Source organism: Pseudomonas sp. LBUM1652 (genome assembly GCF_059716105.1).
In genome coordinates this window covers 1,508,246-1,564,275 of sequence record NZ_CP166804.1, presented here as the reverse complement: position 1 = coordinate 1,564,275, position 56,030 = coordinate 1,508,246, and the positions used below count along the sequence as shown (strand labels likewise).

55 protein-coding genes, 1 tRNA gene, 8 pseudogenes and 1 riboswitch (2 of these 65 running past the window's edge) are annotated in these 56,030 nt (G+C 56.3%); of the genes and pseudogenes, 31 read left to right on the top strand and 33 right to left on the bottom strand.

Features of this window, described 5'->3' with window-relative positions:
• The 4 genes and pseudogenes from ACA069_RS07105 to ACA069_RS07090 all read left to right on the top strand — a co-directional run.
• Nucleotides 1-247 carry the 3' portion of a hypothetical protein gene (locus tag ACA069_RS07105; RefSeq protein ID WP_497616842.1) on the top strand. The gene continues 185 nt to the left of window position 1, outside the view, so the window shows 247 of its 432 coding nt (coding positions 186-432); its start codon lies off the left edge, out of view; its stop codon occupies nt 245-247.
• Nucleotides 248-359: 112 nt separating this feature from the next.
• Nucleotides 360-560, top strand: a pseudogene (locus tag ACA069_RS07100) (transposase); the annotation flags it as partial.
• 112 nt (nt 561-672) lie between these two features.
• Nucleotides 673-1,065, top strand: coding sequence for a hypothetical protein (locus ACA069_RS07095; RefSeq protein WP_497616840.1), 393 nt, complete (start codon nt 673-675; stop codon nt 1,063-1,065).
• A 342-nt stretch (nt 1,066-1,407) separates the two neighbouring features.
• Nucleotides 1,408-2,097 (top strand): response regulator transcription factor, encoded by a 690-nt coding sequence (locus ACA069_RS07090; RefSeq protein WP_497616839.1) that lies wholly within the window; start codon nt 1,408-1,410, stop codon nt 2,095-2,097.
• Between the two features lie 17 nt (nt 2,098-2,114).
• On the opposite strand, the gene ACA069_RS07085 is transcribed toward ACA069_RS07090, so the two are convergent.
• The 11 genes and pseudogenes from ACA069_RS07085 to ACA069_RS07035 all read right to left on the bottom strand — a co-directional run.
• Nucleotides 2,115-2,741, bottom strand: coding sequence for a response regulator (locus tag ACA069_RS07085; RefSeq protein ID WP_497616838.1), 627 nt, complete (start codon nt 2,739-2,741; stop codon nt 2,115-2,117).
• 96 nt (nt 2,742-2,837) lie between these two features.
• Complete coding sequence (locus ACA069_RS07080; RefSeq protein ID WP_497616837.1) at nt 2,838-3,137, bottom strand: hypothetical protein; 300 nt, start codon at nt 3,135-3,137, stop codon at nt 2,838-2,840.
• A 483-nt stretch (nt 3,138-3,620) separates the two neighbouring features.
• Nucleotides 3,621-4,520 (bottom strand): OmpA family protein, encoded by a 900-nt coding sequence (locus ACA069_RS07075; protein ID WP_497616835.1) that lies wholly within the window; start codon nt 4,518-4,520, stop codon nt 3,621-3,623.
• Between the two features lie 79 nt (nt 4,521-4,599).
• Nucleotides 4,600-7,323: an Ig-like domain-containing protein gene (locus tag ACA069_RS07070; protein ID WP_497616834.1), complete on the bottom strand. Its 2,724-nt coding sequence runs from the start codon at nt 7,321-7,323 to the stop codon at nt 4,600-4,602.
• 119 nt (nt 7,324-7,442) lie between these two features.
• Nucleotides 7,443-7,623, bottom strand: a pseudogene (locus ACA069_RS07065) (Tn3 family transposase); the annotation flags it as partial.
• Nucleotides 7,624-8,091: 468 nt separating this feature from the next.
• Entirely contained in the window at nt 8,092-8,529 is a 438-nt protein-coding gene (locus ACA069_RS07060) for a transposase (RefSeq protein WP_497616833.1), read from the bottom strand.
• A gap of 214 nt (nt 8,530-8,743) precedes the next feature.
• Entirely contained in the window at nt 8,744-9,223 is a 480-nt protein-coding gene (locus tag ACA069_RS07055) for a helix-turn-helix domain-containing protein (RefSeq protein ID WP_497616832.1), read from the bottom strand.
• A 365-nt stretch (nt 9,224-9,588) separates the two neighbouring features.
• Nucleotides 9,589-9,723 (bottom strand): annotated as a pseudogene (locus tag ACA069_RS07050) (transposase family protein); the annotation flags it as partial.
• A 150-nt stretch (nt 9,724-9,873) separates the two neighbouring features.
• Complete coding sequence (locus tag ACA069_RS07045) at nt 9,874-10,452, bottom strand: recombinase family protein (RefSeq protein WP_497616831.1); 579 nt, start codon at nt 10,450-10,452, stop codon at nt 9,874-9,876.
• 692 nt (nt 10,453-11,144) lie between these two features.
• A complete protein-coding gene (locus tag ACA069_RS07040) occupies nt 11,145-11,702 on the bottom strand; it encodes a recombinase family protein (RefSeq protein WP_497616830.1) in 558 nt (185 codons plus the stop codon).
• Between the two features lie 27 nt (nt 11,703-11,729).
• A pseudogene (locus ACA069_RS07035) lies at nt 11,730-12,284 on the bottom strand (IS5 family transposase); the annotation flags it as partial.
• Between ACA069_RS07035 and ACA069_RS07030 the strand changes: the two are divergent.
• The 4 genes and pseudogenes from ACA069_RS07030 to ACA069_RS07015 form a co-directional block, all read left to right on the top strand.
• A pseudogene (locus ACA069_RS07030) lies at nt 12,271-12,531 on the top strand (S-type pyocin domain-containing protein); the annotation flags it as partial. The pseudogenes ACA069_RS07035 and ACA069_RS07030 sit on opposite strands and share 14 nt — an antisense overlap.
• 22 nt (nt 12,532-12,553) lie before the next feature.
• Nucleotides 12,554-12,889 carry a DUF6572 domain-containing protein gene (locus tag ACA069_RS07025; RefSeq protein ID WP_497616828.1) on the top strand — a complete coding sequence of 112 codons (336 nt, stop codon included), beginning with the start codon at nt 12,554-12,556 and terminating at the stop codon, nt 12,887-12,889.
• Between the two features lie 2 nt (nt 12,890-12,891).
• A pseudogene (locus tag ACA069_RS07020) lies at nt 12,892-13,050 on the top strand (bacteriocin immunity protein); the annotation flags it as partial.
• A 117-nt stretch (nt 13,051-13,167) separates the two neighbouring features.
• A complete protein-coding gene (locus ACA069_RS07015; protein ID WP_497618201.1) occupies nt 13,168-13,524 on the top strand; it encodes a DUF6572 domain-containing protein in 357 nt (118 codons plus the stop codon).
• A gap of 207 nt (nt 13,525-13,731) precedes the next feature.
• On the opposite strand, the gene ACA069_RS07010 is transcribed toward ACA069_RS07015, so the two are convergent.
• Entirely contained in the window at nt 13,732-13,974 is a 243-nt protein-coding gene (locus ACA069_RS07010; protein ID WP_497616827.1) for a helix-turn-helix domain-containing protein, read from the bottom strand.
• A gap of 109 nt (nt 13,975-14,083) precedes the next feature.
• On the opposite strand from ACA069_RS07010, the gene ACA069_RS07005 reads away from it, so the two are divergent.
• Nucleotides 14,084-14,320, top strand: coding sequence for a hypothetical protein (locus tag ACA069_RS07005; RefSeq protein ID WP_497616826.1), 237 nt, complete (start codon nt 14,084-14,086; stop codon nt 14,318-14,320).
• A gap of 581 nt (nt 14,321-14,901) precedes the next feature.
• Nucleotides 14,902-15,180: pseudogene (locus tag ACA069_RS07000) on the top strand (TonB family protein); the annotation flags it as partial.
• A gap of 851 nt (nt 15,181-16,031) precedes the next feature.
• Here the strand turns inward: ACA069_RS07000 and ACA069_RS06995 are convergent.
• From ACA069_RS06995 to ACA069_RS06985, 3 genes are all read right to left on the bottom strand, one after another.
• Entirely contained in the window at nt 16,032-17,567 is a 1,536-nt protein-coding gene (locus ACA069_RS06995) for a DEAD/DEAH box helicase (protein WP_497616824.1), read from the bottom strand.
• Nucleotides 17,568-18,599: 1,032 nt separating this feature from the next.
• Nucleotides 18,600-18,881 carry a hypothetical protein gene (locus ACA069_RS06990; protein WP_497616823.1) on the bottom strand — a complete coding sequence of 94 codons (282 nt, stop codon included), beginning with the start codon at nt 18,879-18,881 and terminating at the stop codon, nt 18,600-18,602.
• 274 nt (nt 18,882-19,155) lie between these two features.
• A complete protein-coding gene (locus tag ACA069_RS06985) occupies nt 19,156-21,168 on the bottom strand; it encodes a DEAD/DEAH box helicase (RefSeq protein ID WP_497616822.1) in 2,013 nt (670 codons plus the stop codon).
• A 135-nt stretch (nt 21,169-21,303) separates the two neighbouring features.
• Here ACA069_RS06985 and ACA069_RS06980 point away from each other — a divergent pair, with 135 nt between their 5' ends.
• From ACA069_RS06980 to ACA069_RS06970, 3 genes are all read left to right on the top strand, one after another.
• Nucleotides 21,304-22,128 carry a GIY-YIG nuclease family protein gene (locus ACA069_RS06980; RefSeq protein ID WP_497616821.1) on the top strand — a complete coding sequence of 275 codons (825 nt, stop codon included), beginning with the start codon at nt 21,304-21,306 and terminating at the stop codon, nt 22,126-22,128.
• 13 nt (nt 22,129-22,141) lie between these two features.
• Nucleotides 22,142-22,957, top strand: a complete 816-nt coding sequence (locus ACA069_RS06975) for a restriction endonuclease (RefSeq protein WP_497616820.1) — start codon at nt 22,142-22,144, stop codon at nt 22,955-22,957.
• Nucleotides 22,958-23,029: 72 nt separating this feature from the next.
• Entirely contained in the window at nt 23,030-23,281 is a 252-nt protein-coding gene (locus ACA069_RS06970) for a hypothetical protein (protein WP_497616819.1), read from the top strand.
• A gap of 97 nt (nt 23,282-23,378) precedes the next feature.
• Here ACA069_RS06970 and ACA069_RS06965 read toward each other — a convergent pair.
• The 5 genes from ACA069_RS06965 to dapA all read right to left on the bottom strand — a co-directional run bounded on the left by ACA069_RS06965 (nt 23,379) and on the right by dapA (nt 27,072).
• Nucleotides 23,379-23,468, bottom strand: a tRNA-Ser gene (locus ACA069_RS06965).
• Nucleotides 23,469-23,552: 84 nt separating this feature from the next.
• A complete protein-coding gene (gene purC, locus ACA069_RS06960; protein WP_187680171.1) occupies nt 23,553-24,266 on the bottom strand; it encodes a phosphoribosylaminoimidazolesuccinocarboxamide synthase in 714 nt (237 codons plus the stop codon).
• 28 nt (nt 24,267-24,294) lie between these two features.
• Nucleotides 24,295-25,056, bottom strand: a complete 762-nt coding sequence (locus ACA069_RS06955) for an MBL fold metallo-hydrolase (RefSeq protein WP_187680170.1) — start codon at nt 25,054-25,056, stop codon at nt 24,295-24,297.
• A gap of 4 nt (nt 25,057-25,060) precedes the next feature.
• Nucleotides 25,061-26,176 (bottom strand): NlpB/DapX family lipoprotein, encoded by a 1,116-nt coding sequence (gene bamC / locus ACA069_RS06950; RefSeq protein ID WP_187680169.1) that lies wholly within the window; start codon nt 26,174-26,176, stop codon nt 25,061-25,063.
• 17 nt (nt 26,177-26,193) lie between these two features.
• Nucleotides 26,194-27,072, bottom strand: a complete 879-nt coding sequence (gene dapA / locus ACA069_RS06945; RefSeq protein ID WP_187680168.1) for a 4-hydroxy-tetrahydrodipicolinate synthase — start codon at nt 27,070-27,072, stop codon at nt 26,194-26,196.
• 337 nt (nt 27,073-27,409) lie between these two features.
• On the opposite strand from dapA, the gene ACA069_RS06940 reads away from it, so the two are divergent.
• Both ACA069_RS06940 and ACA069_RS06935 read left to right on the top strand, forming a co-directional pair.
• Nucleotides 27,410-27,970: a glycine cleavage system transcriptional repressor gene (locus ACA069_RS06940; protein WP_016984694.1), complete on the top strand. Its 561-nt coding sequence runs from the start codon at nt 27,410-27,412 to the stop codon at nt 27,968-27,970.
• 10 nt (nt 27,971-27,980) lie between these two features.
• Nucleotides 27,981-28,454: a peroxiredoxin gene (locus tag ACA069_RS06935; RefSeq protein WP_401266022.1), complete on the top strand. Its 474-nt coding sequence runs from the start codon at nt 27,981-27,983 to the stop codon at nt 28,452-28,454.
• A gap of 84 nt (nt 28,455-28,538) precedes the next feature.
• On the opposite strand, the gene ACA069_RS06930 is transcribed toward ACA069_RS06935, so the two are convergent.
• Complete coding sequence (locus ACA069_RS06930; RefSeq protein WP_187680166.1) at nt 28,539-29,609, bottom strand: AI-2E family transporter; 1,071 nt, start codon at nt 29,607-29,609, stop codon at nt 28,539-28,541.
• 32 nt (nt 29,610-29,641) lie between these two features.
• Nucleotides 29,642-29,881 carry a sulfurtransferase TusA family protein gene (locus ACA069_RS06925; protein WP_401266025.1) on the bottom strand — a complete coding sequence of 80 codons (240 nt, stop codon included), beginning with the start codon at nt 29,879-29,881 and terminating at the stop codon, nt 29,642-29,644.
• Between the two features lie 98 nt (nt 29,882-29,979).
• On the opposite strand from ACA069_RS06925, the gene ACA069_RS06920 reads away from it, so the two are divergent.
• A complete protein-coding gene (locus tag ACA069_RS06920) occupies nt 29,980-31,413 on the top strand; it encodes a M48 family metalloprotease (RefSeq protein ID WP_489878415.1) in 1,434 nt (477 codons plus the stop codon).
• A gap of 79 nt (nt 31,414-31,492) precedes the next feature.
• Here the strand turns inward: ACA069_RS06920 and ACA069_RS06915 are convergent, their stop codons facing one another.
• The 4 genes from ACA069_RS06915 to rpoE form a co-directional block, all read right to left on the bottom strand.
• Nucleotides 31,493-32,923, bottom strand: coding sequence for a DegQ family serine endoprotease (locus ACA069_RS06915; RefSeq protein WP_497616818.1), 1,431 nt, complete (start codon nt 32,921-32,923; stop codon nt 31,493-31,495).
• A 207-nt stretch (nt 32,924-33,130) separates the two neighbouring features.
• A complete protein-coding gene (locus tag ACA069_RS06910) occupies nt 33,131-34,096 on the bottom strand; it encodes a MucB/RseB C-terminal domain-containing protein (protein ID WP_497616817.1) in 966 nt (321 codons plus the stop codon).
• Between the two features lie 8 nt (nt 34,097-34,104).
• Entirely contained in the window at nt 34,105-34,692 is a 588-nt protein-coding gene (locus tag ACA069_RS06905) for a sigma-E factor negative regulatory protein (RefSeq protein WP_401266035.1), read from the bottom strand.
• A gap of 30 nt (nt 34,693-34,722) precedes the next feature.
• Complete coding sequence (rpoE, locus tag ACA069_RS06900; RefSeq protein WP_003172477.1) at nt 34,723-35,304, bottom strand: RNA polymerase sigma factor RpoE/AlgU; 582 nt, start codon at nt 35,302-35,304, stop codon at nt 34,723-34,725.
• Nucleotides 35,305-35,861: 557 nt separating this feature from the next.
• On the opposite strand from rpoE, the gene nadB reads away from it, so the two are divergent.
• A complete protein-coding gene (gene nadB / locus ACA069_RS06895) occupies nt 35,862-37,478 on the top strand; it encodes an L-aspartate oxidase (protein ID WP_401266038.1) in 1,617 nt (538 codons plus the stop codon).
• On the opposite strand, the gene ACA069_RS06890 is transcribed toward nadB, so the two are convergent.
• Both ACA069_RS06890 and ACA069_RS06885 read right to left on the bottom strand, forming a co-directional pair.
• Entirely contained in the window at nt 37,447-37,899 is a 453-nt protein-coding gene (locus ACA069_RS06890; RefSeq protein WP_497616816.1) for a protein YgfX, read from the bottom strand. The two genes, nadB and ACA069_RS06890, sit on opposite strands and share 32 nt — an antisense overlap.
• Nucleotides 37,883-38,137, bottom strand: a complete 255-nt coding sequence (locus ACA069_RS06885) for an FAD assembly factor SdhE (RefSeq protein ID WP_401266041.1) — start codon at nt 38,135-38,137, stop codon at nt 37,883-37,885. Before ACA069_RS06885 ends, ACA069_RS06890 begins: the two co-directional genes overlap by 17 nt.
• A gap of 150 nt (nt 38,138-38,287) precedes the next feature.
• On the opposite strand from ACA069_RS06885, the gene ygfZ reads away from it, so the two are divergent.
• Nucleotides 38,288-39,229 carry a CAF17-like 4Fe-4S cluster assembly/insertion protein YgfZ gene (ygfZ, locus tag ACA069_RS06880; protein ID WP_497616815.1) on the top strand — a complete coding sequence of 314 codons (942 nt, stop codon included), beginning with the start codon at nt 38,288-38,290 and terminating at the stop codon, nt 39,227-39,229.
• A 35-nt stretch (nt 39,230-39,264) separates the two neighbouring features.
• Nucleotides 39,265-40,086: an HDOD domain-containing protein gene (locus ACA069_RS06875; protein WP_187680157.1), complete on the top strand. Its 822-nt coding sequence runs from the start codon at nt 39,265-39,267 to the stop codon at nt 40,084-40,086.
• A 109-nt stretch (nt 40,087-40,195) separates the two neighbouring features.
• On the opposite strand, the gene ACA069_RS06870 is transcribed toward ACA069_RS06875, so the two are convergent.
• Together ACA069_RS06870 and ACA069_RS06865 are read right to left on the bottom strand one after the other, a co-directional pair.
• Nucleotides 40,196-41,581, bottom strand: a complete 1,386-nt coding sequence (locus ACA069_RS06870; RefSeq protein WP_187680156.1) for a sensor histidine kinase — start codon at nt 41,579-41,581, stop codon at nt 40,196-40,198.
• Complete coding sequence (locus ACA069_RS06865) at nt 41,574-42,245, bottom strand: response regulator (protein WP_187680155.1); 672 nt, start codon at nt 42,243-42,245, stop codon at nt 41,574-41,576. Before ACA069_RS06865 ends, ACA069_RS06870 begins: the two co-directional genes overlap by 8 nt.
• Nucleotides 42,246-42,594: 349 nt before the next feature.
• Here ACA069_RS06865 and ACA069_RS06860 point away from each other — a divergent pair.
• From ACA069_RS06860 to ACA069_RS06840, 5 genes and pseudogenes are all read left to right on the top strand, one after another.
• Nucleotides 42,595-42,759: pseudogene (locus ACA069_RS06860) on the top strand (OprD family outer membrane porin); the annotation flags it as partial.
• Nucleotides 42,760-42,812: 53 nt separating this feature from the next.
• Complete coding sequence (locus ACA069_RS06855; RefSeq protein ID WP_187680154.1) at nt 42,813-43,790, top strand: Bug family tripartite tricarboxylate transporter substrate binding protein; 978 nt, start codon at nt 42,813-42,815, stop codon at nt 43,788-43,790.
• A 56-nt stretch (nt 43,791-43,846) separates the two neighbouring features.
• Nucleotides 43,847-44,305 (top strand): tripartite tricarboxylate transporter TctB family protein, encoded by a 459-nt coding sequence (locus ACA069_RS06850; protein ID WP_489878411.1) that lies wholly within the window; start codon nt 43,847-43,849, stop codon nt 44,303-44,305.
• A gap of 1 nt (nt 44,306) precedes the next feature.
• Nucleotides 44,307-45,821 (top strand): tripartite tricarboxylate transporter permease, encoded by a 1,515-nt coding sequence (locus ACA069_RS06845; RefSeq protein ID WP_497616814.1) that lies wholly within the window; start codon nt 44,307-44,309, stop codon nt 45,819-45,821.
• Nucleotides 45,814-46,848, top strand: a complete 1,035-nt coding sequence (locus tag ACA069_RS06840) for an AbrB family transcriptional regulator (RefSeq protein ID WP_497616813.1) — start codon at nt 45,814-45,816, stop codon at nt 46,846-46,848. Before ACA069_RS06845 ends, ACA069_RS06840 begins: the two co-directional genes overlap by 8 nt.
• Nucleotides 46,849-46,913: 65 nt before the next feature.
• Here ACA069_RS06840 and ung read toward each other — a convergent pair whose 3' ends face one another.
• Nucleotides 46,914-47,606, bottom strand: coding sequence for a uracil-DNA glycosylase (gene ung, locus ACA069_RS06835; RefSeq protein ID WP_401266056.1), 693 nt, complete (start codon nt 47,604-47,606; stop codon nt 46,914-46,916).
• Nucleotides 47,607-47,738: 132 nt separating this feature from the next.
• On the opposite strand from ung, the gene dspII reads away from it, so the two are divergent.
• Nucleotides 47,739-48,851, top strand: coding sequence for an enoyl-CoA hydratase/isomerase DspII (gene dspII, locus ACA069_RS06830; RefSeq protein WP_497616812.1), 1,113 nt, complete (start codon nt 47,739-47,741; stop codon nt 48,849-48,851).
• A gap of 66 nt (nt 48,852-48,917) precedes the next feature.
• Here the strand turns inward: dspII and ACA069_RS06825 are convergent, their stop codons facing one another.
• Both ACA069_RS06825 and ACA069_RS06820 read right to left on the bottom strand, forming a co-directional pair.
• Complete coding sequence (locus ACA069_RS06825) at nt 48,918-49,301, bottom strand: hypothetical protein (RefSeq protein ID WP_187680148.1); 384 nt, start codon at nt 49,299-49,301, stop codon at nt 48,918-48,920.
• A 150-nt stretch (nt 49,302-49,451) separates the two neighbouring features.
• The gene (locus ACA069_RS06820) at nt 49,452-49,586 is read right to left on the bottom strand and encodes a hypothetical protein (RefSeq protein WP_497616811.1); all 135 of its coding nucleotides are present in this window, start codon (nt 49,584-49,586) and stop codon (nt 49,452-49,454) included.
• A 135-nt stretch (nt 49,587-49,721) separates the two neighbouring features.
• Nucleotides 49,722-49,822, top strand: a riboswitch (guanidine-I (ykkC/yxkD leader).
• Nucleotides 49,823-49,885: 63 nt separating this feature from the next.
• Between ACA069_RS06820 and ACA069_RS06815 the strand changes: the two genes are divergently transcribed.
• The 6 genes from ACA069_RS06815 to uca form a co-directional block, all read left to right on the top strand.
• Entirely contained in the window at nt 49,886-50,953 is a 1,068-nt protein-coding gene (locus ACA069_RS06815; RefSeq protein WP_497616809.1) for a putative urea ABC transporter substrate-binding protein, read from the top strand.
• Nucleotides 50,954-50,971: 18 nt separating this feature from the next.
• Nucleotides 50,972-51,787: an ABC transporter permease gene (locus ACA069_RS06810; protein WP_401266063.1), complete on the top strand. Its 816-nt coding sequence runs from the start codon at nt 50,972-50,974 to the stop codon at nt 51,785-51,787.
• Nucleotides 51,784-52,572 (top strand): ABC transporter ATP-binding protein, encoded by a 789-nt coding sequence (locus tag ACA069_RS06805; protein ID WP_497616808.1) that lies wholly within the window; start codon nt 51,784-51,786, stop codon nt 52,570-52,572. The genes ACA069_RS06810 and ACA069_RS06805 overlap by 4 nt, the downstream gene beginning before the upstream one ends.
• 13 nt (nt 52,573-52,585) lie before the next feature.
• On the top strand, nt 52,586-53,311 hold the full coding sequence (locus ACA069_RS06800; protein ID WP_401266067.1) for an urea amidolyase associated protein UAAP1: 726 nt from the start codon (nt 52,586-52,588) through the stop codon (nt 53,309-53,311).
• Nucleotides 53,312-53,322: 11 nt separating this feature from the next.
• On the top strand, nt 53,323-53,973 hold the full coding sequence (locus ACA069_RS06795; protein ID WP_401266069.1) for an urea amidolyase associated protein UAAP2: 651 nt from the start codon (nt 53,323-53,325) through the stop codon (nt 53,971-53,973).
• Between the two features lie 184 nt (nt 53,974-54,157).
• Nucleotides 54,158-56,030 carry the 5' portion of an urea carboxylase gene (gene uca, locus ACA069_RS06790; RefSeq protein WP_497616806.1) on the top strand. 1,760 nt of this gene lie beyond the right edge of the window, so only the first 1,873 of its 3,633 coding nucleotides appear in the window; its start codon is at nt 54,158-54,160; the stop codon falls past the right edge of the window.

The following is a 56,030-nucleotide window of genomic DNA, read 5'->3' as shown; positions in this document are numbered from 1 at the left end:
TGTTATCAGTATTTTCGGTAAAACTAGCACTGGGCAACCCCGATGGAATCGAGTTGAAAATGCCTACAAGGCGAATCTAAACGCACTCCCCGAAGGGGCTGTCATTTATAAAGAAAAAGAGCATATATTTACTATTGACATGTCAAGAGTGCCCGACGTAAATACGCGAGGGATAGGCTTGAAAATGAAACAATCATTGTTCCAGGACGAAAAAGAGTCACTAGTACCCGGCAACGCTGAACGATAAAGACGAAATGCAGAAGCTGTTAGGGGTTGTTCCCGTTTCGACCTAACCAATTGATATATAAGAACAAGCTCGTATCGTTATAGCTCTCACACAACACCAATACGAGCTTGCAATGCCCCGATTACTGCTCAGTGATGAGCACTGGTCGAAGCTGCGGGAAATTCTGCTGCACAAGGCCATCTACAACAAGCGTGATCTACGGATGACCGTCGAAGGCATGCTGTATCGCATGCGCACAGGATGCCCCTGGAGAGACTTGCCCGAGGCATTCGGAAGTTGGAGCAAAGTCTACAAGCGTTTCAATGCCTGGTCCCTGCCGCCATGGCGGGACTTATCGACGTAAAAACAATTGAAGCACCGAAACAAGACACGCCGCTGTCTTTAGACGAATTGGCGGCGATGCTAGACGTGATCGAGGTGTAGATGTGGGACATTTAACTAAGAAAGACGAAGTGCAAATCGTCAAACTAATTGAAGAATGGTCTGATCCTAAGCTGACCTGGCCTCTTCTAGTCGAGGCGTGCAAAATCAAGCTTAACATCAATCGGGCTCGCCAATCGTTGATGAAGCTGCCAGAGGTAGACATGGCAATGAAGGATCGCAAGGCTGCGCTCAAGGCGCCAACTGAGAAGCGAGGCTGGGTTAAAGACATCCACCAAGCAAATGAGTGTATCGAAAAGCTCACAGAAGCCAATCAGCGTCTCAAGTTTATTAATCAGCAACTTCTTGCACGCTTCCTCACTTGGCAGGCCAATGCAGATATGCATGGCATAGCTCAGACGACATTAGATCGACCGTTGGTTCAGTTCAGAAGGTAGCCTGAGACAGCCGGCCATGTGCGGATCTGCTTATATCCTTCGTCTCATTTTTTGGAGAAGCGGTCGCGGTAGTTTTCCTACTCTGCCGTTGGCACTCGGATCATGGTCGCCTTAAAGTCATGCGGTTAACTCTGGCGAGCGTGCTGCCACGCGAGAACGAGACTTGTCTCAAACCCGGCCACAACTTGATCCGTGAGGAATAGGCAAAATGAAGAGAGTGGGTATAGGTAAAGCACCGGGGGCAGATGATTTCTTTGGGAGCCGAGTTGGGATAATGTGGCGCTGACTGCTTTCTGAACGATGTAAGATCTTTCCTATCCAATTGCAAACAGGAGCTCGACCATGAGATGGTCCGTGATATCACCGTTGCGAATTGTCCTACTGGATGATCACGCCTTGATTCGTGACGCGTTGAAAATTCGCCTGTCGCTGGAAACAGACTTCAAAGTAACGGGTGTCTATACCACTAGCCGCGATCTGATCGAGGGATTACGCAGCCATTCGACGGACTTGCTGATACTCGATTACCAATTGGCCGACGGTGAGATTGATGGCCTGCGCCTGATCCAGTCAATCCGTACCCAGCATCCAGACTTGCGCATTGTAATTTTCTCGTCGGCGGAAAGGCCCGCGACGGTCAACATGTGCATTCGAGCAGGTGCGAATGGTTTTGTGGGCAAATCACAGGAAACCGACGAACTTTTGAGGGCCGTTCGGATGGCGGCTCTAGACCGTATTTACTTGGCACCGGCCATGGTGGCGGAGTTGGAAAAGCTACCGGTACCGCAATCGACAGAGAACAATGACATCTTTGATGCGGATCAGGCCCTGGTTGATAACCCTGAACTGTCGCCCAAGGAGCGAGAGGTATTGCGCTGTTGCCTGGAAGGCTTGTCTGTTTCCCAAGTAGCCATCAAGTTCTCCCGTAGCCGCAAAACAATCAGCGGGCAGAAACAAGCGGCCTTTAGAAAACTGGGGATTCGCACCGACACCGAACTCTTTAAATTGCAAGTTCACCTGAGGAATCTTTAATTCACCAGACGCTCAGGTCAAGCTAGACCATTACGCTTCGCCAATGCGTATAATTCCACCAAGGAACTGACATTGAGCTTAAGCAAAAGGCGTCTTTTGTAGGTACTGATGGTCTTGCTGCTCAACAACATGCAGCCCGCAATTTCTTTATTGTTCATGCCTTGCACCAGTTGTTGCATGACCCTGAATTCACGGAGTGACAAACGCTCAAATAGCTCGTTCTCCTGAGCAGCGCCGTCTCGACGGCGCGGCAAACAGGATAGAGACGGAAAATATTCTTCGTTAGCCCGAACAGCCCTTACGGCACGCACCAATTCAGAGAGCTCATCTTGTTTACTGACGAACCCGTGGGCACCTATCTGCCGGCAACGCTCAGCGAGATGGCTCGACGACAGCCCCGTCAATACAACGATTTTCACCGGCAGGTGTTGTACAACGACATGACTGATAACCGTTAGCCCATCGACAGTGGGAATTCCGATATCCAGAATCATTGTCAAGGGACCCAGCATCTCAACCAGCTTGAGTGCATCCGCGCCATCGCCCGTTTCCGCAACGACGTCAAACCCTTCGCTCGCCAGCAGCAATTGGATGGCCATGCGAACAGCTGGGTGGTCGTCCACAATAACAATCCGATTGTTCATTGCCTGATTCCTTTTATTTAAACTGATTAGTTTCGCGCAGGCCGCGGCTCCCACGGAAAAGCGTTAGTCGGACAGTTCATCAGCGCGTAATAAGCTTCACGCAAAATCAATGGAGGTGGGATCTGTAGTGTTACCACTGAAGCTTTTATCTATTAGCCAGAGAAAATCCACCAGTGCTTCGTAGCTGATAGTGTCGATCCGTCGTACCTGATGATGCGGCTGATCAGATAACGTTTTGGCGCCCCCTGGCGGCGAACCATAGATAAGTACATGCCTCAAGCGTGGATTATTCACACAAAAATCCACGACGTTGAGTCCGGCGGCTGAAATCAAGTCAGCGTTGACAATTAATAGATCGAAGCGATCATATAGATTTGGACTGTAATGGGTGAGCATCGTGAGCTCACGAAAAGACGCAACAGGACAAACCCTGAAGTACCTTAAGATACCCAGCGACTTTTCAATAACAATACGCTACTCACACTGATGATCGGCGACTAATACTCTCATCGAACCGCAGGAAGAAGACATATAATTCATTATTGGTGCTCATTGATTTATAGGACACCCAAAAAGCACCTTAATCCTACTGATAACTATGCAAGAACGGTCCCGTTTTTTTGGTTTCAGTAGAGAGTTCGTCATAGCATGGCCTGGCAGAGTGTCACAGCGTTTGGCGCGGAGGGGAAATGACCGTATTTCAGGTCAGTGTTAAATCTTAACGTCCCCGCTCTTTAACCTGTTCACCAACGGGTGCGAGAAGACTGATTGCCCACAACCGCAGTATCTTATCGATTAACAGATCGACTGCCATGACCGGTCTCTTCATGACAGGAGCGGCGTAGGGACTACGCCGCTCCTGTGGGTCGATATCAGTGATCAGCGACGCACGTCGATGCGTACCACCACACGCCGATCCTGGGCATAGCAGGCGATCTGCTCGGCACGCGAGCCGCTACAGCTCCCGCTCACCGGTTCACTAGAGCCGGCACTGCTGGCTTCGATAGTCGAAGCCTGCAAGCCACCGTCGATCAACAGACGGCGAACGGTCTGCGCACGCTTCAGGCCAAGGGCCTGGTTGCTGGACACCGAACCGAACGGATCGGTGTGACCAATCACTTCAACGTGCTCCAGTGCGGTGTGTTCAGTTTTGAGCTGACTGACCAGATCGCGGATGGCTTTACGGCCTTGCACCGAGATGTCCGAGTAGCCCGACTTGCCAAATTTGAACAGCACATCACCGGACAGCGCATAGTCCTTGAACGGTGCGGCCGCTGGCGGCGCGGCCTGGTAATTACACGCCTGAACACCGGATGCCCGCGACAAGGCCTGAATCTGTTGACGACTGCCGACCATTTCACGCTCGGCGTCTTCACGCTTGATCGCCTGCGGTGCACTACTGACGCCTTCGCCGGCCTTCAGGAAATAGGTCTTGCCGCCTTCGAGGTTGGCTGAATACACGTCGGTGTTTTTACCTGTGTACTGCGGCGCATCGTTGAGGTACGCCCCCAGGGTATGCATGCCGGGCGCCACACAGAACGTCGTATAGCCACCCGGCAACAGCCCGGTGTGGAATTCGCGGTCGACATACACGTGGGCGGCACCGTTCTGCGCGCCCATCGTCGCGGCACGGTAGTACACCACCTGCGCCTGCCCGGCAGACACCGGAGCGACGGGCGTGTATTGGTTGCCGAAGGCCTGAACAGCCAATGCCTTGGGGACGCTGCACAGGGCGAGGCCAAGCAGCGCAGCTTGAAACAAAGTCGTACGTTTGAACATGCTCATAACTCCACCGCGAGCACCAACAGGTGCCCGGGTTTTAGAAAGTAGATGAAGAGAAGTGGATAGCGGTCCCGGGTTACACCAGGTTGACGGTGACCCCCTGCTCAACCAGCAGCTCGGCACCCAGTGAGGAGTGGCTGTATACCTCGTAAGTCTTGCCCCCCACACTGATCTCGCCCTGAATGGCCCAGCTACCCGGATCCTCGGCCCCCATCAAGCCTTGCAGGTCGACTACGTCGTCCCCATCGCCGTTGATCGTCATCTGGGTCTTGCCGCTGATGTGGAACAGATCGGCTTCACCATGGTTAAGCACATCTTCCAGGGACAACTTGAGGGTGTTGTTGCCGGAGCCGGTGAGGTCGATGACTTCGATGGAAGTGAGCTTGTCACCCAGCGCGGTCAGGTCCAGGACCTGGCCCGTACCGGTGAGCTTCAGGGTATCGACGCCGGCGCCGGCATGAACACCAGACTCAATACCGTCCAAGTGGATAACGTCATCAACAGAGAAGATATTGTCTTCATCACCGCCAAAATAGGCACCTGCAGTATCAATCGTCTGTAAGGCACCGGGGTCACTCAGCTCGAATCCAGCGCTCGATCCCACATCGAGTACAATGTCGTCTATCCAAAAATTGTCGCCAGTGTTCGAAGCCTCAAATTCAACGTAACTGAATTCAACTCCAGCTGGCATATCCACATTTACAGGCTTGCTACTACTCACAGGGACGTTTGGTGTTACAAGTTCAGAATGGACAATATTACCTCCGACATCAAAGAAATTGAGCGTTAAACCCCCCGAATCAGCAATGACAAAGTCAATGCTTCTCCCTAGTTGCCCATCGTTCAAAGTAAGTCGAGCGTCTTGATCCCCTTGATTTAACGACAAGCCTATAGATGGCGTTTGAAAACCGCCTCCAATACTGGTACCGGCAGCCACAATACCTCTAGGAATGTTGTTTCCGTCATCATCCCACCTGAAGGTAAATGCACCGAAGTCCGCCGAGCCCCCCCCGGGTATCGCAATGGGTGTAGCGGTCTCAAAATCAAACAAAGAACTATGAAATGTCAGAATCTGAGAAGTATTACCCGCCTGATCGATAAACGTAGCGGATGTGTTGTTCATCCTGGCACCCGCAATGGTGACCACATCAACCGTGCCTGCATCAATCTGCGCTTGCGTCAGTACCTTCTCGAAACGCTCACTGCCCACCACCACCTGGATGGTGTCACCTTCAGTCAAGGTGCTGCCGTCGAACGTAACAGTAACGGTGGTGCCACTGATCGCGAAAGTATCAGGCGCATCGGGAGCCACAGCATCCAATGTAATGTCTTGCGAATGCTCCGTACTGTTGCCTACACCATCCACGACCCGCGTCTTAATCTCCCAGTCGCCGCTGTGGCTGGTTTGATCGACAAAACTCCAGGTGCCATCACCATTGAGCACAGCATCCAGCCAGGTGGCGCCGCCATCCACGGAAACCTGCACTTTTTCATCGGCTGCCAAAGCCGCGGTCAAGGAGCCTTGAATCAAACGCCCGGCACTGCCGTCATTGGTGACGAAGTCACCAATGACGTTACCGCTGTCCTTGCCCATACTCTCGATCACCGCCCCTGCTATCGGGGCGCTTGTATCAATGGTCAGGACATAAGGATCGGACTCCAGCCCGCGGTTACCCGCCTCGTCGACCGCCACCGTGGTGAACTTATATTCACCGTCTGCCAGCGCCGGGGCTGGCGTAAACGACCACGTCCCATCGGCATTGACAGGCGCTTCTCCAATTTTTTTGCCGTTGGCAAACACTTCGACCGTCGAACCGGGCTCGGCCGTACCGTTGAGGGTGGGGGTGTTGTCATCGGTCACATCCGTTTGCCCCACCAGACCTGTCTGACCGCCGAAATTGTCCTGGACATCGGTGATGGCGGACTTGTCCGGGGCCGTCAGGTCCACAATCAGTTCGAAGCCATCGGAAGGCTCGCTTTCATTACCGGCGGGGTCTTTTTCAACAATGACAATAATGTGGGTGCCATCACTGAGCGGGGGATTAGGCGTGAATTCCCATTTGCCATCGTCACCCACGACGACTTCGCCGATGACTTTGTCGCCATCTTTGATGATAACGGTGTTACCCGGAGTACCTTCGCCGCTGAAGGTCGGGGTGCTGTCGTCGGTGACGCCGCCGTTCTCGATGCGGCCCGTCTCGTCCCCAACGTTGTCATTGACATCGTCCAAACTAGGGGACTTAGGTTGCCCGCCCGAGCCACCACCATTGTCATCGTCACCACCACCACCACCACCACCACCGGCGGCAAAAGCGGCGCCCACCAAACCAAGCCCGGCCAACCCCAGCACGGCGGGCCAGAACCAGCTAATACCGCTACCGGCGACCAAGCCGTTGCCAAAGCCCACCAGTTGCTCCGACCCCAAGACCTGGGGCGAGGACACACCCTCGATGAGGAACGCCGCAGATTGGTCCTGTTCGCCACCCGAAGAAATGTACTCGTAGTAAGCACCGTCCTCCCCAACACCCACCAACTGACCTTGTGAATCAAAGAAACCTTCGATGATCAGCTGGGGCTGATCGGGATCCGTGCCTTCCAGGGCCACGTGCAGGTCTTTGCCTACGCGCTTGATAGTAATGTTTTCCGGTGCGACACCTTTGTCGCCTTCGGCAAGGATATATTTACCGTTAGTGATCGCTTTGATCCGAACGGTATTACCGGCATTGGCGACCTGAAGCTCTGTTGCTTCGGTAATCGTCTTGCCGTCCACTACGGCGACATTCACTACGTTTGTATTCAACACTCACACCTCTCGCGACAAATATGCCGATGCTTCGCAAAGCAGTTGGCTCGATTGATAAACTTGGGGCCGTCTCAGAAAACGGAATTTAAAGCACGCTAATAAACTGGTGGCCGCGTTCATAACGGCCGGAACTTCCCCGCGCCAACCTTGGTGCGGCTGCGCCAACGGTCGTCGCCGGTCAAGTTGATGTGTTCCCAGCCCAGCTGGTGATCGGTATTACAACAACGCGTCATCAACGCCTTGCCCGTGATTGCGCAAGGCGTTCGCGGCCCGCTCCAGATAGGCGGTATTCCATAGCCCCCCTCACCCGATCAAGGCCGCTGCCTGATAATGGCTAGCTCAGCACCGCTAAAGGTGTAGAGCCGGATTAACTCGTCTTTTGTCAGCCTCAAAAATCACTGGCAACCCTGAAAAGTCGTCGAAAATGCCTGTTTGAAACAGACAAACATGCAGCAACCCACCCGCCCTGAAAATTTCATGCGTAACCCCTGATACAAACTCCTTGTTCTTATAAACGAGAGTTTTTGAGAAAAAACCGAACTAATAATCCGGTCTTTTTGGCCTTGGCTCACCTCGTATACGAGTACTTCTTCCCCTCTCCGGCTCCTGTCCAGCCTTTATTGTCGGATCAGACATGGCCCGACAAGGAACAGCGCAGGCAAACGAGTCATAACGCCTGGAGTACACATGACATCAGGCCTTAATATATAAACAGGTACTGCTTATGCATGAAATTTTTGCAGTATTTAAGGTCGCTCACACGTTTCACGACTTAATAATTTGCGCCGGCCTCGTCTCGGACGGGTGACGCCACATCACACCCTCTCGCAACTCAACTTTAGCGCGACAGTTAAGAATTATATTTCGAGAACTGTTTTTGAGAGCCGCTAGTGTCGATTTGAATTTGATGCGCCTCATCGTTACTGGCAATATTGCGTAGGATGTATTTTCATACAGCGTCCGCGAACGGCGATATGAGATTTGTCTTGAAGAAAAGGCTTGCACGTCAAATTCAGGCGATGCACTGACACTGCTCTGGGCTCCTGAATTCAGCTCCGGGGAATACGCAGGCAAGAAGTACAGGGTCAGGCTTTGGAACTCAGGACGTTGGAGCAGCGCCCGTACCGCTTTCGCCGCATGAATGGAGGCGCTGTCTACGACCACGACCAGAGGCCTGGCTGTCCGCTTTAACAACTGCCTCAAGCAGCCAACGTCATCGTCCCCCAAGTTCCCGACAAGTGCAGCCCACCAGAACTGAGCACTGCCCCCATAACGTTGAGTCGACCGGCTTTCTGTGGCGGAGTCTTATGGGGCTTGCCGCGCAAGGTCCAGGCACTACGCACCGGAGGGGGGGGCAATGAGAAGCCCGCTTCATCCACGTAAGCCAATGCGATTTCGCGGTCCAGCGCCTTCCACCTCAGCGGCTCAAGCTCTTCACTGCTTCTGGCGAAGGCCTGGGTGTCACGGTTTTTTTTAAACTGTAGCGGGTCCGTTTCCAGACGAATCCCAGATGCTTGAGAGCATTTTTCACGGTGTTCAGGTGCACCGTAACGGCGAACTCTTCTACCAGCCGCTGATGTATCTCTTCGGCACTCAAAGGGCTTGTTTGCGCCCACCCCTCAATCGTCGACAAATAGGCCGACAGTTTGCCTGGCGCACCTGAACGGGGCGCATCAAACAGACCTGCAAAGCCTTTGTTCAACCACTGTTGTCGACGCTCGTAGACGGTTTGCGTGCATACCCCCTGGGCTTCGGCCACCACTTTTGAGGTGTCGCCGCGAGCAAGCCGTAGCAAGGTTTGCGCCCTATCCCGACTACGCCAATCTTTGCCCTTGCGAACGATAGCTTCCAGCTTGAGGATTTCTTCTTCGGTCAACAGTAAGGGCTTGTGTTTCATGGACAAGAGGCTCAATCATCGGCATTTATGCGGGCCGACATAATGACCTAATTTTTTGCTGAGCGCTTAAGCTGGCTAATAACGCTGGGATGGCGGTGATTTTATTGGATTTGCGATCGACGGCCACTGGCCAAGACTCAGACCTTGCTCGCAGACAAAGGCACTCACAATATGCAGGGAGCCACGTTGGGCGGCGCGATCGAACGAACGGCGCACGGTTTTATCATCAATGGCAATGACGTCCCTGTCCTGCGGCGCAGGAGAACCTGACACCCATTGAGAGAAGTGCTACTCAAAGGTGGCGGGATCCAGAATACTGAAGATGCGGTGGAAAGTATCATGCGACGGAATGCCTTCAGGCAGACTCAAAAAGTGCGCAGCCAGTCTTTTTTTGCCTGGCTATAGTCGACCATGTCCACCCAGCTTTCTGCACCGGCAATCACCGCACACACGACGATGACGAGGGTATCAAGGAAGCGGTGGCGAGTTCGACCCACACGGCGCGGATCGGAACATCGGAAAACGAATCAAGCAGACCATTAAGCACAGGGCGTTCCAGAAGAAATCACTGGCGCAGTATCGCTTAAATCAGATTCGTGGAGTTTGATGCGTAAGCTCTGGCCTTGAAGGTTTCCATTAAGCGCATTAATTTAATTGACCTCCCCACGCCCAGAAGCCGGAAGCCAGCGGTATAGCGTTTGCTTGGACACACCTAAACCCTCGGCCACGTCCCTGGCTGGAATGCCGCTGACCAGCAGTTTCTGGGCTAAAATGATTTTGTTCGTGGTCATTTTTGGCTTGCGCCCCCCCGCGGGTCTCGCCGCTCGGCCTAGATTAAGGGCTGCTTCTAGTCCGGCACGGGTGCGCTCGTCGATCAGCTCGAGCTCCATCTCCGCGAGGCAGGCCATGAAATGGAAGAAGAATCGACCTGAAGGGGTACCGGTGTCGATGGAGTCGGTCAGGCTCTTGAATTGAACCCCCTGCTTGTGCAGCTTGGCAACCAGATCAACCAATTGTTTGACGCTACGCCCCAAGCGATCCAGCTTGCAGACCACCAAAGTGTCGCCCTCACGCAATATCTCTTGCATCCTGATCAGGCCTGGACGCTCATCCTGCGTACCACTTACCTTGTCTTCAAAGACCTGGTGGCACCCCGCCTTGATCAAGGCTTCGCGTTGTAAATCAAGGTTTTGATCCTGTGTTGAGACACGCGCATAGCCGATGAGCATGATTTATCTCTTGTGGTGTTTAGTGTTTATCACTCGATAAGCCCGACCATCATGGTCGGTATCGAGGCGTCTTTAGCTACGTCGTAAATTTGCCATCCGAAACTCGATCACCAGGTCGCGAACGGTGCTTTGTTTGAGTAACGTTCGGCGCCTTAAATTATCGAAACTCATCTAGAAACGACGAGTCGAGAACTCTGTTTAGAGAACAGTTTTCGAGAACTGCTAGCCCTCGCAATCACTGCCCCTTCATCTCGTTGATAAAACCCTCTCAAAAACCCTCGTTTTTGAGAGCCCTCTTGTGCCGGACTAATTTCCAGGGCCTACGCATCAAATTCCGCCAATCTGATTTAAGCGATACTGCGCCAGTGATTTTCTTCTGGAGCGGCCTGTGCTTAATGGTCTGCTTGATTCGTTTTCCAATGTTCCCGATCCGCGCTGTGTGGGTCGAACTCGCTGGGATGGCGGTGATTTCATTGGATTTGCCATCGACTGCCAGCTGGCCAAGACTCAGACCTTGCTAGCAGGCAAAGGCACTCACAATATGCAGGGGGCCACGTTGGGCGGCGCGCTCGAGAGCTGTATTGCAATGGAAGTACTTCATACTTATAGGAGGAATACTACATAACAACAAGCCAGTGGTGACATGAGACTTATCTCAAAAGGTACGGATCAGGAAATAGATTTGATGTGCGTCAAGCTCGCCCTGAAGCTGGAAGCCAGCGGTATAGCGTTGGCACGGACACACCTAAGTTCTGGGCCACATCCCTGGCTGGAACGCCGCTGGCCAACAGTTTTTTGGCTGATACGATCTTGCTCTCGGTCATTTTTGGCTTGCGACCTCCCGTACGTCCTAGAAGACGGGCGAACTCAAGCCCCGCACGGGTACGTTCGACAATCATCTCGCGCTCCATCTCAGCAAGACTGGCCATGACATGAAAGAAGAATCGACCTGAGGGGGTGCCAGTGTCGATGGAGTCGGTTAGGCTCTTGAATTGAACTCCCTGCTTGTGCAACTTGCCGACCAGATCAACCAATTGTTTGACGCTACGCCCCAAGCGATCCAACTTCCAGACCACCAAAGTGTCGCCCTCGCGGAGTATCTCCTGGGCCCTGCCCAGCCCGGGGCGCTCGGCCCGGGTGCCGCTCACCTTATCTTCAAAGACCTTCCGGCAACCGGCCTTGATCAACGCTTCGCGTTGCAAATCAAGATTTTGATCCTGTGTCGAGACGCGCGCATAGCCGATGAACATTGTTTATCTCTAGGGTCTGTTCCCGTTTCACATGGGTAGCCAGAGGAAGGCACAAGCCATAGCCACCACGCTTTCGTAATTTCTCTTGAGTTTGTCGAAGCGCGATGCGACCGCTCGATAGTGCTTCAGCCGGGCAAAGGCGTTTTCTACCAGGTGCCGGTTGCGGTAAAGCCCTTTATCCAGATCCGCATTGCCTTTCACGGAGTTGCGTTTTCTCGGAATCACGGCTTTGGCACCTTGTTGTTCAACCTGTTCGCGTATGGCCTCACTGTCATAGCCTTTGTCCGCAATGATCGTTTCAGCAGTGGGAGCCCTGGCAATCAACGCAGACGCCTGTGTGCAGTCGTTGATCTGGCCTCCAGTGATTTCAAACACGACTGGTAGCCCGCAGGCATCTACAGCCAAGTGGATCTTGCTGGTGTTGCCTGCTCGGCTTTTCCCTATGGCCTCGTCCTTGCCACTGGCAGCACCTGCACTGTGCTGGTGGGCCTTGGCATAGCTGCCATCGATGAAAACCCATTCCATGTCCGGTTCAGTCACCAGCGCCTGAAAAACCTTGAGCCACTTACCTGAATCCGGCCAACAGGTGACCGTCAAGACTGAGAGCGGTACCAGAACACGTCTAGATATGATCGGTAGAGACAAGAACGGCGATATCAACTGTGTCGAATGCAAAGCATCTGATACGGCGCCACTCACACGCAATCAGAAAAAAGCGTTTCCAGAGATAGAGCAAAGCGGTGGCACCATTGTTGGCAAAGGTAAGCCGGGATTCCCGGGAGGGACAGTTATCCCACCCACCCGTGTAGACATCGTGCGACCAAAGTAGTCACAGTGTTTAAGGAGTTGTCATGTCAGTAACAGACCCAAAAACCATTGATATGTGGGGCATCCCGAAATGGGACAACAGCAAGATCGTACTCGGTATTGCTGACCATTTGCCTTGGGAAGGAAAAACCGAACAGAGCGAGCACCTGCTAGCACTTCAAGAAAAGATCAATACATACGTTGCGTTTATCGAGAGCGGTGAGATTTACACAGAGATACCCGGGGCACTTGGGAAGTCTCCCCTCATCCGCGTCCAGGGCAAATACGAACTGTCGGAACAAGGAGAAATGTTCATTGATCAGGCTACCGAGGTGCTCAGACAAGCAAACATAGAGCTTGAATTTGTACTCAAAGACTGACGATGAAAACCGATATCACCGATTACACCGAAGACGAATTCATCAGCTTCATTCAGAAGCTGCTAGCTGAAAACAGGGTAGCAACCGACGACGTGCTAGATGTCCTCCTAGACCAATTCTACGAGTTGACTGGACACCCAGATGGCACCGACCTCATCTACTACCCTGAGGGCAACTCAAAGGGATCAGCAGAGGACCTGACACGTGTTGTGAAGGCGTGGCTCTGCTCAGGGTTTGCCGAGATTCAAAGACTAACGAATGGATGTGAGAGAGCAGACATGTCCGTTCTAGAAACGGAAGTCGTCGATATTATCGCGGTACCGGAGTGGGAGCCAAAAAACGTAATTCTGGTTATCAGTGACCACCTCGAATGGGGTGACAAGGCCCAACAGGGAGAGCACCTGCTGTTACTACAAGAGAAAATCAATACGTACATCGCGTTCATCGAAAGCGGCGAGGTATTGGAGGCCTACCCGCCGTCCAAAGGCAAGCTTCCCATCATCCGCATTAATGGTCTGTACGAATTACCGGAACAAGCGGAGTTCTTCTTTGACCGCGTTGCACAGACGCTAAAGGAAGTGGGTATCGGGTTTGAGTTCGTGCTTGATGCGAATGAAGAAATTCGCAACATGTGACCGTTGATGTTTTCCAGTACCTGGCCCGGTCGCAGGGCAGCCACGTACGTTCGCAGCGCCTGAGTTTCAAATCGGGAGTGTAGTCAGGTGGCCCGCTCACACCTTGGACTGTCATCCTGCACGGCGTTAAACGTTGGGTGCGAGCGAGCGACGGGCATTCTACCAGTCAGTAGTCAGTTTTTTCGGATATTCAGCAGGATGAACCTTTTATGATGGGTCATCCTGCTTATCTAGCATCCTTTCCAAATCCGACACCAAATCAGAAGGCTGGCATCTCAAAGCGTTTGCAAGCTTGAATAAGACTGCAATCGTAGGGTTGTGGATGCCGCGCTCTACCAAGCTGACATAGTTGCGTTGTACATCAGCCTCAAGTGCAAGCTGTTCTTGGGTTAGTCCTGCTTCCTTGCGTTTTTGGCGTAATACCTTTCCGAAAGCCAAGCCGATATCCACGTATACAGCCCCATCTCAAAGACGGGTCACTGTCAGTGATGGCTGCGCGCAAGTCCTCACAGTATACTGTGAATATTCATACCCAAAACTCTGCTTCTTGAGGTGCCTGATGAAGCTTTACTTCGCAATGTTCTTCGCAACGCTAAGCATGCCGTTGGCCAGTCTGGCCGGAATCTTTTCCATGGAGCTTGGATACGTCCTGAGCTTCCGCCAAGCGATTGGTGTCGGCGTCCTAGTCGGCACCGTGATCTTGATTCTTGCAGTCATCCTCTTCTTGTTCAGCATCCCTTCGACGATGCATCGCCTTCGTGCTTCGACTTCCACCGTCAACAAGAGCCAAGGATGAAAATGAACAGATCGTCAAAGCTCCTGTTGCTGCTAGCGGCCGCCATCGCAAACGCATCTAACCCGGTGATAGCTGCTCAACCAAACGATGCGAAGTCGGCGGCATCCAGCCTTTACAGTGAGCGCCTACAAGAAATGCTCGATACGACTGGGTGGCATTTTGAATCCGCTTTGGATACCAAGCAGATCGTCAAAGAATTTAGGGTGAATCAAGCAAGGGCACAGATTGAATTCAGCAAACCGGGCATATACCACGGACGGATCAGCAAGGTAGTGACGGATAATCTGGGGACGTACTTTATTGTTGATCAAGGCCTAGACACTGCTGTGACGGTGCTGTTGGACAAATATCAAGCGTCGCAATGGAAAACTGTGAATGCCAAAGCTGAAATCGGTGGTGTTCAGTCAGCCTTGGAATTCGCGGCGAATGTCAATCCGAATCAGGAAATGTATTTCCAATGTCGTCGAATCGAATTTGGATTGGGCGTATATCTGACCAATTGCCTGGCCTTTCCTCCAACTGTCACGCTAACCAAGTCCGCCCCAGAATTGAACAACAGTATTGATGCTTTCGAACATCTAGAAGATTTGATCAAAGCTAGAGCCTCTGAGGGCTGGGCGCGTCCCCCATCGACGCAGCCGAACATGGAAGTCACGTTACAAATAGGCATGGCCAATGACGGGACAATTATGTCTATAGAAATTGCCAAATCTAGTGGTGATGCACAATATGACCGTTCGGTTGTCGCGACTATCAAAAATATCGGCCAACTGACAGAAGCACAGGAAATGAAACCAAGTGACAGAGAGAAATACCGGTCATTCAAGATGTCATTTACACCAGATGATTTGGCTTTGTAGCGTAACTCTGGATTCTTATCATGTATTAATCAGATATGAATTCACATGGTTGAATGATGCTAGAAGGCTAAACAACCTGGAATTTCTAGGTGTGTCGAACCGACATGCACCTTAGGCTAGTGGGTACTTGGTACTTGGTACTTGGTACTTGGTACTTGGTACTTGGTACTTGGTACTTGGTACTTGGTACTTGGTACTTGGTACTTGGTACTTGGTACTTGGTACTTGGTACATGCTACCAGTAGCGCAAATGGTACCTAGAAGTCCCCGAGTGCTTCTGTGTCGAGTCTGAACATCAAAATTAGCACCGGCTTGCGAAGTGCGCCGTCCTTCCTGTGGCGTCTTGTAAGCGTTCTTGGCATGAAAGCGGTCAAGCCTCTTTGTGTGCCCCCCCCTGAACTAAGACTCTCTCGGATATGTGGCCTATACAGACCAGCAAGGTGTTTTGGGATGCACTACCAATACAGGGAACTGCAAGTCAGCTGAAACGGCTGGAATCACCTAGAACCGTTAGAGGTCTGATGGAAGATCGATGGCTGCCACAAGGTTTGAATGCTCGTCGAATGTTTATATCGTTATAGTTGGTCGACGAGTTCTACAAAGTATAAAACCTCCTGAGTCGGATACGCCGTCTGTTCGAAAGAAATTCACTGGAACGTAGTTCATGCGAAGCCGGTAGGCGAGCATTGTGGATGATTCGTTAAAATTTAATTGAAATGTCTAAATATAGTTGGTATCCCTCGCTTCGCTTCGGAATCACCTTCGGTGCTTCTCGGTTTTGTGTAACCTAATTCCTTAAAGACTTATAAGGATTAAAGTAACACTTTTCAAGTTTGTGTCTGCGGCTCACCCTAGCTAAGGAGTTTAGGTCTGGATGGAATACCAAGCAACCGTCTTTCCTCACAAATGGTTTTCCGCGAAAGCCCTGTTTCTTTCCTGATTTCCTCGGTTGTATGTCGCGCTTTGATCATTCGGATCATCATAGGTCTGTTTGGATGCTGTCGGCGGCCGCGCTTTGTTTCGGCTTTATAGCGTGCTGCCAATGAATCATCAATGATTGCGGTGGGCAAAAACTGTTTCAGATAATCGACAGTTTCATAGTCTTGAACATAAAGGCAAATATCTTTTTCGCAAGTTAGCTCTGAACCGTCATGCAAATATGTCTTGCGCAGCCCGGTTCGAAAAATATTTTGTAATGTGACCTCGAACTTTTTGGTTACCTTCCATGCTTGCGTCAATTCGGCTAAAGATGAACCGTGTTTTTTCGCTATATATTCCAATGATCTTCTTTCTGGTGCTGTCGGGTTGCCATGGATCGCTACCATCGCGTTATGGTGTTCTTTGAGACTGTCAATTCCCCTGCTATCAACTTTGCACAAAGTGGTTCTATTATCGTAAAATACTTGTCCCCACTCGTGTGTAAAAAACAAACAAGTGTCGTCACCAATTTTTTCAAGTACTCGATTTACCATTACGTTCAAGTTTTTAACGCTTGGCGATGTTTCATTTTCTGTCACGGCCAACGATTTCGAAAATTTAATATTCTTTGCAAGCAGTGGATAAATGCGTGTTTTCGGAAACTTGGTTCTTTTGGGAGGTTGGAAGATTGAATCAATATAATGGAAACCATTTCTCTTTGCGTAGTAGTCAAATAATCCGCCATCGACAGTCGCTGTTAATAAGTGCGTTTCGCTGGCTGCCGTAAACCTACTGAAAAAGTCATTCTCGCGAATTATTCTTACAGTTTCTGTACCAGCAGTTGCGGAGCCGTCAAGGTCGATCTTATCGGCGTCATTCGTTTTGCCAAGTCCGTAGAATACAAAGTCTTCATCAACGAGTGCAGAAAAAATATCGTGCACAGGTTTGCTAACTGTGCTTGCATTCGTACTGTGCGAATCCGACATTGATGCATTGCATTCTGATAGTTCTTTGACAAGCGAGTTTCGCATTCCTTTTTTAATCTGGATGCAATGATCAATCACTTCAATGTAGTTGATTTTTTCAAATTGTTCCTTAGTGAATGTATAACTGGGGGTCTCAAGAATCGTTGGCGTTTCATCGACCACCAACATCCAATCCTTCATGTGCTCCAATGCGCAAGTATGAAGTGTCGCGTGTTGGCAAATAATGAAGTTGGAGCCGCTAGCAGGTGCAAGCGCATCGTTCAACATTCTAGTGGTGCTTACTGGCGTTTTACTGTCCGAATCAATACGGGTAGCGGTAAGTTCGGACGGAAGTCTTCCTATGATTTCATTGGCCAAAGCCTTTGTAGGGACCGAATAAAGAATCTTTTTGCCTGACTTGATCAGTCCGCTCGCGGTGGATAAAAACTTATGTGTCTTCCCACTACCAGGCAACGCCAAGGCCAAATGGATTGTTTTCTGCATCAAATGTTCTTCCTGCTTGTCGGGTTCGCACCGTGCCGCCCGTTTCAGGACAAATTATGTAATACTAAATGGTCTTAGATAAACATTCAGTGGTCATTAATTCTAACTTTTTGCGTATTTCGTTCTGACACTCGAAAAAGCTTTGATGTAATCGCTACAGGGCACGCTATACCTGACCCGGTACGCCTCTACGGATCAGTAAAGAAATGAATGTAAAGAATGATACAATTGTTTTAGAGCCAACTTACTATTACCCCCCTCATTCGCTGAATTCAAGTCGACACCCTGTAGAGTTGATACCGATACATTTATCCCGACCGCCCTCTGCCGGCTTACATATCGATGATCAAGCCACCGAATACTTTAGATCACCACGTCTGCTGACGATTCCAAAATATTTGAACGATCATGAAAGGGTGGCAACCGCGCCGAGGCATCACTGAGTTTCCCGCCTAGAATGCGTCATACCGATGTCGCTTTATACGACGTAGAGCATGTCACTGACTAGCTCCTACCTTGACCAGCTCGCCGTTCGATCATCAATGGCGTAACTCTTTAATGGACAATTCTAGAAGATTTATTCACGACTTATCATAGTGATGAATATACATTTTAGACGGGACCGTGATTAGTACCCAATCTATCAACGAGGTAGTCAGCCATCTACGGTTCGCGATGAAAATGACCCTGCAAGGTTCGAACACTTTAAAGCCGAGGCGCGATGCTACACGGATTAATTCGTAAATTACAAAGTCGAATCATGTCCAGATAAGAAAGCTCTGGAAGATGAGGTATTTAAGGCAAGTGTGATGGACACCCAGCTCGGGATAACCGGCAAATCATTCTGAATAACATCTTTCGAGTAGCACATAAGCAGCTACTCACTCGTGATTTCGGAGCCATGCACGACTCCTTCTCTTCAGAATGTAAGGGAATCACGAAAGAAGCGGAAGAATTCCAAGAGAAACATCAGAACTTATATGCAGCGGCGCTCGGGCTGTAATTCCGAGCGCCTTGCCTGCCTGAACCATGTTATTTGAGCTTTGCTTTCAACAGATTCCTCATCGTCTGCTTAGCACGATTAACGAATTCGTCCTCAGTTTCAAACTCTTTAGGTTCGCCAATATCCTCACTCAACTGAGCCACAAATTCTCCGTTGCTAACGAGCGCCCTCACCTCATTTGCGAACTCAGAAGCTTTGGATTTACCCAGCGTTGCAAGGGTAGCGATCCCCACCTCTGCCTGTACACCTGCCAGTGTCTTATCAAGCAAAGGCGCGCCAGCTTTTGTCACGATATAGTCTTTGACGCTCATGCTGGTTCCCCTTCCTCGGAATCTTTTTTTGAAGACCTGTATTGCTGACGGAAGATTTCAGTAAAGAGTTCTACAATCGAAGAGATAATCTTGTCCTTCGTTTCATCGCTTAATTTTGACCACATTTCAAAAAAGCGAAACGAAAATGCTCAGAATTTTTGCCCACATAACAACCTCCGTTGTAATACGTTGATTCCGACTTCCCTTCGCATGGGCATCGGTCATTGACATATGACGGCTCAAAGCCTTCAAACTTGAGCCGCCAAACTGGACATCAGAACGCTGCGTTGATGGCGTTGAGTAGCTGCTCGCGCAAGCCACGCCCCTGCTCATCCTTCTTCTGCGCCATGAGATACACGCCCTTCCCGCCCGATTTCTTAGCCCAAAGCTCACCGATAAGGCGCTTCTCTTTGCTATCGTCGTTGCTCACACGATCGCCGCCCTTGTACTCGATCACGAAGAGGCGTCCATCCTTCAAGCGTGCCACGAAATCAGGGTAGGTTCTCTGAGTCGCGGTAGGCATCCAGAACTGTGTAGCGTGAACGAGGTTCCGTACCCAAAAATCGACTTCATCCAACAGCTCAATTGCCTGCGCACAAAGGTATTCCTCTGCGTCCTCCCCCTTCGATGTTTTCCAAGGAAGCATGCCGGGGAATGGGTAATAGTGCTTCTTGAACTTGAATGACCCAGCGTAGTACGAAGTAGCCGGATACAGCGCCATGTCTGCGGGATAGGTGAACGCATGGTCCGGTTCTGACGAAGTGACCAGCTCCAAATCGTCATGAAACAGAGCTTGCTGGAATCCTTTGTCATAGGCGTTTTTCTTCGCCAGCAGCAATTGCTCACCCAGCTTCCTGCGAAGAATGAACTGACCTTTCAAGAGCTGCGACAGGGAGAATCCGCGATCCTCCAACAGTCCGGTAACAGCTCGGCGCAACCATTCGCGAAGTACTGGCTGTTTGATTGATGGCTCACGAATTTCCTGATCCAACCAGCCAATCAGGTCTGATGCGGAGCGGTCCTGTGCGAAACCGGGAAGGTATGTCTGAACATCGTCCTTTACGTTTTGGAACTGAACAGTCTTCTCGTCGAGGAACACTTCGAACGTCATGCTGCATTCATCAAACCGGAACGATGATAGGTCTGGTGGTGAAGACAACAGATCCCAGCTAAACGTCGCTGATACTGCGCCACGGTCAACCAGCTCAAGCTCACCTTGCTCCACCGAGTAAAGCCGGGGAACCTGAAACACCACGCCCCTTTCACTGGGAGCTTTCGCAGCCACGGTAGCTTGTTGATGACGCTCTACCTCAGCAGCAACCGCCGCTTTTTTCTCTTTGCCTGACACAGTAGAAACGATAGCTTCAACCGTCAGCAGGTCGAGTTCGTCTTTCAGCTCGACAACCCCTCCCGGTCCTTCAGCATCCAACGTGAACAGGACACGCTCACGGTCACGCTCTGGGATTTTCGAAAAGTCAGGAGCCTTTGCCACAACGACCCGAGATACAGGAAGCTCAGGAGTTCCAATCTGACCACCCTGCAATGCCAGCTCAGAAGTCTTCTCCTTGCGGAAGGCGGCAGCAGCTTCCATTGGGTTAAATCCGATGTTGATGAGTGACTGGGTAAGCTCACCTGCAGCCCGTCCAAAGGTGTCCGTGGTGACATGAGCATACGCTTTGCTCATCGCGTCCTGACGCCGAGGAACGGCATACGGCATGCGCAAAACACGACCAAGAAGCTGCTGAATATCTTTGTCGGACTTGACCTGTGCCACCGAGCAGAAGACATAGGCAAATGAGCAGTCCCAGCCCTCTTTCAACGCCTGCTTGGTGATGATGACTTCGATGGGGCAGTCATTGGCAAACAGGTCGATTCCGTCAATTTCCCGCGTAGTGCCAGTCGCGATAGCAATCGCTTTTTCGTCCACACCATCAGTATCGATTAGGTGCCGTTTGACCTCTTCAACAGTGGCTTCGCTCTTGGCATTTTCAGCCTGAATTAGCAGGATTGGACGAATGTACTCAGGTTCATCCAGCGCGGTTTTGGCGAGGCTTTTTCGCCGTGCTACGGCGCTGCTGACAGCTAGCTGCCACTCCCCATTGTGCTCTTTAAGGATCACCGGGAATTTGATCATGTTCTCGGCTTTCAACTCGAATGCGGAGACGCTGACCAGTATGTTCGAGCTGGACACATCAGGAGTGGCTGTAAGCTCCACCACAGCCTTTGGGCCAAGACGCTCGTAGACGGTGTATGAAAGCGGCGTTGTCGCGTTATGTGCTTCGTCCATGATGATCCTACAAGAACTCGCGTGCTTGGCGTTCAAGAGCATCAACCAACCATCCCTCAACATAGACGTTGACTCCCTTCGCGATTCGAGTGAATCCTTGGCGATAGCTGTTTATAAACTCACCAGAGCCAATCCATGCTGATTCAGCTACTCACCTGCCTTTTGCCGTCTCTCACCGCTCAAAACACGAAGGTGCATCTCGCTCAGCACAACGGGATTGAGCACCCGATGGACGTTTATCTAGCCGGTGATTTTGATGAGTGGCAATCGTGGCAGTCCCGCAGGAATTTCGAGTGTGAGTATGTCATTGGATTGGTCGAGCTACCGGGCACGAAGAAATGGCTTCTGGCAGGTGTGTACGACTCGTTGAAATTGAACGACACGAAGACCAAAAAAGAGAAGCGTGACTTCGTTTACGACTACCGCCGCGTACCAGAATTTGCTGAGTTGGAAGGACGCTTGATCCTCGACTACACGAAACCGCGAATGAATTACCTATGGCTGGAAACGTGCATGAAAAGCATGGTCGTGTCCTCCATCCTTGAGAAGCCCATGACGGTTGGCAGATTCCCCGGCTTCAAGGAAGTGGACGTGTCTCACGGAGAGCTGAAGATCATCGTCAATCAAGGCTTGGAATCATGGCAGACAGCCCTCTCCAGCGTGGCAGGCGTCTACCTAATATCTGACCGCACGGAAGGCGAGCATCAGCTCTACGTGGGTTCAGCGACAGGCACAGGCGGATTGTGGGATCGATGGTCGAACTACGCCAATAACGGGCATGGTGGGAACACACGCATTCGTGTTCTGCATACCAAGCGCGGCAAGGAATTCGCGGATAATTTCAGGTTCAGCATCCTCGAAATCGCAGACAAACACACTGGCAAGGAAGAGATGATGGACAAGGAAATTCAGTGGAAGCGCCGCCTACTGACCCGCGATAGGGGCTTGAACGGCAATTGATAAGGACAGCGCAATGCTCGACGTAAAGAACAGCACTGAATACGAGAAGGTTGCTCAGCAGGTCTACCAAGCGATCCTAGCCACTACTGAGGTTGAAACGATTGAGGTTCTGCACAACGTGCAGATCACCGGGCGCTCAGGTGTAGCTCACCAGATTGACGTGTACTGGCGATACCTGAAGGACGGCATCGAGCATCAGGTACTGGTGGAGTGCAAATACTACCAATCCAAAATCGACCTTATCCACGCAAGGAACCTGCTTGGATTGCTCACCGACATTCCCAATAGCCAAGGCGTGTTGCTCACCACCGTTGGCTTCCAGAAAGGCGTGGTTAACCTGTGTAAATTCTATGGGATAAGCCTCAAGCGGCTCAGAAATCCGCAAGGCTCTGGCTGGGAAGGGTTCATACAGAAGGTCGAGATTGAAGGCACCATCAATAGGACGGAGTACGTCGATTTTGCTCTCGCAATTGATGGGAAGGACGCAGAGTCAGTCGCGACCCTGGCAGGTGACAACATCGTCTCCATAGACTCGCTGGAAATGCTTTTCCAAGACGGGACGGATTGCCCCCTATCAGCAGTCACATGGCTCGACCGCAACGTGCCTTTCGACGAATCACAGGTTGGGATGCCCTTAGCCATAACACTCGCACCAGCAAGCACCTACATCGTTCTGCAGTCAGGGCAGCGGGTCAAGATTCACAGCCTTGATGTTCAATACGTGCATTCGAGCAGAACACTCAATTTCAGCTTTGACGCGATGGATTTGGTTCGAGGCGTACTTGAAGACTTCAACACGAAGGCAATCGACTACACCCTTCACAAATGACTGGAAAGCAAAAAGCCGGCTGCGACGGTCGACTAGGGTGGACACCTGTACCTTCGTGACTTCCTGCATGTCATGATTCTGCTTGCCGAGGAAGAGAAGCGTTCCTATCGTTGCCCCAGCACCGACGATTGTGAACACCCCACCGAGCAAAGAACCGAAGCTACTCCAAGCGGTACGATCGCAGGAGATTGGTCCGACATTCCACCAGTACAAACCAAAGACGGTCAGCGCGAACGCACCGAGGACGAATTTGATACGCCAGAAGCATGTATAAAAAGGAGCCAATCAGCAATCAACAGCCAAGGGGTGACTGAAATAACCTAAGACGGCAAAATTTTACGTACTATCCCTACGTACAACAACCAAAACCCAAAAACGAAAAACCCCCGCAAATCAATGACTTGCGAGGGTTTTATACATATGGCGGAGAGATAGGGATTCGAACCCTAGGTACCGGTGAAGGTACAACGGATTTCGAATCCGTCCCATTCGGCCACTCTGGCATCTCTCCAACGGCGCGCATCATAACAACACTTTTGCCGAAAGCGAACCCCCTTTCGCAAATTTTTTCCGTGCTATCAGATGCTTGCGTCGATTAAAGCGGTACGCCCAGACGATTGGCGACTTCTTCGTAGGCTTCGATAACGTCACCGAGGCCCTGGCGGAAGCGGTCTTTGTCCATCTTCTTCTTGGTGTCCTTGTCCCACAGACGGCAACCGTCCGGGCTGAACTCGTCGCCCAGGACGATGGAGCCGTCGCTGAACACGCCGAACTCAAGCTTGAAGTCGACCAGCAGCAGGCCGGCGTCGTCGAACAGCTTGGTCAGCACTTCGTTGACCTTGAGCGACAGTTCTTTCATGCGAACCAACTGCTCGGCGGTGCCCCAGCCGAATGCCACGACGTGGGATTCGTTGATGAACGGGTCGCCCTTGGCGTCGTCTTTCAGGAACAACTCGAAGGTGTACGGGTTGAGCTTCAGGCCTTCTTCGACGCCCAGGCGTTTTACCAGGCTGCCAGCGGCGTAGTTACGCACGACGCACTCGACCGGGATCATGTCGAGCTTCTTCACCAGGCACTCGTTGTCGCCCAGCAGCTTGTCGAATTGGGTCGGAATGCCGGCCGCTTCGAGTTTCTGCATGATGAAGGCGTTGAACTTGTTGTTCACCATGCCTTTGCGGTCGAGTTGTTCGATGCGCTTGCCGTCGAACGCCGAGGTGTCGTTGCGAAACAGCAGGATCAAGCGGTCAGCGTCGTCGGTCTTGTAAACCGATTTGGCTTTGCCGCGGTAGAGTTCTTCACGTTTTTCCATGATGGGCTCCGCTTGCTAAGTAGGTGGGCTAGGCGATGTGGCGCCAGTCGAGCCCTGAATCTTGATCGGCCAGTTGCAGCCAGTCCGGGTCGCACCCGAGGGTGTCGACAAAACATTGCCGGGCCAGCTGCGGCATGTTGTTCTTGCTGCTCAGATGGGCCAGGACCAGGTGTTGGAGACCCTGCCAGCCCAACTCGGACACCAGGAATGCCGCCTGATGGTTGTTCAAATGTCCCAGCTCGCCGCCCACCCGCTGCTTGAGAAAGTACGGGTAGTGACCACGGGCCAGCATGTCACGACAATGATTGGATTCGATCATCAATGCATCGAGATCCCGGTAACCGTCCAGCACCCGCTCGCAGTAGGAACCCAGGTCGGTCAGCAGGCCGAAGCGCCGCTGTTCGTTGTCACTGAATACATACTGGGTCGGCTCCTGCGCATCATGGGCCACGGCAATGACCCCGATGTTCAGTGCACCGATCTGCAGTTGCTCGCCGCCAGCCAGAAAGCCTGCGGGTTCAATCGGTTTGCGCATCCCGCGCAGTGTGCCGCGACTGAGGTAGACCGGCAGATTGTAGCGCCGAGACAGCAAACCCACGCCATGCACGTGGTCGGCATGTTCGTGGGTTACGAGTATCGCGCTCAGTTGCGCCGGGTTTACACCCAGACGCAACAGGCGTTTTTCGGTTTCCCGCAGGGAAAAACCACAATCCACCAGCACATACGTATCAGCACTGGCGATCAGCGTGCCGTTCCCTTGGCTACCGCTGCCGAGAACGGCAAAACGCATTGGATCAGCCCAGGTTGTCCTGAATGACGCTCAACACTTTGCGCGCCACTTCAGCCGGCGCGACGGTGTTGATGTTTTTCTCGACGGTCACCTGAATGTTCTCGCCAACCTTGCTCAGGCGAACCTGATAACGCTCGGCACGGGCTTCAACTTCTTCCTTGCTCGGCGCACTGCCGAACAGGCTGCTGAAGAAACCAGGCTTGTCGTCTTTCTTCTCGGCTTTTTCGGCCAGGTTGATGTAGTACAGGCCCAGACTGCGGTTGATGTCTTCAACGCGCCATTCGCCCTGCTCCAGCGCACGGCCAACACTCGACCAGGCACGGTCCAGATCGGTACCGACGTTCAACACCGGGTTACCGCTGCCGTCTTCGCTGAGGCTGACGCGGCTCGGGGTATCGAAATCACGCGAAGCCAGCATCGACACCGAACCGCCCTTCTCGGCGATACGGCTCATGCTCGCGAGCATGTCGTCGACCAGCGCTGCGTCCAGGCCAGTGTTGACCGAACGATTGGTGAAGGCCACGTCGGCAGTGCTGCCGGCAGGACGCTCGGCGCTGACCACGTAGATTTCACTGGTGTTGCGCTGCACGCCCGGCTCGATACGCACGCGAACGCGGGTTTCGCTATCACTGGCGATACCGGCCGCGCTCAGGCGTTTGGCCATGGCGGCGGACAGTTCGTCGGAACGCTGCCAGGTGGTGGTGAATTCGCCAGTTTGCGGACGCTGTTCATCCAGACGGAAACCGTTGTCCTGGAAGAACTGCACAGCCACTGGCCAGACTTCGGCCGGTGGGTGTTGAGCCATTACCCAACGAGAATCGCCACTCTTCTGCAGCGAGTAGTCGGTGGCATCGGCGATCGCCGACAGCGGTTGAGGACGTGGAACCACGTACTCGCCCTTGGCGGTATCGTCAGCAACGTTGCGCGGGATCGGCAGCAGCGGATCCAGACGCTTGGAGGTGCTGACATCCGGTGGTAGTTGCATCGGTGCAGTCTGTTGCGCTTCCAGGTAATCGCTACCACGGTCACGGAAATAACCTTCCGGGCCCCAGACCCATCCGCAGCCACTGGTGCTGGAGATAATCAAGGCAAGTGCGGAAAGTCCGGCCATTCGCTTCATGCGTTGTACTTCCTCAATTAAACCAGGACGCTGCACTGGCGCAGGGCCGAGCGAAGCGTTTCATGACAAGGTGCGCTCAGCCAGGTCAGCGGCAGGCGGATGCCTTCGTGCATCAGGCCCATTTCAACCAAAGCCCACTTCACCGGAATCGGGTTGGCTTCGATGAACAGGTCTTTGTGCAGCGGCATCAGTTTTTCGTTAATGGCCCGAGCGGTGTCAGCGTCGCCCTTGAGCGCGGCCTCGCACAGATCAGCCATTTCGCGCGGAGCGACGTTGGCAGTCACAGAGATGTTACCTTTGCCGCCCAGCAGGATCAGCTCGACCGCGGTCGGATCATCGCCGGACAGCACGATGAAGTCCTTGCTCACGCCGTCGATAATCGCTTTGGCACGCTTCAGGTCGCCAGTGGCTTCCTTGATGCCGATGATGTTCGGCACGGTGGATAGCCGAATGACGGTCTCGGCCTGCATGTCGCAAGAGGTGCGGCCAGGAACGTTGTAGAGAATCTGTGGGATATCGACCGCTTCGGCGATGTGTTTGAAGTGCTGGTACAAGCCTTCCTGAGTCGGCTTGTTGTAGTACGGAACCACCAGCAGGCAGGCATCGGCACCGGCTTCTTTGGCATTGCGGGTCAGTTCGACGGCTTCGCGGGTCGAGTTGGCGCCAGTGCCGGCGATGACCGGAATGCGCCCGGCAACCTGTTTGACCACGGCTTTGATGACGGCGATGTGTTCTTCTACATCAAGGGTTGCCGACTCGCCGGTGGTGCCGACCGCGACAATGGCATGGGTGCCGTTCTTGAGATGGAAGTCCACGAGTTTGCTGAGGCTGTCCCAGTCAAGACGCCCTTGTGCATCCATGGGAGTGACCAGTGCCACCATACTGCCCGCAATCATGAAACCGCTCCTGCCGGAAAAAGAGAGCGGTAATGGTACTGGCGCCAAGATGCTTGCACAAGCAAAGTACTGCGTAGCCGCCATTCCCCTTGGCGTCGCTTTTCGCTACCCTTCAGACTTTGATCGGTACTGATCAGCTTGTATGCCGGGTTCCAGCCTCCCTTTTCGGCCTCCCAGACCCCGTTCCTGCGTCGCATCGACGCGCTCCCGCTTTTGTGGAGCGAGCCACGAGCGCTTGTCGGGGTTCTTTGAACGGACAGCCTGAATGGGCAGAGGCCCTCCCTCGGCGTCAAACGCCCGTCAACCTACCGACCGCTCATCGCTTTAGGAATGCTGCATGTCCACCCCCACAGTTCGCGAACAATTCCTTGTCATCAGTGCCCTCGGCGCCAACCCCATGGAGCTGACTAACGTCCTGTGCCGCGCCAGCCATGAAAATCGCTGCGCCGTGGTTACTTCTCGCCTGACCCGCCACGGCGAGTGCAGTGCGCTGATCCTCGAGATCTCTGGCAGCTGGGACGCCCTCGCGCGTCTGGAAGGCAGCCTGTCAGGCCTCGCCAAGAAACACGCATTCACCGTCAACGTGGTGCGTAGCGCGGCGCTGGAGAATCGTCCACAGGCGCTGCCGTACGTGGCTTACGTCAGTTCGGCGTATCGCCCGGACATCATCAACGAGCTGTGCCAGTTCTTCATGGACCACAACGTCGAGCTGGAAAACCTGACCTGCGATACTTATCAGGCACCACAGACCGGCGGCACCATGCTTAACGCCACGTTTACCGTGACGTTGCCGGCCGGCACCCAGATCAGTTGGCTGCGCGACCAGTTCCTGGATTTCGCCGACGCGATGAATCTGGACGCACTGATCGAGCCTTGGCGCCCACAAAACCCAATGTAAGGAAGCTTTCATGGCCGTTATCATCGACCAACCGGTTGCGGATTTCGAAGCACCTGCCACCAGCGGGCAAACCGTCAGCCTGTCAGCCCTGAAGGGCAAGCAAGTGGTGATTTACTTCTATCCGAAGGACAGCACCCCCGGCTGCACCACCGAAGGCCAGGGCTTTCGTGATCAGTACGCGGCGTTCAAGGCTGCCAACACTGAAATCTTCGGCATCTCGCGCGACAGCCTGAAGTCCCACGAGAACTTCAAGTGCAAGCAGGAGTTTCCGTTCGAGCTGATCAGCGACAAGGACGAAGCGGTCTGCCAACTGTTCGACGTGATCAAGCTGAAGAAGCTGTACGGCAAGGAATACCTGGGTGTTGATCGCAGCACTTTCCTGATCGACAAGGACGGTGTGCTGCGTCAGGAATGGCGTGGTGTGAAGGTGCCGGGGCATGTGGATGCAGTTTTGGCCGCTGCCGAAGCGCTAAACAAAGCCTAAGATCAAAAGATCGCAGCCTTCGGCAACTCCTGCATTTGGAATACGTTTCCTGTAGGAACTGCCGAAGGCTGCGATCTTTTTGCGTTAAAGAAGTGGCGCTACCGCCGGTTCCTTGCGCGGCCATGCGTCCAGCACAGCCTTGAATAGCGTCGCCAGGGGAATCGCAAAGAACACTCCCCAGAACCCCCACAGCCCGCCAAACAACAGCACAGCGCAGATGATTGCCACCGGGTGCAGGTTGACCGCCTCGGAAAACAGCAGCGGCACCAGCACGTTGCCGTCCAGCGTCTGGATAATCCCGTAGACCGCCATCAGATAGATGAACTGATCGCTCCAGCCCCATTGAAATAGCGCAATCAGCAGCACCGGCACGGTCACCACCACCGCGCCGACATAGGGCACAACCACCGAAACACCGACCAGCAACGCCAGCAGCGCTGCATAGTTGAGGCCAAGTGCGACGAAGGCGATGTAGGTCACGCCGCCGCAAATCACGATCTCGATGACTTTGCCGCGAATGTAGTTGGCGATCTGCCGGTTCATTTCCTGCGCCACCCGCGTGATCAGCGCCCGTTCACGCGGCAGATAGCCACGCACCCACTCGCCGATCATCGCCCGATCCTTGAGGAAGAAGAACACCAGGATCGGCACCAGCACCAGATAGATCATGATGTTCACCAGCAGTGGCAGACTCGACAGCGAAAAGGTCAGCGCCCATTGACCGAACTTGCCGATCTCGCCGCGCGCGGCCTCAATCGCCTGCAACACTTGCTCGTCGGAGACCAGATGCGGATAGCGTTCGGGCAGCAGCAAGAGCAGCGACTGCCATTTTGCGAGCATGCCCGGCAGTTCATTGAACAGCGTGATCAATTGATGCCAGAGCAGCGGCACCACCACGACGATGAACACCAGTAATACGCCCATGAACAACGCAAACACCAGCCCCACCGCCGCACCGCCCGGCATGCGCAGACGCTCCAGCGTGACCACCAGCCCCTGCATCAGATACGCCAGCACCATCCCGGCCAACACTGGCGCAAGCATGCCACCGAGGGTCAGCACCGCAGTAAAGGCCAGCACCAGCAGAACGGCCAGCACCACGGCTTCTTCGTCGGAGAAGTAGCGCTGAATCCAGTCGCGTAACACTTTGAACATCAATAATCCTTAGGTCTTGTACGCTGTCGGTTTCAGGCTTTTTTCAACCAGTAACGGTAGACGCCCGCTTCGTCTTCTTCGCGCAGCAGCGTATGACCGGCCAACTTGGCAAAGGTGCGAAAGTCGCGCTGCGAGCCGGCATCCGTGGCGATCACCTTGAGCACGTCGCCGCTTTGAAGCTTGTTGAGCTCCATTTTTGCCTTGAGTAACGGCAACGGACAGTTAAGACCACTGGCGTCCAGTTCTACCTCATGGGCTACAGCGTCAGTCATTGCGTCACTCCGGTTCAAGTCGTCGAGCTGCCTAGAATATCTGGTCGCAGGCTTGGTGTCCGGCTACAGTAAGGTCTTTGTCTTCTAAGGCTTTGTGCATGACTTTTCTGCGCCCTACCCTGCTGACGCTCGCTTGCCTGCTCGCCTCACCAGGCTTTGCCGACGATCTGCCGTCACTCGGCGACGCCAGTTCTGCCATTGTCTCGCCGCAACAGGAATACCAGCTCGGCCGGGCGTGGCTGGCCATGTTGCGCAGCCAGGTTTCACAGCTCAACGATCCGCAACTCAAGGACTACGTCGAATCCAGCGTTTACAAGCTGGTGGAAACCAGTCAGGTCACTGACAGACGCCTCGAATTCATTCTGATCAACAGCCCGCAGCTCAACGCCTTCGCGGCACCGGGCGGCGTGGTCGGGGTCAACGGTGGTCTGTTTCTCAATGCGCAGACCGAGGGCGAATACGCGTCGGTACTGGCACACGAACTGGCGCACTTGTCGCAACGCCACTTTGCCCGCGGCGTCGAAGCTTCGCAGCGCATGCAAGTCCCGATGATGGCTGCCCTGCTGGCCGGGATCGTGATTGCTGCAGCCGGTGGCGGTGACGCCGGCATCGCGACCATCGCTGGCACTCAGGCCGCAGCGATTCAGGCGCAGCGGACCTTCTCCCGCCAGAATGAACAGGAAGCCGACCGCATCGGCATCCTCAATCTTGAAAAAGCCGGGTACGACCCGCGCTCTATGCCAACCATGTTCGAACGCTTGATGCGCCAGTATCGCTTCGACGCCAAGCCACCGGAATTCCTCCTGACTCACCCGGTCACGGAATCGCGGATCGCCGACACCCGCAACCGCGCCGAACAGGCCAAGGCGGGCGGCATCGAAGACACCAAGCGCTATCAACTGATTCGCGCACGCGTACAACTGATCTACGAAGAAACCCCGGGACTTGGCGCCAAGCGCTTTCGTGCACAGTTGGACGAGAATCCGAAAAACGATGTCGCGCGCTATGGTCTGGCTATCGCGCAGATCAAGGGCGGTCAGTTGAATGAAGCGCGAGAGAACCTCAAACAACTGTTGGTCACCGCGCCGAACGAGATCATCTACAACCTCGCCCAGGTTGATCTGGACATCACCAACAATCGCCTGCCCGATGCGCAGTCGCGGGTTGACCGGATGCTCACCCAGTATCCCGGCAACTATCCGCTGAATCAGGTTCGTGTCGATCTTCTGCTCAAGCAGAACCGCGCCGCCGACGCCGAGAAGGCACTGGAAAGCCTGCTCAAATCACGCCCGGATGATCCGGACGTCTGGTATCAGGTTGCCGAAACCCGTGGTTTGTCTGGAAACATCATTGGCTTGCACCAGGCTCGCGCGGAATACTTCGCCCTGGTTGGCGATTATCGTCAGGCGATCCAGCAGCTCGACTTTGCCAAGCGCAAGGCCGGCAGCAACTTCCCGCTGTCCTCGCGGATCGACGCCCGCCAGCGCGAGTTGATGGAGCAGGAGCGCATGGTCAAGGACATGATGGGCTGAGCATCTTTGTTCGCGACATAAAAACTCCAGGCATAAAAAAGCCGCCTCTTCCGAGGCGGCTTCTTTTTATCACTAGCTTTTATTCGGCCAGTTTGAAGGTGATGAAGCTCGCACGACCTTGACGCAGAACCCGCATCGACACCGAACGGTTCTTCGGCAGTGCCTTGGCGATCTCGGCGAACTCCTTGGCGGAACCGATGGCCTGGTTGTTCAGGTGGGTGATGACATCACCCGGCTGCAGACCGATCAGGGCCGCAGGACCGTCCTGCACTTCCTTGATGACCACGCCACCTTTGAGGTCGTAGGTTTTCTTCTGCTCGGCGGTCAACTCGCCCACCGAAACACCGAGACGGTTGCTGTTGGTTTCAGCACCGGACTTCGGCAACGCACCCAGCTCTTTGTCTTCGTCCGGAATCGCGCCAACAGTTAACTCGACGTTTTTACGTTTGCCTTCACGTATCACTTCCAGATTGGCTTTCGCACCGGCCTTCAGTGCGCCGACCAGATGTGGCAGATCAGCAGACATAATGATCGGCTGGCCGTTCATGCTCAGGATCACGTCGCCGACTTGCAGGCCGCCCTTGGCCGCCGGACCGTCGTCCTGGATCTGCGCAACCAGCGCACCGGCCGGCTTCTCAAGACCGAACGACTCGGCCAGATCCTTGTTCACTTCCTGAATAACCACGCCCAGCCAGCCACGGCTGACTTTGCCGCCACTCTTCAGTTGGTTGGAAACATCCATCGCCACATCGATAGGAATAGCGAACGACACGCCCATGAAGCCGCCGGAACGGGTGTAGATCTGCGAGTTGATCCCGACCACCTCCCCATTCAGGTTGAACAGCGGGCCACCGGAGTTGCCCGGGTTGATCGGCACGTCGGTCTGGATGAACGGCACATAGTTTTCGTTGGGCAGGCTACGGCCAACGGCGCTGACGATGCCTTGGGTCACGGTGTGGTCAAAGCCGAAAGGCGAACCGATTGCCACGACCCATTGGCCGGCCTTCAGATCCTGGGATTTGCCGAGCTTGAGCACCGGCAAGTCCTTGCCCTCGATTTTCAGCAGGGCCACGTCGGAACGCGGGTCGGTGCCTACCAGCTTGGCTTTCATTTCGCTGCGATCAGCCAGGCGAACGAGGATTTCGTCAGCATCGGCAATCACGTGGTTGTTGGTCAGAATGTAGCCATCGGGAGAGATGATGAAGCCCGAACCCAGCGATTGCGCTTCACGCTGCCGACCACCGCCCGGCGAACGCTGTTGAGGCGGCATGCCGCGCTCGAAAAACTCCCGCAGCATTGGCGGCAGGCCTTCGAGATCAGGCATCTGCTGGTTCACTTTGCGATCAGGCAGTTTCTGCGTGGTACTGATGTTCACCACGGCAGGCGAAGCTTGTTCGACCAGTTGGGTGAAGTCAGGCAGGTCGGCCGCTTGCGCAGCAGGAACCGCCTGACCGAGCAGCAGCACAGTAGCAAAGATGGAGAGATAAGATTTCAAGCTAGGTATCGACATACAGCTCCCGTTACGACGAGCAGGTTTAAGCGATATGGAACAAGGACCACCGGACACTACAGGCCGGTACTTTTATTCCAGGAACAACAAACAAGGCCAGAGCCGTTAGGCTCTGACCTATAAAAAATTTTCAGGTGATTTGCAAATGAAAATGCTCAGCAAACATTTCTACGTCTCGACGACGAAGTGGGTATGACTGAAATCAGCTCACTGCTTGCTGGTCGCAGCGCCATCGGTATTGCGCATCGATAGAGCAATTCGTTCGGCGGTACCAATCGGGATCTCACCGACCACCGTGACCATCATTTCACCTTGCGGTATGGTCAGGCGACGGGAGACGGCAACGGTTGGGCCGAGCTGAGTGCGCGTATCGGTGACAGTGGCACCGTTAAGCGGCTCGAGAAACACCGAGAACCGCGCCAGACCGTCGTCATAAAGCAGGCTGCTGACCTGAATTTTGGTTTCCGGATCTTTGTGCGAGGTGCTGCTGGTCAGCTCGAAACCTGGCGGTAGCCAGTCAGAGTGCCAAGCCTGAGCTGTCTTCACCGCAGAAGCCTTGTCACTATCGATAGTAATCGGCTTGCAGTCGGCGTCAGCCAATAAGTCTTTGTCCGTCGGAACATCATCAGTATCAAGACTGGTGAACTGGAATCGCTCGAGCAACTGCCCTTTGTCGTTCAACAGCAGCGACTTCAGTGGCAGACCGGTCTTCTTGTCCAGATGCAACTCAAAACCGTAACGATGCTGGTCCCGAGGCGTCAGCGATACGATCACTGCGTCTCTTCCAGCTACGCGCGACTTGCCGATGACAGCAAGGTCATACCAGTTTTTCAGCTTTTGCGGATCGAGAGGACGAGCGGCAGAGTTGGGAGAATCTCCCAACCCGGCAATCAGGGTGCCGCTTACGCATTGAGTATGTCCATCAATGCGCACGACTTCCTGTGCCGAACCGTCGAGCTGGAGTAAACGCTCGCGGACCTGGCCATTCTGGACGCGATGCCAGATGTTGTGGGTAGAAAAACTACCATTACGCTCGTAAACGAAAGTACCGTGGAAGCTTTGCTGCTGCTCGGCCTGGCCCAGACGGGTCAACCAGTCCTGGGCCTCGTCAGCGTGGGCTGGAACAATGAACCAGCCACTCAGCAGAAGCGAAAGTAGAGGTATGGCGCGCATGATCCTCCTTAACGGTTTTCCAGGCTTGCCGCACGTGCATACGGCAGCGCGCTTTCAGTACCTTTCAGCGCAGCCTGTTGAGCGTGCTGACGCAGATAGCTTGGCAGGCGCTGATCATGCCAGCCTGGTTGACCTTGCAGTACGCCGTTGGCCATAGGGCCAGTGGCTTCCGAACTTTCACTATAGCCTGCCAGAACAGCCGGACCTTTGACCTGTGGAGTGGCCAGGGTTGGCTGATTGGATTGCTGTGCCAGTTCGACGCCAGCGATCTCGTCCTGGTTGTACAGGCGCACACCGGCCAGAACGGCAACCGTAACCGAGGCTGCAACAGCCAGACGGCCAAGGTTTCGCCATGGGCTACGGGATACTTTGGCCGGAGCCGTTTCGTCTTCCAGCGCAGCAGACACTGCCGCAGCGATATCCAGACGTGGCAGCAGCAAATCCTTGTGCATGGCTGCCCGAGCGATCTGGTAACGAGCCCAGGTCTCACGGGTTTCTACGTCGTCCAGTGCATTGATCACTCGACGCAATTCCAGTTCGTCCGCTTCGTTATCCATCACTGCGGACAGCGATTCCTGCAGGGCTTCACGACTCATGGCGTTCCTCTCTTGGCTGTCGCCGCTGTCTCAGTTTTCCTGCAACAACGGTTGCAGGGCTTTATCGATGGCCTCCCGAGCGCGGAAAATCCGGGAGCGCACGGTACCCACCGGACATTGCATGACGCTCGCAATGTCCTCGTAACTCAGACCATCGAATTCACGTAAAGTTAAAGCCGTACGCAAATCCTCTGGCAATTGCTGAATGGTTCGATGGACGGTGCCTTCGATCTCATCCCGCAGCAATGCCCGTTCTGGTGACTCGAGGTCCTTGAGGCCGTGATCGCCATCGTAGAACTCTGCATCTTCGGAACTTACATCGCTATCCGGCGGCCGACGGCCGCGTGAAACCAGATAATTCTTTGCCGTGTTAATGGCAATACGGTACAGCCACGTATAAAACGCACTGTCACCGCGAAAATTTCCAAGTGCTCGATACGCCTTGATAAAGGCTTCCTGAGCTACGTCCTGGGCTTCATGGGTGTCGTGCACAAAACGCACGATCAACCCGAGAATTTTGTGCTGATATTTCAGCACCAGCAGATCGAAAGCTCGCTTGTCGCCACGCTGAACGCGCTCGACCAGCTGCTGATCCTCTTCCTGGGTTAGCATGAACACTCCTCGATAAGCCCGGAGGAGACTTGCACAACTAAACGACCAGACTTGCAAACATAGACTCGGGCTTTTCGCAAAAGTTCTCCCCCTCCAAGCAAGTTTCCTGCGGGCTCTGATTTGGCACGCACGAAAAACGCAGCGCGGGATAAACCGGCTGCGCGAATAATCTTGTCATCGGTTTCGCCGGCAGGAACCCAATCGCAGGTTCCGCACTGAAGCCGACACTGTCCCTTGTTTCTGGCACCGACTATTGATCTTGGGCCTCTGGCAAAAGTTCCAATTATTTATAGCCGGCCCCACCCGACATTGGGCAACACTGGGAGGAAAAAACCTGTTTCAGCGCCGATACAGTCGCCTTTTCCCAAAACCTGCGGAAAATTCTTCCGACGAAGCGCCCGGTTTCCCCATCCCGGTAGTTTCACAATGCCATATAGGCCCGGCTATTGTGCCGCCCCACCCCTCTATATACTAGTGGGCTGTGTGGCTGTCTTGACTCGCCGATCCAGCTGTCTTGCGCCAACCCCGACCCGGGTCGCTTTGAGCGGAATCCTGAAATGAGCCAACAGTTCCAACACGATGTTCTGGTCATTGGCAGCGGTGCTGCCGGTTTGAGTCTCGCGCTGACCCTGCCAGGTCACTTGCGCATTGCCGTTTTGAGTAAGGGCGATCTCGCCAATGGTTCGACGTTCTGGGCTCAGGGCGGCGTCGCTGCCGTGCTGGACGATACCGACACTGTCGAATCCCACGTCGATGACACCCTGAACGCCGGCGGAGGTCTGTGCCATGAAGATGCCGTTCGCTTCACCGTCGAGCACAGCCGTGAAGCCATCCAGTGGTTGATCGACCAAGGCGTTCCGTTCACCCGTGATGAGCAATCCGGTACTGAAGACGGCGGTTTCGAATTTCACCTGACCCGCGAAGGCGGCCACAGTCATCGCCGCATCATCCATGCCGCCGATGCTACCGGCGCCGCGATCTTCAAAACCCTGCTGGCCCAAGCGAAAGAGCGTTCAAACATCGAATTGCTGGAACAGCGAGTAGCCGTCGATCTGATTACCGAGCGCCGCCTGGGCCTGGACGGCGAGCGCTGCCTCGGCGCCTACGTGCTGAACCGCGCCACCGGTGAAGTCGACACCTACGGCGCACGCTTCGTGATTCTGGCCTCGGGTGGCGCGGCCAAGGTCTACCTCTATACCAGTAACCCCGACGGCGCCTGTGGTGATGGCATCGCCATGGCCTGGCGCTCTGGCTGCCGGGTGGCGAATCTGGAGTTCAACCAGTTCCATCCCACCTGCCTCTATCACCCACAGGCCAAAAGCTTCCTCATCACCGAAGCCCTGCGTGGCGAAGGTGCGCATTTGAAGCTGCCGAATGGTGAACGCTTCATGTATCGCTTCGACAAGCGCGCCGAACTGGCACCACGCGACATCGTTGCCCGGGCCATCGACCATGAAATGAAGCGTTTGGGCGTCGATTGCGTCTATCTCGACATCAGCCACAAACCCGAAGCCTTCATTAAAAGTCACTTCCCGACTGTTTATGAGCGCTGCCTCGGCTTCGGCATCGATATCACCAAACAACCGATTCCGGTTGTACCGGCGGCGCATTACACCTGTGGTGGCGTGATGGTCGACCAAAACGGCCGCACCGATGTGCCAGGCTTGTACGCCATCGGCGAAACCAGCTTCACCGGTCTGCACGGCGCCAACCGCATGGCCAGCAACTCGTTGCTGGAATGTTTCGTCTACGCCCGCTCGGCGGCGGCGGACATTCTGGCGCAACTTGATGATGTGACAGCGCCGAACGCCCTGCCCGTCTGGGACGCCAGCCAGGTGACCGACTCCGACGAAGACGTGATCATTGCGCACAACTGGGATGAACTGCGCCGGTTCATGTGGGACTACGTCGGCATCGTGCGCACCAACAAGCGCCTGCAACGGGCCCAGCACCGCGTGCGCCTGTTGCTGGACGAGATCGACGAGTTCTACAGCAACTATAAAGTCAGTCGCGACCTGATCGAGCTGCGCAATCTCGCCCAGGTCGCCGAGCTAATGATTTGCTCAGCCATGGAGCGCAAGGAAAGTCGCGGCCTGCATTACACCCTCGACTATCCGGACCTGCTACCCGAGGCGCTCGACACTATTCTGGTGCCGCCCACCTACGCCGGCTGAACTTGAGCCGCACACGCAGGCGTCGGTGCAAATCCGCCGCCTGCGCGTCGCGTGGCACGCAGATCGATCTGACCCGCCATTCCCCGCGCAAACGAAAGCGCAGCACCACGATCAATGGCAGCGCCAGGCTGTCCGGTCGTAGTTGCACCGCCTGCCAGCCATCCGCCCGACTCCACAACTGCCAACCATCGGCATCTCGACGCAAGCCACAAAATGCTTTGGGATGACTCAATAGAATTTGCCGTGGGATCACGTAAAAACCGTGAAGCAGGCAAGCTAAAGCCGCTGCCAGACTGGCCCAGAGTGGAATTGAAAGCAGAAGCAAAGAACCCAGCGCGAACGCCTGGGCCAACAGATACGCCGCCAGCAACTGCCGTGAGGCATGCCAGCGGCATTCGAACGTATTACTTGGGCTGGACACGATCCAGGATCATGCGAACCATGCGCTGCAGCTCCGGATCTTCGGACTCGCTGCGCTCCATGAACCAGCCGAACATGTCCTGATCCTCACACGTCAGCAGGCGCACGTACAAATCGCGATCTTTGTTGTTGAGAGTTGCGTAAACGTCTCTCGAAAACGGCACCAGCAGCACGTCAAGTTCAAGCATGCCGCGACGGCTGTGCCAAAAGAGGCGATTGAGTTCAACTTGTTCGACCATGGAGCCCTCCTCAAATTTGGCGGCAAGTATACAGCCCCGAGACGGGTCGCACAGTCGGCTTTGGTCGGGCACCACCGATCCTTTATCAACTACCCATTTCAACAGCGCACCCTTATGATGTGCCCCAGTCTATTTACCCTGCGATGACCCATGGCCGATTCTGCTTTTTTCTGCACCCTGTCTCATGAAGGCGTTCTCGCGGTTCGCGGCGCGGATGCCGGAAAATTCCTGCAAGGCCAGTTGACCTGCAATATCAATTACCTGAGCGACACCACGGCCAGCCTTGGCGCGCGCTGCACGCAAAAAGGCCGGATGCAGTCGAGTTTCCGCATTCTGCTGGAAGGTGACGGTGTGCTGCTGGCGATGGCCAGCGAGCTGCTCGAACCACAACTGGCGGATCTGAAAAAGTACGCTGTGTTCTCCAAATCCAAACTCACCGACGAAAGCGCCGCCTGGGTGCGCTTTGGTCTGAGGTCGGGCGATGCAGCACTGAGCAGCCTCGGCCTGGATCTGCCGGCCGAAACCGACAGTGTTGTACGCAACGAAGGTCTGATCGCGATTCGCGTCTCGCCGGATCGCGCCGAACTCTGGGTGCCGGCCGAACAAGCCGAAACCATCAAAGGCAAGTTGTCCACAGCCCTGCCTGAAGGTGATCTGAATCAATGGCTGCTGGGCCAGATTCGCGCCGGCATTGGTCAGGTCATGCCAAGTACCCGCGAGCTGTTCATCCCGCAGATGCTCAATCTGCAGGCCGTTGGCGGCGTGAGCTTCAAGAAAGGCTGCTACACCGGCCAGGAAATCGTCGCGCGCATGCAGTACTTGGGCAAACTCAAGCGCCGTCTGTATCGTTTGAGCCTGGATGCCACGCAATTACCAGAGCCGGGCACCCCGTTGTTCGCGCCGAGCCACAACAGTTCCATCGGCGAAGTCGTACTGGCCGCCAACGCCGGACAAAATATTGAACTGCTGGCGGTGTTGCAGGCCGAAGCTGCTGAAGCGGGCGATCTGCATCTGGGTACCCTTGAAGGGCCTGCACTGCATTTGCTCGATTTGCCCTACGAACTGGATCGCGACCGCGAAATCCAGCGCTGATCGCAGCCTTTGTTGCAACACCCTAGAGAGTCTAAATGAGCGAACTGGCGGATAAGGTCCAACAGGATTTGGTTGAGGCCATCGATAACGATGACCTGGTTCTGCCGACGTTGCCGGAAGTGGCCCTGCAAATTCGCAAGGCCGCTGAAGATCCGGAAATCAGCGTCAGCGACCTGAGCAAAGTGATCGGCCGCGACACGGCGCTTTCGGCGCGCCTTATCAAAGTGGTCAACAGCCCCCTGCTGCGTGCAGCCCAGGAGGTCACCGACCTGCACACCGCCATCACCCGCCTGGGCATCAATTACAGCAGCAATCTGGCGATCGGCCTGGTGATGGAACAGATTTTCCACGCGCGTTCCGAAGTGGTTGAACAGAAAATGCGCGAAGTCTGGCGCAAGAGCCTGGAAATCGCCGGGGTCAGTTATGCGTTGTGCCGCCGCTACACACAGCTCAAACCTGACCAGGCGGCATTGGGCGGGCTGGTGCATCAGATCGGCGTGCTGCCGATTCTGACCTACGCCGAAGACCACTACGAACTACTGTCCGACCCGGTCAGCCTCAACCATGTGATCGACCATATTCATCCGCTGCTGGGCGACAAACTGTTGCGGGTCTGGGAGTTTCCGGAGCGGTTGGTGGAGTTGCCGGGGCGCTATCAGGACTTCAAACGCGACTCGAAAGAGATCGATTACGTCGATCTGGTGCAGGTAGCGAGTCTGTATTGCCACAAGGGCACCGATCATCCATTTGGGCGCATTGATCCGCTCAGTGTGCCCGCGTTCAGAAAGCTTGGGATCGATCCGGAAAACAAGGCACTGTGCGAAGATCTGGAAGAATCGCGGTCGATGTTCTACTGATCCGAGACCGAGGCGCGCCCTTCGCGAGCAGGCTCGCTCCCACATTGGAATGCATTCCCCCTGTGGGAGCGAGCCTGCTCGCGAAGAGGCCGGCAAGAACACCGCAGAATCACCCGGCGATAAAACTCACACGCACCTTCAAACCCGCCTGCTCACCATCATGCAAGCTGATCTGCGCCAGATGCGCCCGGCAAATCTCGCCAACAATCGCCAAACCCAACCCCGAACCCGCCACCTGCTGATTACGCCGGTAGAACCGCTCAAACACCCGCTCACGCTCCTCCAGCGGAATCCCCGGCCCGTCGTCTTCAACTTCAAGCACCGCTGGCGCCGTCACACGCAAAATCACATTGCCGCCTGGCGGCGTGTGCGCCAGCGCGTTATCCACCAGATTGCTCAGTAACTCATTGAGCAGCGTCGGCTCACCCCGCAGCCACACCGGCTCGTCCGCCTCAAGCGCCAGCGCGACGCCGCGTTTGTGCGCCAGCGGCGCCATGGCCATGCCCAGTTCCCGCGCCAATTGGCTCAGATCGAGCAGCTGTGCGCCGCCCTCCGCAATAGCCCGGGCACCGTTTTCAACCCGCGCCAGCGACAGCAGCTGATTGGCCAAATGGGTCAGGCGATCTGTGCTTTGCGCTGACGATTCCAGGGTCGTGCGCCAAGTTTCGGGTTCATTCGAGCGCAGGCCCAATTCCAGCCGCGCCTTCAACGCTGCCAATGGCGTACGCAACTCATGCGCCGCATCGGCGATGAACTGCGCCTGTCGCTCGAACTGCCCACGCAGGCGCTCGGTGAAATGGTTAAGCCCACGCACCAGCGGCCAAAGTTCATGCTGCACTTCCACCAACGGCAAGGGCCGCAAGTCGTCGGGCTGACGTTCCTCCACCGCCGTGCGCAAACGCTCCAGCGGTCGCAACGCCGCACTGACGGCAAACCAGACCAACAGCAACGCGCCAATCGCCAGCATGCCCAAACGCAATAAGGTGTCGGCGGCCAGACTGCGGGCCATGCTGACCCGGGCTTCGTCAGTTTCGGCGACACGGATTTCCGCCATGCCGTTCATGTTCGGCTCGGTTACCGCTTTAAGCAGACTGACCACCCGAACATTCTGGCCCTTGTAGGTGGCGTTGTAGAAACGCGCCAGCGCCGGATAGTCGTCAGTTCTTGGCGTGCCTGACGGCGGACCGGGGAGGTTTTCGTAGCCGGAAATCAGCTTCTGATGGATGTCGTTGACCTGATAATAAATCCGCCCGGCACTGTCGTAGGCGAACGTATCGAGGGCCACGTAAGGCACGTCGGCACTGAGGGTGCCGTCTCGTTGCGACAGGCCGGCAGCGATGGTTCGCGCCGAGGCCAGCAACGTGCGGTCATACGCGGTATCGGCCGCTTCGCGACCATTCCAGTAAGCGCTCAAGCCACTGGCGAGCATCAGCACCACCAACAGCAGCGCAAGGTTCCACAGCAACCGCCAGCGCAGGCTGCTGGGCTTATGCATCGCGGCTTTCCAGGAGATAGCCAAGGCCACGGAAGGTCACGATCGCCACCGGGTGACCGTCGAGTTTCTTGCGCAAACGGTGCACGTAGATTTCGATGGCATCGGGGCTGGCCTCTTCGTCGAGGCCGAACACTTGCGATGCCAATTGCTCCTTGCTCATCACCCGCCCCGGCCGGGCGATCAGCGCTTCAAGCACCGCTTGCTCACGAGAGGTCAAGGTCAGCAATTCCTCACCGAGGGTGAAGCGCCGGGTGTCGAGGTCATAGGCCAGCACGCCGCAGCGCTGTTGGCGTTCGCCGCCGAGCACACTGCGGCGCAACAGGGCTTTGACCCGCGCTTCCAGTTCAGTCAGCTCGAAAGGCTTGGCCAGATAATCGTCAGCGCCAAGATTGAGGCCGTGCACCCGATCTTTCACGTCACTGCGCGCGGTCAGCATCAGCACCGGCAAATTTTTTCCGCGCGCACGCAACCGCGCCAGCACTTCAAAACCATCCATGCGCGGCAGGCCGACATCAAGGATCGCCACCGCGTATTCCTCACTGCCGAGCGCCAGGTCGGCGGCCACGCCATCGTGCAACACATCCACGGTCAGACCGGTGCTCTTGAGCGCCTGGGCGACACTTTCGGCCAGTTGCAGATGGTCTTCGACGAGCAGGACACGCATGGATTTTTACCTCGTTCAGGGATGGCCGACGCCACTCTTTGTCGCGGAGTTTACAGCCGCAACCGCCGCTGTGAAGCCCGAAAACCGTGAAAGCCAGTTGAAAGGTTAGCGAAAGGTTAGCTGGTTAGAGTCGAGCCACGGACAGTTCCGACTGCCGTCGCTGCTGCCACACAGCGTTACGAAAAACGCCACGAAGCGTTTTCGACCAATAAAAACAATAAACGGAGCACCCCGCGCATGCCGTCCTTGCAGACCAAGGCTCTAACGCCTTTTCTCCCCTCCCGCTTCAGCCACGCCACCTTCGCCAGTGCCGCCGCCCTCGCCGGTTTTTCGCCGCAGCGTTTTGCCAGGCAAAGCGTGGGAGCGCGACACCGAGATCAAATATGTCGTACAAAGCGGCGCGTTGAAGGATGCCGCCGTGCGCCTGCGTAATGCCACTTACCGTTCCAGCTACTCCGCTCGCGATGCAGACGAAGTGCGTTTGCTGGTGAGCTACAGCGTTGCCCTTTGGTAAATGTCCGTTGCTGAAAAACACGTCGAATAACAACAATGCCCGTGGAGACTTGAATGAACCTATCACTGCGTAAAGTGGCCCTCGCCGCCAGTTGTGTCCTGTTCGCCGGCCAACTCATGGCCGAACCGAAACGTCCTGAATGCATCGCCCCGGCCTCGCCGGGCGGCGGTTTCGACCTGACCTGCAAACTGGCGCAGAGCGCGCTGGTCAACGAAAAACTGCTGAGCAAACCGATGCGCGTCACCTACATGCCTGGCGGCGTCGGCGCGGTGGCTTACAACGCAGTGGTCGCACAACGCCCGGCGGATGCCGGCACGTTGGTGGCGTGGTCCAGTGGTTCGTTGCTGAACCTGGCCCAGGGCAAGTTCGGGCGTTTCGATGAAACCAATGTGCGCTGGCTCGCAGCGGTCGGCACCAGCTACGGCGCCATCGCGGTGAAAAGCGATTCGCCCTACAAGACCCTCGACGATCTCGTTCAGGCACTGAAGAAAGATCCAGGCTCCGTGGTGATCGGTTCCGGCGGCACCGTCGGCAGCCAGGACTGGATGCAAACCGCGCTGATCGCCAAGGCTGCCGGGATCAACCCGCGTGACCTGCGTTACGTCGCCCTCGAAGGTGGCGGCGAGATCGCCACCGCCCTGCTCGGCGGTCACATCCAGGTCGGCAGCACCGACATCTCCGACTCCATGCCGCACATTCAGAGCGGTGATATGCGCTTGTTGGCGGTGTTCTCCGAGAAGCGTCTCGACGAGCCGGAAATGAAAGGCATTCCGACCGCCAAGGAGCAAGGCTACGACATCGTCTGGCCGGTGGTGCGCGGCTTCTACCTCGGGCCAAAAGTCAGCGATGAAGACTACGCCTGGTGGAAAGACGCGTTCGACAAACTGTTGGCCTCCGAGGAGTTCGCCAAGCTGCGCGATCAGCGTGAACTCTTCCCGTTCGCCATGACCGGGCCGGAACTCGACACCTACGTGAAGAAGCAGGTCGCGGACTACAAAGTGCTGGCCAAAGAGTTCGGCCTGATCCAGTGATCGTCTCTGTCTAGCGGCTGCGTTCCCGATGACGGGGACGCAGCACAGGAGCTCCCATGCTTATTCAACGCATTTTCGCCTCGGTGCTGTTGCTGGCCTGTGCCGGCCTGGCCCTGATGGCGTGGCCGTATCAAGCGGCTTTTTCCTACGAACCCGTCGGCCCGCGCGCCTTTCCCCTGCTGATGCTCGGCCTTATGGGCGCGGCGCTGCTGTACATGGTGTTCCGCCCGGCCCCTATCAAACACAGTGAAGACGAGCCGCCACTGGATCGCGAAACCCTGACCAAGATCGGTATTTGCGTCGTCCTGCTGCTGGTGTTCGCTGGCACGTTCGAACCGCTGGGCTTCATCCTCAGCAGCATCCTGATCGGCATTCCGATGGCGCGACTGTATGGCGGTCGCTGGGTGCCAAGCATCGTGGTCACCACGCTGATGGCGATCGGTCTGTACCTGCTGTTCGACCGTCTGATGGACGTTCCGCTGCCCCTCGGCCTGCTCGACGTTCTGGAGAACTGATATGGATACTCTTGGCTATTTGGGTCAGGGTTTCGGCGTCGCGCTGAGTCCCTACAACCTCGTGACCGCGCTGTGCGGCACCCTGATCGGCACCGTCGTCGGCCTGTTGCCGGGCCTCGGCCCGATCAACGGCGTGGCGTTGCTGATTCCGATCGCATTCGCCCTCGGCCTGCCGCCGGAGTCGGCGTTGATCCTGTTGGCAGCGGTGTATCTGGGCTGCGAATACGGCGGTCGGATCAGTTCGATCCTGCTGAACATTCCGGGCGAAGCGTCCACCGTGATGACCACCCTCGACGGCTACCCGATGGCCCGCAAAGGCCTGGCCGGCGTAGCGTTGTCGCTGTCGGCGTGGAGTTCGTTCATCGGTGCGTTTATCGCCACTTGCGGCATGGTGCTGTTCGCCCCGCTACTGGCGAAATGGGCGATTGCCTTTGGTCCGGCGGAATACTTCGTGTTGATGGTGTTCGCGATTGTCTGTCTCGGCGGCATGGCCGGTGATCGCCCGCTGAAAACCTTTATCGCCGCGCTGATCGGCCTGTTTCTGTCGACCATCGGCATTGACGCCAACAGTGGCGTGTACCGCTTCACCGGCGACAACATCCATCTGACCGACGGCATCCAATTCGTCGTGCTGGTACTCGGCCTGTTTTCCATCAGCGAGATCCTTCTGCTGCTGGAGAAAACCCACCACGGCCAGGAAGCCGTGAAGGCCACCGGCCGCATGATGTTCAACTTCAAGGAAGCGGCCTCGGTATTCACGGTGAACCTGCGGTGCGGTGTGCTGGGCTTCATCATGGGCGTGCTACCGGGTGCTGGCGCAACCCTCGCCAGCGCCGTGGCGTACATGACCGAGAAGCGCATTGCAGGTAACAGCGGCACATTCGGTCAGGGCGACAAGCGTGGTCTTGCGGCTCCAGAAACCGCCATTGGCGGTGCGGCGTGCGGTGCTCTGGTACCGATGCTGACGCTCGGTGTTCCAGGTTCAGGCACCACCGCAGTGATGATCGGCGCACTGTCGCTGTACAACATCACCCCGGGCCCGCTGCTGTTCCAGCAACAACCGGACATCGTCTGGGGCCTGATCGCGTCGCTGTTTATCGCCAACGTGATGCTGGTGATCCTCAACATCCCGATGATCCGCATCTTCACCCGCATCCTCGCCGTGCCGAACTGGGCACTGGTGCCGGTGATTGCGATCATTACAGGGATCGGCGTCTACGCGGTGCACGCAACCACGTTTGACCTGTTCCTGATGATCGGTATCGGTATCTTCGGCTACATCCTGCGCAAGCTGGACTTCCCGTTGTCACCGCTGCTGCTGGGCTTCATCCTCGGTGGTCTGATGGAGCAAAACTTGCGTCGTGCGCTGTCGATCTCTAACGGCGCGCTGGAAATTCTCTGGTCAAGTCCGATCACAGTCGGTTGCTGGGTATTGACGGTGATCATGCTGATGATGCCGATCATCCGTATCTGGCGTAAACGCTCCGCTGCCCGGCGCACCATTGCCGATGTCTGATTGGTCATCCCTCAAAACCTGGTGGGGAACCCCGCTGGTCGGTCTGCTTGGCGGCTTTGTCGCCAGCCAGATCGGCTGGCCGTTGCCGTGGATGGTCGGCTCGTTGCTGGCGATCATCCTCGTGCGCTGCCTGACCCCGTGGCAATTAACCGAAATCCCTGGTGGCCGCAAATGCGGCCAGTGGATTGTCGGGATCGGCATCGGTCTGCACTTCACCCCGGTGGTGATGGAGCAGGTGCTGAGTCACTTCGGTCTGATCTTCTTCGGCGCGCTGGTCACCAGCCTGTCGGCGGTGGTCGGCGTGTGGTTGATGCGCCGCACCGGTGAAGATCGCGCCACGGCGTTTTTCTCCAGCATGCCCGGTGGCTCCGGGGAGATGGTCAACCTCGGCGCGCGCAATGGCGCGCTGCTCAGCCATGTAGCGGCTGGGCAAAGTTTGCGGGTGTTGGTGGTGGTGCTGTGTGTGCCGGCGGCGTTCAAGTATCTGCTCGGCGACGGCACACCGATTTCTCATGCCGGTAGCGTCGATTGGCGTTGGCTGGCGATTTTGTTTCCGGCGGGCGCCCTGGCCGCGTGGATCTGGGAGCGACTGCGCCAGCCCAATCCGTGGCTGTTCGGGCCGTTGCTGGTGAGTGCGGCGGTGAGCATCGGCTGGGATCTGCACATCGGTTTGCCCAATGGCGGCAGTCAGATTGGCCAGTGGCTGATCGGCAGCGGTCTGGGCTGTCACTTCAATCGACAGTTTTTCCGGCGTGCGCCGTCGTTCATGGGCCGCACACTGATCGGCACGGCATTGACCATGTTGATCGCGACACTGGCGGCATTGGGGTTGAGTACGTTGACCCATCTGGATCTGCGTTCACTGACGTTAGGCATGATGCCCGGCGGGATTGCCGAGATGAGCCTGACGGCGGAAACCCTGCAACTGTCGGTGCCGCTGGTGACGGCGATGCAGGTGATGCGGCTTCTTTTTGTGCTGTTTCTGGCGGAGCCGTTGTTCAAGTATTGGAATCGCAATCCCGAGTAACAACTGACAGACCGAGTTGCCTTCTCCACGAGCAAGCTCGCGAAGGGGCCAACCCGGTCAACCCGTCAAACCGGCGGTAGACGCCACTCGATCGGCGACTCGCCATTCTGCTCAAGAAACTTGTTGGTCCGGCTGAAATGCCCGCATCCCAAGAACCCGCGATAAGCCGACAACGGCGACGGATGCACCGAGGTCAGCACCAGGTGTTTGGTCGCATCGATCAGCTTCTGTTTACTCTGCGCATGAGCGCCCCACAGCATGAACACCAGATGCGGCTGCTGTTCGCTGACCAGTTCAATGATCCGGTCAGTGAAGAACTGCCAGCCCTTGTCCTTGTGCGCATTAGCGTTGGCGCGCTCGACGGTCATGGTGGTGTTGAGCATCAACACGCCCTGATCGGCCCAGCTCTGCAAATAACCGTGGCTGGGAATATCGATGTTCAAGTCGCGTTTCAACTCTTTATAGATGTTGACCAGCGACGGCGGCGCCGGCACGCCCGGTTGCACCGAGAAGCACAAGCCATGGGCCTGGCCCGGGCCGTGATACGGGTCCTGGCCGAGGATCACCACTTTGACTTTATCCAGCGGCGTCGAATTCAGCGCATTGAAAATCAGCGGCCCCGGTGGATAGATTTCCTTGCCGGCCGCCCGCTCCTGCTGCAGAAAATTGCGCAACTCTGCCATGTAAGGCTGGTCGAATTCAGCACGCAGTGCCTCCTTCCAGCTCGGTTCGAGTTTGATACGGTCGTCAGCAGTCATGGTCATACCCGGCAAAAACAATGGGGCGAACCCTAGGAAAGCCGACCACGCTTGTCAATTGATCTGACGCAGATCCGGCACTTTCCCACACAACGATCATACTGATCGTTCAAATTCCCGATCGAGGTCACGATGAATCTGCACTTCGAAGAACTCACCGGCACCGACGGCGCCCGCCTCGGTATCGCCAGCCTGGACGCTGAAAAATCGCTCAACGCGTTGTCCTTGCCGATGATCAATGCGCTGAGCGACAAACTGAATGCCTGGGCAAAAGACCCACAAATCGTCTGCGTCTTACTGCGCGGCAACGGCGCCAAGGCATTTTGCGCTGGCGGCGAAGTGCGCAGCCTGGTGGAAGCCTGTCGCGCCCACCCCGGCGAAGTACCGCCACTGGCCGCGCAGTTTTTCGCCGCGGAATATCGCCTGGACTACAGCCTGCACACCTACCCGAAACCGTTGATCTGCTGGGGCCACGGTTATGTGCTGGGCGGCGGCATGGGTCTGTTGCAAGGCGCGAGCACACGCATCGTCACGCCGAGCAGTCGTTTGGCCATGCCGGAAATCACCATTGGCCTGTATCCGGATGTGGGCGCCAGTTGGTTCCTGTCACGACTGCCCGGCAAGCTCGGTTTGTTTCTGGGCCTGACCGGCGCGCACATGAACGGGCGTGATGCGATCGATCTGGGACTGGCCGACCGCTTCCTGCTCGACGAACAACAACCGGATCTGATCGAAGGCCTGCTGCAACTGAACTGGCAGGAACAGACCGCGATGCAACTCAACAGCCTGCTCAAGGCGTTGCAGCAAGAAGCGGTCGCGAAAATGCCCGAGGCGCAGTGGCTACCGCGTCGTCAGCAGATCGACGAACTGCTCGACGTCAGCGATGTGGCGTGCGCCTGGAAAGCCATCAGTCTGCAACGCGACAGCAGCGACCCGTTGCTCGCCCGTGCCGCCAAGACCCTGAGCGAAGGCTCACCGGTGACCGCTCATCTGGTCTGGGAACAGATCATCCGCGCGCGCTATATGTCACTGGCTGAAGTCTTTCAGATGGAATACACCCTGAGCCTCAATTGCTGCCGTCATCCGGAGTTCAGCGAAGGGGTGCGGGCGCGGTTGATCGACAAGGATCAGAAGCCGCACTGGCACTGGCCGGACGTCAGCAGTGTGCCGGATGCGGTGGTCGAGGCGCATTTTCATAAGGTTTGGGAGGGGCGGCATCCTTTGGCGGATCTGACGCAGTACTAGCCTTCTTGTGCAGAAATCGCGGGCACAAAAAAAGCGGCGCTTCATGCGCCGCTTTTTTGTGGGTGGTTACCAGCGGTTGCCACGTCCATTGTGGTCGCCGCGTCCGCTGTGGCGGTCGTAGTTGCCGCGACCGCGGTGATCGTTGTCCCAACCGCCGCGGCGGTGGCCATCCCAGCGTCCGCGGTCATTGCCGTGCCAGCGACGGCTTTCGTAATAACGCGGGGCCGGCTGATAGTGGCGTGGCGCTGCCTGGTAATAGCGTGGTTGCTGATAGTAACGCGGTGCTGGCTGGTAGTAGCGCGGCTGCGTGTAGTACGTGCCGCCGCTGTAGTACGCCGGCGCGGGTGATGAGTAGACCTCTGACCTGTAATAGCTGTCTCCGTATGAATAAGGGACACATCCGCCAATGGAAAAAAACATCACGGCAAGCAGTAGGATTCGGCGATACATGGCGGCCTCCTGGACCGCGGGTAGCCACACCAGCGACGCTGGCAGGCGTCAGTCGTTTATTCGGTGACTGACAAATTATCAGACAGCGTTTTCGGAATCTGGTGCGTTTCTGCAACAAGTTGAAACAAGTGATTTGTGAAACCTTGTTCATCAGCCAACACCGTTATTCAGCCGCTGATTAATGGTGACCAGCCTGATATCCACCGCCGTGATAGCCGTACACCGTGACAGCCATGGCCACAACTGGTCGACACGCTGCATCACGGTGCAGCCGCGCACCAACACAAAGCGCCTCCTCGCTCGCAAGCGCAACCGGATTCAACCGACAGGCCCGTGCCAGAGGGCTCGACACGACTTGGCACGCCTCTCGCTTTAGCAAACCCGTGCAGGAGTCATCACAGGTTCGCGGCACCACAATTTGCAATGGCTGACTAGGGTTCCGGCTCGCAATCGCGAGTGGCTGGTCCGAGAGTTGGCGACCTCCAGTTGAGGTTACACGGCGGGACAAAAGCCCGGGAGACAAGCCACCGTTCGCGGTGCCGCGTTGCCTTCCTGTCCGCCCTTGATCAACTGGAGAACCCACCATGTCCCGACTACGTTTGCCCGCCCTGCTCGCCGCCGCGTTCGCCGCACTGGTCAGCATCCAATCCCCCGCCGCGCAAAAAGACCACTTCAGTGTCTGCTGGACGATTTACGCCGGCTGGATGCCATGGGAATACGCCGGCAGCCAGGGCATCGTCGATAAATGGGCGAAGAAGTACGGCATCAAGATCGACGTCGTACAGCTCAATGACTACGTCGAATCGATCAACCAGTACACCGCCGGCCAGTTCGACGGCTGCACCATGACCAACATGGATGCGCTGACCATCCCTGCCGCCGGCGGCGTCGACAGCACCGCGCTGATCGTCAGCGACTTCTCCAATGGCAACGACGGCGTCGTCCTCAAGGGTGAAGGCAAGAAAGTCGCCGACCTCAAGGGCATGGACGTCAATCTGGTCGAACTGTCGGTGTCCCACTACCTGCTGGCCCGCGCGCTGGATTCGGTCGACCTGACCGAGAAAGACCTCAAAGTGGTCAACACCTCCGACGCCGATATCTCCGCCGCCTTCAACACCGACCAGGTCAACGCCGTGACCACCTGGAACCCGATGCTTTCGGACATCAAGGCCAAGCCCGGCGTGACCGAGGTGTTCAACTCCAGCCAGATCCCCGGCGAGATCATGGACATGATGGTGGTCAACAGCGCCACCCTCAAAGACAACCCGGCGCTGGGCAAAGCGCTGACCGGCGCCTGGTTCGAAGTGGTCGAACTGATGAATGCAAAAAACGCCGCGAGCAAAGCCGCGCTGGAACACATGGCCAAAGCCTCGGGCACTGATCTGGCCGGATTCCAGGCGCAACTGGACACCACCAAACTGTTCGCCACGCCGAAGGAAGCCCTGACCTTTGCCACCAGCAAACAACTGCCGGAAACCATGCGCAAAGTCGCCGAGTTCTCGTTCCAGCACGGCTTGCTCGGTGAAGGCGCCAAAGACACCAGTGCGGTCGGCATGGCTTTCGCCAACGGCGTGACCAGCGGCGACTCCAGCAACCTCAAGCTGCGTTTCGATCCGACCTACGTGCAGATGGCCGCCGACGCCAAGCTGTAAGCCACGGAGGATTTGGCCATGCGCCTGATCAATCGCCACCCGGATCGCCCGAGTCGCCTGCTGTTGGTGATCCTGCCGTTCGCTCTGCTGCTGTTCGCCTACTTCATGGGCTCAGCCGAACGCCTGGCGGACAACCCCAACGACAAACTGCTGCCCAGCGCCGTGCAGATGACCGACGCGGTAAAACGCCTGGCCTTCCATGCCGACAGTCGCACCGGCGAATACCTGCTGTGGCAAGACACCGCGGCGAGTCTGGGGCGTCTGGCCATCGGCCTTGGCATCGCCGCGCTGGCCGGACTGTGTCTGGGCATCGCCGCCGGCACCCTGCCATTGTTCGGCGCACCGTTGTCGCCGCTGCTGACGGTGCTGTCGATGGTGCCGCCGCTGGCGATTCTGCCGATTCTGTTCATCGTCTTCGGCCTCGGTGAATTGTCGAAAGTGATGCTGATCGTGATCGGCATCACCCCGGCACTGGCCCGGGATCTGGAACAGCGTGCGCGGGACATTCCCGTCGAACTGCTGATCAAGGCGCAGACCCTCGGCGCCTCGACCTGGACGCTGATGTTGCGCGTGGTGTTGCCACAACTGTTGCCGCGCCTGCTGATTTCGCTGCGCCTGATGCTCGGCTCGGCGTGGTTGTTCCTGATTGCCGCCGAAGCCATCGCCGCCACCGACGGCCTCGGCTACCGGATCTTTCTGGTACGGCGCTATCTGGCGATGGACGTGATCCTGCCCTACGTGGCGTGGATCACCCTCCTCGCCTGGCTGATGGACTGGGGTTTGAAATCCCTGACCCGCCGGGCATTCCCCTGGTATGAGGGGGCCGCCAAATGAGCTTCATCACGGTAAAAAACGTCTGGCAGCAATACGCCGATCAAGTGGTGCTCGAAGGCTTGAATCTGCAGGTCAACGAGGGCGAGTTCTGCACGCTGGTCGGCGCGTCCGGTTGCGGCAAATCGACCTTTCTACGCCTGTTGCTCGGCCAGGAAACCGCCAGCCGTGGCGAGATCCTGCTCGATGGTCAGCCACTGGCCTGCGAGCCGGACGCCAGCCGTGGCGTGGTGTTCCAGCGCTACTCGGTGTTCCCGCACTTGAGCGTGCTGGACAACGTTGCGATCGGTCTCGAATTGCCACGCGCGCCGCTGCTCGGACGATTGTTTGGCGCGGCCAAAAAAGACGCCCGCGAACAGGCTTCGGCACTGCTGCACAAAGTCGGCCTCGGCCATGCGCTGGACAAGTACCCGGCGCAGCTCTCCGGCGGCATGCAACAGCGACTGGCGATTGCCCAGGCGCTGATCATGAAACCGCGCGTGTTGCTGCTCGACGAGCCGTTCGGCGCGCTTGATCCCGGCATCCGCAAAGACATGCATGCCCTGCTGCTGGATTTGTGGCGCGAGACGCAACTGACGGTGTTCATGGTCACTCATGACCTGTCCGAAGGCTTTAGCCTCGGCACGCGATTGCTGGTGTTCGACAAGGTTCGTCTCGACCCGCACGCCCCCGGCGCCTATGGCGCGCGCATCACCTACGACATCCCTTTGAACACCGACCGCCGCGCCCAGCGCGCCGCCGTCGAAGCCTTGCCGGTGAACCTGGCGGGCTCACTTCGAACCGCTTGAGAGGATTGCTCCAATGACTGATTCAACCCAATTGTTTCCACCCTTCGCCGAAGAAATGCTGCCCGGCGGCGGCCACCGCTCCTTCGTTCTCAAGCGCGGCCAATTGCTGCGCCTGACCGATCTGCGCGGCGGTGCCAACGTCAGCCTGACCCTGCTCAATGCCAACGAAAAAACCGAACGGCTGAACCTGCCTGACAGCCTCAAATGCCAACACACCGCCAAGCTCACCACCGGCCATTGCCTGTACTCGGACATGGGCCGCGTGCTGGCCGCCATCACTGCCGACACCTGCGGCTGGAGCGACAGCCTCGGCGGCGTGCTCTGCGCCGAGGAAGTCGCGCAGAAGTACGGCCAGGGCCGCTATCAGGAACTGCGCAACGGTTTTTTCCGCAACGGCACCGACAACCTGCTGGTGGAACTGGGCAAGTGGGGCCTGGGCCTGTCCGACCTGTTGATGACCCTCAATCTGTTCAGCCGGGTCAACGTCGATGAGGCCGGACATTTTCATTTCGTCGAAGGTAATTCCAAGGCTGGCGACTACATCGAGTTGTACGCGCCGATGGACACCCTCGTCGTCCTCACCGCCCTGCAACACCCGATGGACCCGTCCACCGAATACGCCCCGAAACCCCTGAAGCTGAGCTGGATGAACGCCGACCCAAGTGTCGCCGAACACTGCCGCACCTCGCGCCCGGAAAACGAGCGCGGCTTCATCAACACCGACCGTCTGTTCGCCTGAGGATCGCTGCCATGTCACTCGCCATCGCTACCGCTGCTAACCCCGACAGACTGCCCGAGCATGCGGTCTACCGCGCGACCATCCCCGCCGGCGAACCCTGGCTGATGGAGGTCAAGGCCGGCCAGACCCTGCGCATTCTCGATCTGGAAGGCAATCAAGCCGTCGATACCCTGTTCTACAGCGTTGCCAACCCCAAGGAACGCTACGACGTGCAGCGCACGTTGCGCCGACAGAACAGCGTCTACCTGAGCACCGGCAGCGTGCTCTATTCCAACCTCGGCAAACCGATGCTGACCATCGTTGCCGATACCTGCGGCCGCCACGACACGCTCGGCGGCGCGTGTGCGCAAGAGAGCAACACCGTGCGTTACGCCCTGGAAAAACGCTACATGCACAGCTGCCGCGACAACTACCTGCGCGCCTGCGTCCACGACGGACGACTGGGCAAAAGCGACATCGGCCCGAACATCAATTTCTTCATGAACGTGCCAGTCACCGCCGACGGTGGGCTGACGTTCGAAGACGGAATTTCCGCACCGGGCAAGTACGTCGACCTGCGTGCCGAGATGGACGTGATCGTATTGATCTCCAACTGCCCGCAACTGAACAACCCGTGCAACGCCTACAACCCGACCCCTGCGGAGCTGCTGGTATGGAACTGAAATTCAGCCGTTTGCGCCGCTGGTTGTTTGCCTTGTGCCAGGCCCGGTCCGGGCAGTGCCTGAAATCACGGGAACACCACTAATCCAACTGTGGTGTTCTGAAGTGTGTTTTTTTCATCCGGGACGGCCCGGATGCCTTTCGAAAAACTGCGGGACGGCCCGCATCCCCTTCAGGGGTTATGCCATGTTCGAAAAAATCCTCATCGCCAACCGTGGTGCAATTGCCTGTCGGATTCTGCGCACACTGCGCGAGTTGCAGGTCAAAGGCGTGGCCGTGTACTCCGAAGCCGACGCCGCCAGCCTGCACTTGATGCAGGCCGATGAAGCCCACAGCCTCGGCGAGGGTGCCGCCGCCGGCACTTATCTGGCGGTGGAAAAAATCCTCGCGATTGCCAAAGCCAGTGGCGCTACGGCGATTCATCCCGGCTACGGCTTCCTCTCGGAAAACGCCGCGTTCGCCGAAGCCTGCGAAGCTCAGGGCATCGCCTTCATCGGCCCGACACCCGAGCAACTGCGGGTGTTCGGTCTCAAACACACCGCCCGCGCGCTGGCCAAACAACACGGCGTGCCGATGCTTGAAGGCACCGAACTGCTCGACAGCCTCGACGCCGCACTGATCGCCGGCGAACAGGTCGGGTACCCGGTGATGCTCAAGAGCACCGCCGGTGGTGGCGGCATCGGCATGCGCGTGTGCCGCAGCGCCAGCGAACTGAGCGAATCGTTCGAAGCGGTGAAACGCCTCGGCCAGAACAACTTCAGTGACGCCGGAGTGTTCATCGAGAAGTACATTCAGCGCGCCCGGCACCTGGAAGTGCAGGTGTTCGGCGACGGCCAGGGTGAAGTCATCGCCCTCGGCGTGCGCGACTGCTCGGTGCAGCGGCGCAACCAGAAAGTCCTCGAAGAAACCCCGGCGCCGAACCTGCCGGACGGCATGGCCGACGCGTTGTGCGTGGCGGCGATCAAACTGGCCAAAGCGGTGAATTACCGCAGCGCCGGCACCGTTGAGTTCGTCTTCGACAGCGATGCGCAGCGCTTCTACTTTCTCGAAGTGAATACCCGTTTGCAGGTCGAACATGGCGTCACCGAACAGGTGTGGGGCGTGGATCTGGTGCGCTGGATGGTTGAACTGGCGGCGGGTGATTTGCCTGCGCTGAGCGTGTTGTATCAGGAGCTGAAACCAGAAGGCCATGCGATCCAGGCGCGCCTGTATGCAGAAGATCCGGGGCGTGATTTTCAACCGAGCCCGGGCCTGCTGACCGCCGTGGAGTTTCCACCGGCCAACGGCATTCAACTGCGCATCGACACCTGGGTCGAGGCGGGCTGCGAGATCCCGCCGTACTTCGATCCGATGATCGCCAAAGTCATCACACGGGCCCCCAACCGTGAGCAGGCCCGTGCCGAATTGCATCAGGCACTCGGTGACAGCGTGTTGTACGGCGTCGAAACCAACCGCGATTATCTGCGCCAGATTCTGCTCGACGCACCGTTCGCCAGCGGTCAGCCGTGGACCCGTTGCCTGGAAGCGCTGGTGTACCGCGCCAACACGTTCGAAGTGCTCAGCGCCGGCACGCAAACCAGTGTGCAGGACTATCCCGGCCGACTCGGTTACTGGGCCGTCGGCGTGCCACCCTCGGGGCCGATGGACAGCCGCGCGCTGCGTCTGGGCAATCGCTTGCTCGGCAATGCCGACGGTGCAGCGGCACTGGAGATCACCATGAGTGGCCCGCTGCTGCGTTTCAACTACGCGGCGGTGGTGGCGGTGACGGGCGCGCCAATTGCCCTGACACTCGACGGTGAAGCAGTTTCGATGAACACCGCGCTGCTGATCCCGGCCGGTGCGACGCTAAACCTTGGCAGCATCAGCAGCGCCGGAGCGCGCAGTTATCTGTGTCTGCGCGGCGGCTTGCAGGTGCCAGATTATCTGGGCAGCAAAAGCACCTTCACCCTCGGCCAGTTTGGCGGGCATGGCGGTCGCGCGTTGCGCGCTGGTGACGTGTTGCATGTGCCTGCGTTGATCGATCACAGCGCCGGGCAACAATTGGCCGAACAACATGTCA

Coding starts and splice junctions, on each gene's coding strand:
- ACA069_RS07090 (WP_497616839.1), top strand. CDS start 1,408: ATGAGATGGTCCGTGATATCACCGTTGCGAATTGTCCTACTGGATGAT.
- ACA069_RS07085 (WP_497616838.1), bottom strand. CDS start 2,741: ATGAACAATCGGATTGTTATTGTGGACGACCACCCAGCTGTTCGCATG.
- ACA069_RS07080 (WP_497616837.1), bottom strand. CDS start 3,137: ATGCTCACCCATTACAGTCCAAATCTATATGATCGCTTCGATCTATTA.
- ACA069_RS07075 (WP_497616835.1), bottom strand. CDS start 4,520: ATGTTCAAACGTACGACTTTGTTTCAAGCTGCGCTGCTTGGCCTCGCC.
- ACA069_RS07055 (WP_497616832.1), bottom strand. CDS start 9,223: ATGAAACACAAGCCCTTACTGTTGACCGAAGAAGAAATCCTCAAGCTG.
- ACA069_RS07045 (WP_497616831.1), bottom strand. CDS start 10,452: ATGCTCATCGGCTATGCGCGTGTCTCAACACAGGATCAAAACCTTGAT.
- ACA069_RS07040 (WP_497616830.1), bottom strand. CDS start 11,702: ATGTTCATCGGCTATGCGCGCGTCTCGACACAGGATCAAAATCTTGAT.
- ACA069_RS07025 (WP_497616828.1), top strand. CDS start 12,554: ATGTCAGTAACAGACCCAAAAACCATTGATATGTGGGGCATCCCGAAA.
- ACA069_RS07015 (WP_497618201.1), top strand. CDS start 13,168: ATGTCCGTTCTAGAAACGGAAGTCGTCGATATTATCGCGGTACCGGAG.
- ACA069_RS07005 (WP_497616826.1), top strand. CDS start 14,084: ATGAAGCTTTACTTCGCAATGTTCTTCGCAACGCTAAGCATGCCGTTG.
- ACA069_RS06995 (WP_497616824.1), bottom strand. CDS start 17,567: ATGCAGAAAACAATCCATTTGGCCTTGGCGTTGCCTGGTAGTGGGAAG.
- ACA069_RS06990 (WP_497616823.1), bottom strand. CDS start 18,881: ATGAGCGTCAAAGACTATATCGTGACAAAAGCTGGCGCGCCTTTGCTT.
- ACA069_RS06985 (WP_497616822.1), bottom strand. CDS start 21,168: ATGGACGAAGCACATAACGCGACAACGCCGCTTTCATACACCGTCTAC.
- ACA069_RS06980 (WP_497616821.1), top strand. CDS start 21,304: ATGCTGATTCAGCTACTCACCTGCCTTTTGCCGTCTCTCACCGCTCAA.
- ACA069_RS06975 (WP_497616820.1), top strand. CDS start 22,142: ATGCTCGACGTAAAGAACAGCACTGAATACGAGAAGGTTGCTCAGCAG.
- ACA069_RS06970 (WP_497616819.1), top strand. CDS start 23,030: ATGATTCTGCTTGCCGAGGAAGAGAAGCGTTCCTATCGTTGCCCCAGC.
- purC (WP_187680171.1), bottom strand. CDS start 24,266: ATGGAAAAACGTGAAGAACTCTACCGCGGCAAAGCCAAATCGGTTTAC.
- ACA069_RS06955 (WP_187680170.1), bottom strand. CDS start 25,056: ATGCGTTTTGCCGTTCTCGGCAGCGGTAGCCAAGGGAACGGCACGCTG.
- bamC (WP_187680169.1), bottom strand. CDS start 26,176: ATGAAGCGAATGGCCGGACTTTCCGCACTTGCCTTGATTATCTCCAGC.
- dapA (WP_187680168.1), bottom strand. CDS start 27,072: ATGATTGCGGGCAGTATGGTGGCACTGGTCACTCCCATGGATGCACAA.
- ACA069_RS06940 (WP_016984694.1), top strand. CDS start 27,410: ATGTCCACCCCCACAGTTCGCGAACAATTCCTTGTCATCAGTGCCCTC.
- ACA069_RS06935 (WP_401266022.1), top strand. CDS start 27,981: ATGGCCGTTATCATCGACCAACCGGTTGCGGATTTCGAAGCACCTGCC.
- ACA069_RS06930 (WP_187680166.1), bottom strand. CDS start 29,609: ATGTTCAAAGTGTTACGCGACTGGATTCAGCGCTACTTCTCCGACGAA.
- ACA069_RS06925 (WP_401266025.1), bottom strand. CDS start 29,881: ATGACTGACGCTGTAGCCCATGAGGTAGAACTGGACGCCAGTGGTCTT.
- ACA069_RS06920 (WP_489878415.1), top strand. CDS start 29,980: ATGACTTTTCTGCGCCCTACCCTGCTGACGCTCGCTTGCCTGCTCGCC.
- ACA069_RS06915 (WP_497616818.1), bottom strand. CDS start 32,923: ATGTCGATACCTAGCTTGAAATCTTATCTCTCCATCTTTGCTACTGTG.
- ACA069_RS06910 (WP_497616817.1), bottom strand. CDS start 34,096: ATGCGCGCCATACCTCTACTTTCGCTTCTGCTGAGTGGCTGGTTCATT.
- ACA069_RS06905 (WP_401266035.1), bottom strand. CDS start 34,692: ATGAGTCGTGAAGCCCTGCAGGAATCGCTGTCCGCAGTGATGGATAAC.
- rpoE (WP_003172477.1), bottom strand. CDS start 35,304: ATGCTAACCCAGGAAGAGGATCAGCAGCTGGTCGAGCGCGTTCAGCGT.
- nadB (WP_401266038.1), top strand. CDS start 35,862: ATGAGCCAACAGTTCCAACACGATGTTCTGGTCATTGGCAGCGGTGCT.
- ACA069_RS06885 (WP_401266041.1), bottom strand. CDS start 38,137: ATGGTCGAACAAGTTGAACTCAATCGCCTCTTTTGGCACAGCCGTCGC.
- ygfZ (WP_497616815.1), top strand. CDS start 38,288: ATGGCCGATTCTGCTTTTTTCTGCACCCTGTCTCATGAAGGCGTTCTC.
- ACA069_RS06875 (WP_187680157.1), top strand. CDS start 39,265: ATGAGCGAACTGGCGGATAAGGTCCAACAGGATTTGGTTGAGGCCATC.
- ACA069_RS06870 (WP_187680156.1), bottom strand. CDS start 41,581: ATGCATAAGCCCAGCAGCCTGCGCTGGCGGTTGCTGTGGAACCTTGCG.
- ACA069_RS06865 (WP_187680155.1), bottom strand. CDS start 42,245: ATGCGTGTCCTGCTCGTCGAAGACCATCTGCAACTGGCCGAAAGTGTC.
- ACA069_RS06855 (WP_187680154.1), top strand. CDS start 42,813: ATGAACCTATCACTGCGTAAAGTGGCCCTCGCCGCCAGTTGTGTCCTG.
- ACA069_RS06850 (WP_489878411.1), top strand. CDS start 43,847: ATGCTTATTCAACGCATTTTCGCCTCGGTGCTGTTGCTGGCCTGTGCC.
- ACA069_RS06845 (WP_497616814.1), top strand. CDS start 44,307: ATGGATACTCTTGGCTATTTGGGTCAGGGTTTCGGCGTCGCGCTGAGT.
- ACA069_RS06840 (WP_497616813.1), top strand. CDS start 45,814: ATGTCTGATTGGTCATCCCTCAAAACCTGGTGGGGAACCCCGCTGGTC.
- ung (WP_401266056.1), bottom strand. CDS start 47,606: ATGACTGCTGACGACCGTATCAAACTCGAACCGAGCTGGAAGGAGGCA.
- dspII (WP_497616812.1), top strand. CDS start 47,739: ATGAATCTGCACTTCGAAGAACTCACCGGCACCGACGGCGCCCGCCTC.
- ACA069_RS06825 (WP_187680148.1), bottom strand. CDS start 49,301: ATGTATCGCCGAATCCTACTGCTTGCCGTGATGTTTTTTTCCATTGGC.
- ACA069_RS06815 (WP_497616809.1), top strand. CDS start 49,886: ATGTCCCGACTACGTTTGCCCGCCCTGCTCGCCGCCGCGTTCGCCGCA.
- ACA069_RS06810 (WP_401266063.1), top strand. CDS start 50,972: ATGCGCCTGATCAATCGCCACCCGGATCGCCCGAGTCGCCTGCTGTTG.
- ACA069_RS06805 (WP_497616808.1), top strand. CDS start 51,784: ATGAGCTTCATCACGGTAAAAAACGTCTGGCAGCAATACGCCGATCAA.
- ACA069_RS06800 (WP_401266067.1), top strand. CDS start 52,586: ATGACTGATTCAACCCAATTGTTTCCACCCTTCGCCGAAGAAATGCTG.
- ACA069_RS06795 (WP_401266069.1), top strand. CDS start 53,323: ATGTCACTCGCCATCGCTACCGCTGCTAACCCCGACAGACTGCCCGAG.